Raw genomic sequence first — 48917 nt, forward strand, 5'->3', positions numbered from 1 at the left:
ACCTGGCGGGACGCGCGGCGGCCGAAGGCGAGCAGTTGAACGGCTAGCTCGACTTCGTGCAGGAGAGTGGCACCTTCCCATTTGGCACCCACATCGCCGTGGTCGAGGTGGACTCGGGAACCGGCAAGGTGACGCTGCTGCGCCACATCGCAGTCGACGACTGCGGCACCGTGCTCAACCCGTTGATTGTTGAAGGCCAGCAACATGGCGGTATCGCTGCGGGCGTCGGACAAGCGCTGTTCGAAGAGGTACTCTTCGACGGAGATGGCAACCCGGTCACCTCGAATCTTGCTGAGTACGCCATCGTTTCCGCTGCCGAGTTGCCGTCGTTTGAGGTCGTCTCGACCGAGACGCCCACGCCGCTGAATCCGCTTGGAGCGAAAGGTATTGGCGAAGCTGCGACCATTGGTGCGACCCCGGCGGTGCAGAACGCTGTCATCGATGCGGTCGCCCATCTCGGCGTGCGCCACATCGACCTTCCCTGCACCCCGGAGCGGGTGTGGACGACCATCGAACACGCCCGTTCCGGCACGCTGCCTGACCCGTGGATCGAGCCGCCCGACATCTTTGCTCGCAACCGGGCCGAGGTCGACGCCGAGCAACCGGAGACCGCCCCGGACGACGTTGCAATCTGACTGACCTCCGGGATCAGACCGCCGCGTAGACGCTGTCGAGGCGCGGCTTGGCCGAGCTGTCGAGAGCGATAGTGCCCTCGTCGACGAGTTTGACGAGGTGCGACAGCACGCTGCGCGCAGCGGGCTTGTGCAGCTCGACGCGGACCGCTGCGTACAACTCGGTGACCATTTCGGGGATCGTGGTGAGTCCGCGGCGAACGGCGTCCACGATCTGCTGTTCACGTGCTGCGCGGTGGGCGATCAGCTGACGCACATAGGTCTGCGGGTCGGTCACCGGTGACCCGTGCGTCGGGATGATCACGTCATCGGTCCGCCCAGCTACGACGCGCAGGGATTCAAAGTAGGCAGCCATGTCGCCGTCGGGCGGTGAGACGACCGTCGTGCTCCAACCCATCACGTGGTCGCCGCTGAACAGCGAGGTGGTCGAACCATTATTGAAGGCAAAGCAGGTGTGGTTGGACGTGTGACCCGGCGTGTGGAGGGCTGTCACGGTCCATGGCGTCGAGCCGATGGAACCCGTTGCCGCAACGTCGCCGGTGTTCACGACCAAGTCGGGGATGAACGCATGATCGGTCGATTCCTCGATTTTGACCTCTGGCTCTGCGGTGTCGGGTTCAGGTTCTTCGGACGGCGGCGCGATGCCAAACCCCTCAGGATCGGTCCCGATATCCCACGGCTCGGCGTCAGGTCGGTCGTGTGGACCAAAAGCAACGGTCGGCGCGCCCGTCTCGGCATGGAGCCAGGCCGCGAGCGGAGAGTGATCGGCGTGGCAGTGCGTGACCAGAATGGTCCGCACTGTCTCGCCGTCGAGTGCTGCAGCGAGCGCGTCGCGGTGGGTATCGATCTGCGGACCGGGGTCGACGACGGCAACGTCGCCTTCGCCGATGATGTAGGTGCCGGTGCCGTGATACGTGAACTTCGACGGGTTCTTCGCAATCACACGGCGAATGCCAGGCGCCAGCTGCTCCACAGCTCCGTACGCAAAGGCGTCCTTGTCGAGGGAGACGAAGTCGATCGGATTGCTCACGCCATCATCTTCGTTCTGACCACTCGAGCGGAACGAGTCGACCGACCGGTTGCCCATGCCCGAGGACGGAAACGTTCGCGATCTGCTCGTTGGCGGCGATCGTGGCAGCGTCGACACCGAGCAGTCGAAGAGCTTCGAGCATCACGACCTTTCTCGCGTCTTCGGTTGCATCCGCGATCTTGTAGGCAAATGATCGTCCGTCGGGCAATGCGCCCGCCATCACTGCGGCGGCCCCCTCCTTGGCGATCAGGCCCGGCACGGCGCGCATCCAGTCCGTGACATCGCGCTCGGTACCCCCCACCAACTCAGGGTGGGCTGTCATCGCGGTTGCTACCTGCGAGCCACGAGCGAGGGTGCCGAAGGCGCTGGCCAACCCGCGCAGGCTGAACGCTTGAGTTGGGGCGCCGCATCCATCGATCCCGATGTAGGCGACCGGCTCACTCATGAGCAGCTCGATGTGCGCGCTGATCATCTGCTGCAACGGATGCTCGACAGCGAGGTACCCGTCGATCGGCCACCCGTTGACGCGGCAGGTGGCGAGCATTGCGGCGTGCTTGCCCGAGCAGTTCTGCTGGAGCGACGAGGGCGGGACGCCCTCCGCTCGGAGCGCCGAGCGGGCCGCGGCGCCATACGGCCGCGACACGGTGTTGGCCAGGTCCCCTTCGGTCAGGTCCGCCGTAGCGAGCAACGCGCACACCGTGGCGAGGTGGCGCGGTTCGCCGCTGTGGCTCGCGCAGGCCACCGCCAACTGCTCAGTCGTGACCTGCAGACCAGCCGCGACCATCGCATCGGCCTGCATCGGCTTCAGGCACGACCGGGGATAGACAACGAGGTTGGCATCACCGATCTCGGATTCGACGGCACCGTCGGCGTCGAGCACGACACCCGCTCCAAAGTGGAGCGATTCTTCGAGGGAACTCCGCGTCGCAACAGCAATTGGAGCGAACGACTCGCGAGCGAACCGCGTCTCTTCGAATCGGGTCACGGCGTATTGGGCGAGTCGGCCTGAGCACTCGGATGCGATGCTGCCCCGCGTGACCGCTTGGGAGGCTGAATATTGGTGAGATGACTATCGACCACGTCGTAGCGATGGCCGGCCTCACCCACCAACGCCTGGAACATTGCTGCCGCAGGCAGAGCCAGAATCGCGCCGACGGGGCCGAGCAGTGCCGCGCCGCCGAGCGCTGCGCCGAAGGCAACGGCTGGGTGTAGCTCCATTGTGCGGGCGGTGATGCGCGGCGCAAAGAAGTAGTTCTCGATCTGTTGGTAGATCACGATGAAACCGATGACGATGGCCGCTTTGAGCGGGGAGTCCAGGAAGGTCACGAGCACGGGCAGGATGCCGGCGAGGTAGGTACCGACGACCGGCAGGAACTGGCTGACGAAACCAACCCACAACGCGAGCGCGATGGGAGCCTGCGTCCCCAGCGACTGGAACACCAGCCAGTGGAAGAACGCCGACAACAACGCAAGAAGCGCCCGTGAATAGAGGTAGCCGCCGGTCTTGTTGATTGCCAGTTCCCACGCGCTCAAGACACGGTCCTGACGCTGTGGCGTGAGGCGCGAGCAGATGATGCGGCGAAGGCGCGGCCCATCCGCAACGAGGTAGTAGGTGAAGAGAATCACGGACAAGCCCTGGAAGATCACTCCCAGCGCAGTGAGTGAGAGGCGGACTGCCTCGTCGCCCTGGCTCTGGATGAACTGTTGCACGCGACCGTCAGGGTCGTTGACTTCGTCGATCACCGACTGCGGATCGATCTGCGTGTCGAATGTGTCGTTCAAGAACTTGACGGTGTCTTCGATGTAGACGTTCGACTCCGACAGCAGGTCCGCGATCTGCGTGCCAACCAGCGTGCCGATCGCGACCACGAAGACCAGGAACGTGAGGAGCACGCCGAGCAGGATCGACATGGTGGCGCGCCCTCGGCGCCAGCCGCGAGCGGCAAGTCGGTTGACTCCCGGCTCGATGGCCAGCGCCAGGAACAGCGAAACGAGCAGCAGAATGAGGAGCGAAGCGAGGCGGTGAAACACGTGACGCGCGACGAAGGTGAACAGGAACCCGGTCCAGAACAGTGCGATACCGGGGACCACCCACCGTGGGAGCACGCGATCAGTGGAACGCCGATCGAAGCGATTGCCATCGGCATCCAGCCGACCGGCGTCGTTGCCCACGCCTGTCTCATCGGACGACTGGTTCTCGTCTGGACTTTCTTCGGGCACGTCCGGATGGTACTCAGCATCCCGTGACACGATGAGCCAATGGCGCCCACTCCAGCGGAACTCCGCTCCTGGCTCGGCAGCCAGATCCGCGATCGCGTGGTCGGACCGAACGCGGATGTTCGCCGCACCGAACTGTTCGACACCGGTGAACCCGGCTGGTTTGACGACGATGCACCGATTCGTCGGGTGCACGCCGATGCGTCAATGTTCATCGGCGGGATGCGGGCACTGCTCTTTCAGTCCTTGCACCCGCTCGCGATGGCCGGCGTCGCACAGCACTCCGACTATCGGGCCGATCCGTGGGGACGGTTGCAGCGCACCGCCGACTTTCTTGCCGCGACGACGTTCGGCCCAGCCTCCGAAGCACAGCGAGCAGTCGACGTCGTTCATCGTGTTCACCAGCATGTTGTCGGCACCTCATCTGACGGGCGGCCCTACGCCGCGAACGACCCCCATCTCCTGCACTGGGTCCACATCGCCGAGCTCGACAGCTTTCTCGCAGCCCACGACCGCTTCGGACTGCAACCACTCCTCGGGAGCGAACGCGATCAGTACGTGGCTGAGTCGGCGGTCGTCGCTCGCGCCCTTGGTGTTGAACACCCACCCGAAACCGAGGACGAGCTCCGTCAGCACCTCCGCACGTTCCGACCCGAGCTCCGCGGTACTCGCGAGGCGCGTGACGCTGCGCGCTACCTGATCATCCAGCCACCGCTCCCCCTCGCTGCTCGCGCTCCGTACGGATTGATCTGCGCCGCGGCCGTCGCCCTCATGCCGGCATGGACACGCTTCCCACTGCGTCTGCCATGGCTCCCTGTTTCGGAGGCGGCCGTGCTGCGACCTGCCGGAAAGCTGGTGACGCGAACGCTGCGCTGGGCCCTGCCGGCCAACTGACGCTCGCAGCCGCGACGACGGTCAGATCGCGACGCGAAGGGCTGCGGACAGGTCGCCCCGAGGCTTGACCACGACCTCGTCAAGTCCGAGCCAGTCAGCCATGAGTTTGAGTTCGTCCGCGAGTTCCTCGGCGACGTGGGCCTCGGCGATTCCTGGCTCGGCGTACGCGCCTTGGACCAGTAGTTGTCGTGCCTTGCGGTCAGCCTTCAGATCGACGCGACCCACGAGTTCGTCACCAAGGAGGAACGGCAGCACGTAGTAGCCGAACTGTCGCTTGGGCTCTGGAGTGTAGATCTCGATCCGGTAGTGGAATCCGAACAGCCGCTCGGCGCGATCACGGAACCAGACCACCGGATCAAACGGGCTGAGCACAGCACGAGCAGTGATCCGGCGCGGACGCTTCGCATCGGGGTGGAGGTATGCCTGCTGCTTCCAGCCCTCGACTCTGGTGGCGATCAATCGGCCCTCCTCGACCAGCTCTGCGAGGTGCGGACGCGTGTGCGCGAGCCGGTGGTAGTCGGCGAGGTCCGCCGCGGTCCCCACCCCAAAATACGACGCTGCCAGGACGAGGAGCTCTTTTTTTGCCTCGTGCTCGGTCGGCGTCGGCGCATTGAGGACGTCGGCGGGGATGACTCTCTCGGCAAGGTCATACATGCGCGCGAAGTCGTTCGGTCGCCGAGTCGCTGCAACCTCACCAAGACGGAACAAGTGCTCGAGCGCGAACTTGCCGTCGTCCCAATCCCACCATTGACCTTTCGGCCGATCACGCATCTGCAGATCACTCGCCACCAGTGGCCCCTCGGCGCGTAACCGATCGAGCACTGACTGGATCAGCTCAGGTCGCTCGGCTGCGAATGTGCGCATCGCCTTCCAGCGCGGATGGCCCGTCATCATCCAGCCGTACAGCGGCCGTTGCTCGACAGGCACGTGACACGCCTCATGCACCCAGTACTCGAAGAGTTCGCCCGCCTGCGTCGCGTCGGTGATCAGCGTGCGCGGGTGAGGACCCAGCCGAGCGAAGAGTGGCAGCTCTTGGCTGCGCACGAGCACGTTGACCGAGTCGATCTGAATGAGCCCGATGTGATCGAGCACCTTGCGAAGGTGTCGACGGTCAATCCGACCGGTCGGACGGGCGTTGTTGAATCCCTGCGCGCCCAGCGCGATCCGCCGCGCCTGTGCAAGTGAGATCTCGGTCACTGGGCGAGTGTGACAGATGGTGCCTGGCACCATCTGTCGCGCTCTGCGTCAGTCCGCCGATTCGGTGATGACGACGCTCTGGATGACGACGTCAGTTTTCGGCTTGTCGCCACCACCGGTGGGAACGTTCTGCATCGTGTCGACAATGTCGAGACCCTTCACGACTTGACCGAACAGGCTGTATTGCGGCGGGAGCCCGACGCCGGACCCGCCCGACACGATGAAGAACTGCGAGCCGTTGGTGTTCGGCCCGGCATTGGCCATCGCAAGCGAGCCGACCTGGTACTCACGCGGCTTGGGCAGCTCATCTTCGAACCGGTAGCCGGGGCCGCCACGACCTGTGCCGGTCGGGTCGCCGCCCTGGCACATGAATCCGTTGATGATGCGGTGGAAGATCACGCCGTCGTAGTAATGGTTGAGCGCCAGGAACACAAAGTTGTTCACGGTCTTGGGAGCCTTGAGTGCATCGAGTGCAATCACGATCTCGCCGAGCGAGGTGGTCATCGTGGCCGTGTAGCGCTTGGCCGGGTCGATGCCCATCTCGGGCGGAGCGGAGAACTCCTGCTGCTGGGGTGCGGAACCGTCAAAAGGAGGGAAAGCCATGGCACCCGACTCTATCGGCAGGCGCAGCGACGCTCGATGCTCGATGCTCATGAAGACCAGACATCAAGCGCGGCTAACTTGGTGCAGGTGAACGATCCCTCTGTGCCAGAACCATCGAAGCCTGCGGCGGACTCTGAGGCTTCGGTCGACCACGCCACCCACGAGGTGCCGGCACCGACGGCAGTCGAAACGATCCCGCATGACCTTGCTTCGGCTGAGCCCGACATCGACAAGGCGGACTCGCTCGATCTCGACGCGATCGAGCGTGACTTGAACGATGTCCAGACCGCACTCGAACGACTGAACGACGGGAACTATTGGACCGACGAGATCACCGGCGAACCCATTGCTGACGACGTGCTCGCCGCGCATCCCACCGCCCGCACCGCGACTCCGACGCTCGGCTGAGGACTGGCCTGATGCAGAAAAGGGGCGTCGCCACACTCGCTGGCCTGCTGGCGTTGGCCACCGGCCTCGCCACCGCCGCACAAAAGACCGCCAAGAGAGCCAGCGACTCGCCGCTGACCAGTCGGTTCGCCCGGTCAGCGAAGATCTGGAAGATGTCAGCTCGCAACTCCACCCGGTTCGCTGTGTCGAAGGTTCGCGGCATCGCCAGCGACCAGGAGCGACGAGCGGCGCTCGATGAGCAGTTCGCCATTCGAACCGCCGAGGACGTCGCCAAGGAACTCGGCGAGATGAAGGGCGTGCTGATGAAGGCCGGCCAGCTGATCTCGTTCATCTTCGAGGCGCTGCCCGACGAAGCCCAAGATGCGCTCGCCACGTTGCAGGCCGATGCCGCTCCGATGGCCCCGAGCCTTGCTGCCGGTGTCGTCGAAGGCGATCTCGGTCGTCAGCCCGAACGCATCTTTCGCGAGTGGACCGACCTCCCCGTTGCGGCGGCATCGATCGGTCAGGTACACCGCGCCGTCACTCCGGACGGACGAGTCGTCGCAGTCAAAGTGCAGTACCCCGGCGTGCACGAAGCCATCGAGAGCGACCTCGACGCTGCCGAGGTCATGTACGCGATGTTCTCCGCGATGATGCTGAAGGGTCTCGACGTCAACGCGCTCGTCGACGAACTGCGCGGACGAATGCGCGAAGAACTCGACTACAAGCTCGAAGCAGCCAACGTCAGCGAGTTCGAGGAACGCTTCGCCGGCCATCCCTGGGTGCGCATCCCCAAGCTCGTTCCCGAGTACTCGACGGCCCGCCTCCTCACCACCGAGTGGGTCGAAGGCCTCACGTTCGATGAGTTCCGCAAGAACGAGACCTTTGAAACCAAGCAACGTGCAGCCGAAGTCCTGTGGAGGTTCGCACAACGCGCCATTCACCACTACGGGATCTTCAACGGCGACCCGCACCCGGGCAACTACAAGTTCCACCATGACGGCAGCATCACGTTCCTCGACTACGGCTTGGTGAAGCGATGGTCACCTGGCGAATGGGAAGGGTTGAAGCCCACGATGGACGCGATCATCGTCGACCGCGACCCCGAACTCCTTGTACGCGAAATGGAGAAGTCCGGCTTTTTGAAGACTGGTCACGGACTCGATGCCGGGCTGGTCTACGACTACGTGTCCAGCCCGTACACCCCGTATCTCACTGATGAGTTCACCTTCACCCGAGAATGGATGCGCGACACGCTCGGCACGATCCTCGACGTGCAGGGCCCGCACGCTCCGGTGATCGAACAGCTCAACCTTCCACCGAGTTTCGTGATTCTCGACCGCGTCGTCTGGGGCGTGAGCGCGATCCTCGGCAAGCTCGAGGCGCATGGTCCGTGGCGAGCCATGCTGCTCGAGTACACCGCGAACGGCGAACCGGCCACCGACATTGGTGCTGCCGAGGCGGCGTGGTCCGCCGGGCGCCCGGTGAGCTGACCGGATCACGTGAGCACTACTGTCGCCGGCATGGGGGACACCACATCTACATCGGACGCTGCATCACCTTCGGGCGCCACCGCTGAGTCGACCGCGCGGGCGCCGTTTGCTCCGTGGGACCGGCGCGACCTGCCTGGCATGTTCAGTGTTGCGGAGACCGCTCGTCGCGTCGGCAATTACAAGTGGACCGAGATGAAGCTGTTTGAGGCATTGGGCGGGTGGATCGCGACCATTCCCGAGCTCGACATCAAGATGCGCCTTGGGGCCCACTGCTATCACCACGCCTGGCACGCCGACCTGTGGAATCAGCGGCTTCCCGAACTTCGCGAGATGAAGCCCGAGCGCCTGACCGTGCCGGCCAATGACGCGATCGTGCGTTTCATTGAAGCGATGACCGAGCCGGAAGCACCCGAGCTCACCATCGAGAAACTCGTCGGCGTCTACCGCGTGCTGATCCCGCACTTCATCTCGGCGTACACGTACCACCGCAACAACACGAGCGAGATCACCGACGCTCCCACCATCCGGTCGATCAACTTCATCCTGCAGGACGAGTTCGATGACTGGCGCGATGGCGAGATGATGCTGCAGTCTCTGATCACCACTCCCGAGCATGTGCAACGTGCGGCCAGTCACCAGGCCAAACTCGAAGCAATCATGGTCGAGGCCGGCGGCATCACCGGGCCCGGCAGCATCGGTGGCGCATCGCCAGACGGTTCCTGAACACGTCCGACCAGCACGGCGTGTCAATCCGCGACTACGATCGATTTCAATCATTCTGACCAGACCATCTGGGGGTTCATCATGCGTCAGTTCTTTCCCGTCGAAGACCTCGCTCGCGACGAGCGGTTCGTGCAGACGAACATGGCCGAACGACTCGCCGACACGCGCGACCCGATGGAGCCCGAGTCGAAGCGGAAGTCCGCGAAGTCTCGTTCGGCGAGCAATCGTCTGACCCCGGATCGCCCCGATGCATCCGATCGCGCTCGCAGCCTCATGCACGGCATCATGGTCGGCGAGATCCAAGCACTCGAAGGCGCCGGTCGCACCGCACACGATTTCGAGGCCGGCGACGGCAGCGGCGACACGATTCCCTTCGAACTCAAGCTCGACATGGCCCGTCAGGCGTGGGACGAAGCCCGTCACGTCGAGATCAGCGCCAAGCTCGGCGACTGGATGGGCACTGAACTCGGTGAGTTCCAAGAAAACACGGTGCTGTTCGAAGCTGCCTGCTCGAACGATCCGGTACTTCGCCTCGCCGGGGTCAACCGGGCGCTCGAAGGGCTCGCAATCGACGTCTTCACCCAGATGAAGGAATTCGGCGACATGGCGGGCGATCCGTATCTTGAGTTCTGCGAAGACTGGATGCTCGCCGACGAGGTCACCCACGTCAAGATGGGCTCCGACTGGCTGCGCAAGGTCACTGAGAAAGACCCCGACCGCCGCACGAAGGCACTCGAGTTCCAGCAGGTCGTCGACAAGCTCTTCAGCTTCGGTGGCGCCCGCGGCGACCATGAAGAGAGCAGCTTCAAGTTGGCTCGTCGGTTCCGCGAGCTCGCCGGCTTCACCGACGACGAGAACGACACGATCAACAAGCTCGGCGTCGACGCCTTCAACGAACGCAATCAGGCGATCAAGCAGGCCCAAGAAGCTGCTGCTGCGTTCGCCGACGCCTGATCGTGAGCGCTCTCGTCGCCGGGCAGGTCTCGGTCGATCCCGCTGAGTTCACTCAGGTCAAATACGACGCCAACGAGATCGCGGCCATCGTTACCTCGCTCGCCGAGACGCTCGGGGTCAGTAATTCGATTTCGCTCATCGTCGACGAGACGACCCCCTTGGCTAAAATCTCCTGCTCGATTGACGCCCCGTCGTCGGATGCCACGATCGTGATCGATGCGATGAGCGGAGCGATCGAGAACACCAAGCAGCTCACGACCCTGGGCGTCAACCAGACCCGGACATCGGTTGGTCGGATGTTGCTGCGTGCGCGCGATCGGATGCGTGCTGACTTCGCTGACGTCGGCACAGACGACGAGCTCACACTGGCCGAGTCTGCGGCGTGGGATACCTACTGCGCTGGGCGGCTTGCTCGCGCTGGCATCGAGATCAATACGCAGCGCTGGCGCTATAACCATCGCAATCGTTTCGGCTTCAGCGACGCGGGCGATGCAGACTTCGATCGGCTCTGGGCTGCCGACGGACTCAGCTGGTCCGAGGTCGTCGCCGGCATCGCTGCCGACTGAGTCGCGCTGGCTCTCAGCTTCGACCAATCATCTACGTTTTCCACCATGCCTGGCCAGACCGTTCGTCGCGTCCACACCTCTGACGAGTTCGGCGGCATCGACCTCGACGTCATCGATGCCGGCACACCGGGCGATCCTGTCATCGTGCTCGCGCACGGCTGGCCCGAGAGTTCACACTCATGGCGGCATCAGATCGACCCACTCGTCGCTGCGGGATACCGCGTCCTCGTGCCAGACCAGCGCGGCTACGGAAGGTCCTCAGCGCCCAAGGACGTTGACGCCTACCGCAGCGACCGCCTCTCGGCTGACCTGATCGCGCTCCTCGACGACATCGAGACCGACACTGCGACGTTCGTCGGCCACGATTGGGGCGCCCTCGTGGTGTGGGACCTGGCAAGGTTCCATCCCGAGCGGGTTGCCGGCGTCGTCAACGTCAGCGTGCCCTACACCCCATGGCCGCTGCAGCCGACCGAACTCTTCAGCGCCACGTACGGCGACCGGTTCTTCTACATGCTGTACTTCCAACTTCCCGACCTGGCGGAGAACGAACTCGAGACCGATGTCTCTCGTTCGTTGCGTACCGTGATCTGGGGTGGTTCGGGTGAAACCGCCGCACCGCCGCCACCCACCGACGAACTGCCACCATTGGCCGGAACCGGCCTGCTCGACACCTGGGGTGCACCCGCCAGCGTGCCCGACGGTCTCCCCGAGTGGCTGCCCGCGGCCGACTTCGATCGATTTGTCGAGCAGTTCACCGCAAGTGGGTTTTTCGGCCCGATCAGCTGGTACCGCAACCTCGACGCCGACTGGGAGCTGACGAAGGGTCTTGCGGCCCCACCGATGCCGGTCGCGTTCATCGGCGGCGACAAGGACATGGTGATCGCGTACCGGATGGAATACGTCGAATCGATGACAACGTCGCTACCGGACTACCGCGGCCACGTGCTGATCGCCGACGCGGGCCACTGGACGCAGCAGGAAAAGCCGACCGAGTTCAACGCTGCGCTGCTTCGTCAACTCGCAGCGGTGACCGACTGACGGTCAGCAGCGCGTCACAATGACGTTCAGCGACTGATCTGCGCGAGGCCAGAGGGACGTTCGGGGCGAGCGATGGTCAGCGGCGCACAACACGGGCGGCGCCACCCGAAGTCAGCGACCTTTCCGCTCGGCGGCCAATAGTCATCACGGCTGTAGGCCCACCATTCGAACGGGTTGAGGTAGTACGCCGCCGACTCGATCGTGGCGAACAGCCGGTCGCCTTGCTTGCGGCGATCGCTCCCCCAGCGGAGCGCGCCAACAGTGCCACCGAGCACCATCCAACCGACGTAGAGCACCGGATAGCCCGGGCCGAACCAGCGCGCCTGCCACACGTGAACGTCTTCGTGGTCGGTGACGAGCCGGGCGCGTCGGGGTCGCTCAATGTCACCGGCCTGGGAAACCACGTTGCCAAGGGTGACGGCGAACCCTTTGCGGACTCGAAACCCGCGCCGGTACACATGCCGGTTGTGCCGCTCGCTCAGCTCAGGCACGTAGCCGGACGACGGTCGGAGCAGACCGACGCTCTGGGCAACAAGGCCGGCACCGGTCATCGGCAGTCCCCAGGTGGAGTCGAGAGTGAACGCCACGACGCCGTCGGAGCATTTCCAGTCGTACGTCCGCCGCCAACCCGAGATTGCGCCATTCAGCCCGCCGATCACCGCAGCGGGAACAGCAACACCGACCGCGGACCCGACCGCGCCCGCAAACACGACCCCGAGCGAGGCAACACCCGCCGCCTCAACGAGACGACGGGTGCTGTCGGAAACCATTCAGATCGGTGCGTTGCTCAGCGCGACTGGATCTTCGACAACAGGCGCAGCATTTCGAGGTACAGCCACACGAGGGTGACGAGCAGACCGATAGCGGACACCCATTCGTAGGTCTTTGGCATGCCTGCTGCCACGCCCTTCTCGACGCGGTCGAAGTCAAGGGCGAGGTTCATGGCCGCCACGACACACACGACCACCGAGAAGCCGATGCCGAACAGACTCGGGCTGTTGATGAAGCTGATCTCGGCGCCGAACAGGCTCATCAGGAACGACACGCCGTACAGCACCATGATGCCGAGCGTCGCAAAGATGACGCTGCGCCGGAACTTGTCCGTGACCTTGATGATCCGGGTGCGGTAGAGGACGAGCATGACGAAGAAGACCGAGATCGTGGCACCGACGGCCTGCAGCACGATGCCGTTCTGGAAGGTCTCGTATCCCTTCGAGATCGCACCGACAGCGAAGCCGTAGCCAAGTGCGTAGACCGGGCCGAGGAACTTCGCCAACATTGGCTTGAACGACGACACGATCACGGCGATGAAGCCGACGATGATGCCGATCATTGCGACGGGTGGGAACGAGTACGTCGCTTCACCGGTGGGGGCCGTGCCACCTGCTGCACTCCACCCGAACGATGCCGAGATGAGCAGCAGGATGAGCAGCGAGGCCGTGGCGGTGATCGTGCCGTTCACGGTCATGACATCTTTCGACCACGGTGTGGTCGGGCCGTCGTTGACCGGGGCGTTGAGTGGCGATCCGGTGGGAACGGGCGCGGTGTGCCCGCCACGGACCGGTGCCGCCCATCCTGCGGCATCTCGCCGCATGGTCTCGTCGTTAAAGACTGGATTAGACATATGGGCAATCCTATCGGTGGCACGATCTGGACCGCCTTCAGGCGGCCACGTCGTGCACCCTCTCGGCCGGCGTCACTCGACCCGGTCGAGCCATGAGCAGTTCAGCGCAGATCGTGGGCGCTGGTTGCTTCCCAGAGGTCAATGTCGGGAGCGGAGGCCAGGAGCCCTTGGCAGGAATGTGCCATCTCGACCATCAGTTCGGAGTCGAAATGCGTTCGCTGCGTCTCGTCGGAGTCCCACTTCTGCACGATGAGATGACGGCCCGGCGCGGTGACGCTCGAGCAAAGGTCGACATTGCGGCAACCATCCTGCATGCGCGTCAGCACGATGTACTTGGACAGCACACCAAGCAACGTGGCGTTGTCCGCATCGCTGGGCTTCGCGTCAAAGGTCAACGTGACCACGACGAGCTCAATCTCCTGGTCACCGTCTGGGCCACTGTCGGCGTCGCCGGCGTTCGAGTTGTCCGTCATCGCTCCACTGTGCCTCATTCACCGCGCCGAATCGGAAGTGTGCGATTTTGGTGATTCCATCCGCGGCAGGTTGGTGGAGGGCCCGCGGTCGGTATCGTGACGCTTGTCTCGGGGGTCGAGGCACTTAGCACATCGGCCGCTGGACAACAACGACTATCAACAAGTGGGAGCCGCCGGTGGCCAAAGATCGCGTTGAACGGGATGACGAAGACCTCGTCCGTCTGTACCTCACCGATATCGGGCAGTACACGCTTCTGACCAAGGACGACGAGGTCCGGCTCGCCAAGGCGATCGAAGCTGGCAACGAAGCGATCGAGCAACTCGATGCCGGCGGTAAGGAACTCACTGCTGCCAAGAAGCGCGAGTATCGCCGCACGGCTCGCAAGGGCGAACAAGCCGAACGCCAGTTCGTACAGTCAAACCTCCGCCTGGTTGTTTCAATCGCCAAGAAGTACCAGGCCTCCGGTCTGCCACTGCTTGACCTCATCCAAGAGGGCAACCTCGGTCTGATGCACGCCGTCGAGAAGTTCGACTGGCGCAAGGGCTTCAAGTTCTCGACCTACGCCACCTGGTGGATTCGTCAAGCCATCACTCGCGGCATTGCAAACACCGGCCGCACTATTCGTCTCCCGGTCCACGCTGGCGACACTTTGGCTCGCCTCCAGAAGGCGCGTTCGCGCCTCGAACTCAAGTACGGCCGTCCCGCCACGCTCTCCGAGCTGGCCAAGGAAGTCGAGATGCCCGAAGACAAGGTCACCGAGGCCCTGCGCTTCGCGGCAGAGCCACTGTCGCTTTCGGAGCCACTCCGAGAAGATGGTGACGCAGAACTCGGCGACGTGGTCGAAGACCGCTCAGCTGAGTCGCCGTTCGAAGTGGCAGCCACCGCGCTGCTACCCGAAGAAATCAGCCGTTTGCTCGCCCCGCTCGACGAACGCGAGCGCGAGATCCTCAAGTTGCGCTTCGGCCTCGATCGCGGCGAACCACGCACCCTCGAAGAGGTGGGTGAACACTTCAACCTCACTCGCGAGCGCATCCGGCAGATCGAAGCCCGCGCCATGAGCAAGCTGCGTCACCCCTCGAGCGACACTGGCGCTCGAGACCTCCTCGCCGTTTGATCTCACCCAGCTGACTCAAGCCGCAGCGGCTTTGCGCCGATCAAGTGTGCATGATCTTCGTTCGACGTGCCACGCTCGACGACATCGAAGCCATCGTTGCCGCCTACACGGCTGCGTGGCGTGCCGGATTCCAGTACATGTTCTCCGCTGCCGTCTTCGAAGTCGACGGCTTTGACGCCGCACGGCGAACCGAGTGCACCGACGGCGTCTTCCGCGACGGCACCGACACGTTCGTTGGCGAACTCGACGGCCGAGTCGTCGGCTACGTCGTCGCTCGAGCGGATGGCCACGATTCGGTCATCGACGACATCTGGGTGCACCCCTCATCGTGGGGCCGTGGCATCGCCGCAGCATTGATTGCACGCGCCGAAGACGACATGCGTAACCGCGGCGGGCGGCTGCTGTCCGCCTGGGTGCCCGAAGACAGTCCGACCGGACGACGCTTCTTCGACAAGTTGGGCTGGCGACCGTCAGGCGAACTCGACCAGCTCGACCTCTACGGCGCAAACGACAACCGTCTCGTTGAGTATCTCCGCGAGCTCGAATCTGTCGATCTGACTCGTGGTATCCCCCGACCGACACGTTCGCTCGAACGCACGCAGGCCCGGCCACCGTCGCTCTGACTCGCGAGACGACCGCGTCTCGTTGTCGCCGAGCGCGCAACGGCCGACGCATCACCCACGAGTTGTGGGCAACGGGCCGGCCGTTCGTGCAATCAGTTGATGATCAGGCGGGTCCCGAGAACACGCCTTCCTTCACGTCGCTTGTGTTGGCGAGGAACGTCTCTTTCGGGTTGTACGAGGCGGCCTTTTCTTCGCCATCGTTGACTTCCTTGCGGCCGACGACCATCCAGTGCACTTCATCCGGTCCGTCAGCGAGACGCAGGGTGCGCTGCGAGGTGTACATATCCGCCAGCGGCGTCCACTGCGAAACGCCGGTCGCGCCATGCATCTGAATCGCGTTGTCGATGATCTCGCACACTCGGATCGGGACCATCGCCTTGACAGCCGACACCCAGACGCGTGCCTCGGAGTTGCCGAGCTTGTCCATGGCATTAGCGGCGGTGAGTACCATGCGACGCATCGATTCGATCTCGATGCGCGACTTGGCGATCATCTCGGTGTTGCCGCCGAGCTTGGCGAGGGGCTTGCCGAAACCATCACGGCTGAGGCCACGCGACACCATCATCTCGAGGGCCTTTTCGGCTTGACCGATGGCACGCATGCAGTGGTGGATGCGCCCCGGGCCGAGGCGAACCTGGCTGATCTCGAAGCCGCGGCCTTCGCCGAGGAGAATGTTCTCGTACGGCACGCGGACGTTGTCGAACTTGATGTGCATGTGGCCGTGCGGGGCATCGTCCTTGCCAAACACGTGCATCGGGCCCAGGATCTGCACGCCGGGCGTGTCAACCGGGACGAGGATCTGCGACTGGCGCTGATGCGGCGGACCGTCAGGGCTGGTCTGCACCATGGTGATCATGATCTTGCAGCGCGGATCGCCGGCACCGGAGATGTAGTACTTCTCGCCGTTGATCAGCCATTCGTCACCATCGCGCTCGGCCTGACACGCGACGTTCTTGGCGTCAGATGAGGCCACATCGGGCTCGGTCATGGCGTACGCCGAGCGGATCTCGCCGGCGAGCAATGGCTTTAGCCACTGCTCCTTCTGTGCTTCGGTGCCGACGCGTTCGAGCACTTCCATGTTGCCGGTGTCGGGCGCAGCGCAGTTCATCGATTCTGAGGCGAGCGGGTTCTTGCCCAGTTCGATCGCGATGTAGGCGTAGTCCAGGTTCGAGAGGCCTTCGCCGGTCTCGGCGTCAGGGAGGAAGAAGTTCCACAACCCGTTTGCTTTGGCCTTGTCCTTGACCTCCTGAAGGAGCTCAAGCTGTCCGGGGGCGTACCCCCAACGGTCTTCGCGTGTCGCGCCGAGCTCGAAGAACTTCTCCGACATCGGCTGCACCTCTTCGGCAATGAAGGCCTTGACCTTTTCATAGAGCGGTCGGACCTCCTCTGACATTCGAAGGTCGTACATGTCCACGGTGGATTCAAGAGCTGCCATGGGACGAACTTACCGATCTCGCGACGCCTGCGTCTCATCGTGGCCCGGCATCCGCAGTCGGCGGTGACACGGCGCTGGCGTCACGTTGGCATCACGCTGATATCGCAGGGAGTGTTGCGCCCGGAGCCGATTCCGGGCGCAACACCACTCGCGAGTGGCGGAGATGGACGGGAATCGAACCCGCCGGACGGGGATCGCCCGTCCCAACCGCTTTGAAGGCGGCGGAGCCCACCAGGTACCCAGACATCTCCGCCGATGACGCTAGTGCCGATCGGCGCGCGACCGGCCGTCGTGGTGATTGTCCGCTGCAGTCTGTGTGAACTGCGCCCGCTCAGCGGCTGAATGCTGGGCAGAGCAGACCGAGTTTGTCACCGCAGTGGGCCATCGGGACCCCGCCCGTATCGTGCGTGATCCGACTCCTCCCCGTGGACTCATTCAACACTCCAGGGGAACTCACATGGTCACACTCTGTTGGGCCGCCAAGGGCGGCTCGGGGACCACCGTGGTCACCACGACACTCGCGCTCGAATCGACGCGACCAGCGTTGCTTGTCGACCTGGCCGGTGACATTCCGGCCGTGTTGGGCATGGCCGAGCCCGACCGTCCAGGCATTGCCGATTGGCTCGACTCCGACGGCGCCCCGACGCAACTCGACGACCTCCTCGTCGACATCGACGACCTGACCGTGCTCCTCCCGTACCGCGAGCAACATCACTCAGCGATGAGCCAACCCAACGTCGCCGCACCTGCTCGGTGGAGCGCTCTCGGTGCGTGGTTCGATGCCTGGGCACAGAATGTCGGAGGCGAAGTCTGGATCGATGCGGGTACGGGCCCGCCTCCGCCGGGCCTTGCCGCATGTGTTGAACATCGTTGGCTGATCACGCGCCCGTGCTACCTCTCACTCCGCCAGGCCGCGCGTGACGCTGTGCGACCCACAGGCGTGGTACTCGTCGACGAGCCGGGCCGCGCGTTACGCGCTCGCGACGTCGAACGAGCGACGGGTGCGCCCATCGTGACCCGGCTACTGATCGACCCGCGAGTCGCTCGTTCCGTCGACGCTGGCCTGCTGTCGAGCCGGCCACCATTCACCATTCGCCGCAGTCTCCGCCGAGCCGCCGCGTGACCGCGACCGAGGCTCGCGACGCCCGCGGCCAGCACCACGATTCTCACGCCGACGCCGCGGTTGAGCTGGTCTTCCGCCAGGCCGCAGAGGTGCTCGACCGGGACTCTGCTCAGCCGAGCAAGTCGACCGACCTCCGACTCCTCGTCGACGAGCAAGTGCGGCGCGTCATCCCCCTCGACCATGTCGACGAACAGCGGCGCGTGGCTGACGCCGCGCTGGCGCGCCTTGCAGGCATCGGAGAACTCGACCAGTGGGTCCGAGATCCCACCGTCGACGAGGTGTTGGTCAACGCGAGCAACGACATCTGGATCGATCGGGCAGGAGCTCTAAGCAAGGTCGGTCAGCTCCGCAGCCAACCGCTTGAGCACATCATCGAACGAATCTTGGCCACGATCGGACGACGCCTCGACCCCACCTCACCGATCGTCGATGCACGACTTGCTGACGGGTCGCGAGTCTGTGCCGTTGCTGCGCCCGTCAGCGTCGACGGCACCTGCCTGTCGATTCGTCGATTCTCAGCGAACAGTCGTCCGCTCGGCGCGTACACCGACTCCGGCGGCGCCTCACTTATCCAGGAGGTCATTGACGCTCGGTGCAATGTCGTGGTCACGGGTGCCACGTCATCTGGCAAAACGTCACTGCTGGCCTCAATCGTTTCGACGCTGCCGCCGACCGAGCGTGTGGTGATCATCGAAGACACCGCCGAACTCCCGCTCCGAGACCAACATATTGTCCGACTCGAGGCCCGCGCTGCATCGCCCGACGGTCCACCACCGATCGGTCTCCCTGCGCTCGTCCGTACTGCGCTGCGCCTTCGGCCCGACCGGCTGGTGGTCGGCGAGATTCGCGGTGACGAAGTACTCGGGATGATCCATGCAATGAATACCGGGCACGACGGTTCGTTCTCGACATGTCATGCCAACGGTCCACTTGACGCGCTGTATCGGCTCGAGTCGCTCGTCCTTCGTGCAGCGCCGACCTGGCCGATGCGTGCGATCCGCCAGCAATTGGCGCGGTCCGTTGACATCGTGATTCACGTTGCCCGTTCTCGTGACGGCCGGCGCCAGATCGAATCGATCTCCGAGGTTGTGGTCGACACGTCCTCCGACGGCTCGCCCGCGACGAGATTGCTCGCCCACCTCGACCATGGTGAACTCGTTCCGATCGCTCCGTTGCATCGGCGGCGCTGACATGGGACCGGCCACAGCCAGCTCATTCACTGCCGGGATCCTTGCGCTCGCGGTCACCTGTGCGCTGCTCCGGATGGCCCAGCCCCGCGCACGAACGACCCACACCCAACCCGCTTCGGCGCACCGCACCACCGCGTTGCCACCGTTCCGGCAAGCTTTTCAACGGGCCGTCGCGTCGACGCGGCAGCGTCGACGCGCACGCGGCCCCGTCCCACCCGAAGCAGTGGCCACGTGGTGCGATGCCATCGCACGGCGTCTGCGATCTGGCGAGACCCTCAGGCGCGTGTTGGCAAACGAGCGACCCGTCCACGTCGCACTATCGGCTCGGACGGACTCGCTACGCCGCTCACTCGACCGCGGTGCGTCTGTCACCGACGCCATCGCCGCGTCGGGTGCAGTCTCGGGCAACACCTCACTCGATCTGGTCTGGTCAGTGCTGGCGGTCGCGTCCGACTACGGAGGAAGTGCGGCCGAACCTATCGATCGCGCAGCATCTGCTCTCCGGCTGCGCAGCGCAGACGCTCACGAACGCGCAGCGCAGAGCGCTCAGGCACGGCTGAGTGCCCATGTCCTCACTGCGGTTCCGCTGCTCGTGCTCGCGCTGCTCCTCGCGACCGACCCGGACGTGCGACTCATCGTGCTTCGCACTGCGGGCGGCATGCTCGTCGGCGCCGGGCTGCTCTTGAATCTCTGTGGATGGGCCTGGATGCGGCACATCGTTGCGGGCCAGGCCGGATGAGCCCCACCTCACCGTTGGTCAATGCAACCGGGCTTGCTATTGCGTGCGCCATCGCCAGCCAAGCACTCGCCTTCCGCGTCGCCAGCCGAGGACGCTGCCCGCGCTCGATCCGTCGCGGCAGCGATATGCAGCGTCCTCATCGGGTCGCTCTGGATCACCGCGCTCTGCGGCACGGGTTCGGACTGTCCGCGTTGCTCGCTGCCATCTGGCTCGTGGGCCCACTCCTGGGCCTCACACTCGCCACCGCAACGGCGGTCGGGGTCCGCATTGCGCCAATCATCACGCAGCGTCGGATGCAGCAGCAAGTCGCCCGAACCCTACCCGACGCACTCGATCTCGTCGTCGTACTCCTCCACGCCGGTGCAACGCCACGGCAGACGATCATCGAACTCAGTCGGCGGGGGCCACGATCAACACGACCAGGCTTCGCGGCGGCCACCGTGCAACTCGAACGAGGCCATTCATTTGGCGACTCGATCGGTGCGCTGCGTCGCCAACTCGGCGCCGCGATCACACCATTCGCCGAGCTCATCTCCGCATCTGAGCGGTACGGATTGCCGACTGCGCAGACCGTTCAGCAACTGTCGAACGAAACTCGGGCACTCCGCAGGCGGCGCGACGAAGCAGCCGCACGGTCGCTGCCCGTCAAGCTGTCGTTCCCGCTCGTGATGTGCACATTGCCGTCATTCGTCTTGCTCGCCATCGCCCCAGCGGTCTTGGCAGCCCTTTCGTCGCTCGGCTCGCACGCCTGGTGACTCATCGTCGACATCGACTGGACACCACACGCGGTCTCGCATCCTCGAGCACGCTGATCAGTTCGGAGACATCCATGCCACCACTCATGCTCGCCCTCTACGTCCACATTCGCACCGCTCAGATCGGAGCGATCAATCATCTCAGCACCCGCCACGGCCACGCCGCCCAACGCCGACTGGCTGGCGATCGCGGTCAGGCGACGACTGAGTACGCGCTCGTGCTGCTCGCGGCCGCGATGGTCGCACTTCTCGTCATTGCATGGGCGAGTGCTGGCGGCGGCGCTGCAAAGATCAGTCGACTGTTCAATCGCGTGATCGACGCCGTGATCGACCGCGTCTGATGCCTGGCAGTCCGACCTGCGACATGTCAGGCGAGGCCCCGTCGATCATCGAGGCTTCGCGAACAGGGTCCAGCCAAGCTGGGCAAGCCACAGTCGAGTTTGCGTTGGCGTTGCCCATCGTGCTCATCGTGCTCCTGGGCATGACGCAGGTCGGCGTTGCAATCCGCAACGAACTCGCGGTCGAACTCGCAGCCCGCGAAGGAGCTCGGGCAGCATCGGTGTCGGCCAGTCCGCAGTCGGCCGCATCGGCTGCTGCCGCTGCCGCAGTCGACCTGCCCATTGCGGTGCGCACCGACGTCACCGCAACCACCGTGACGGTCACCGTGACCTACGTTGATCCCACCGACGTGCCGATCATCGGGCAATTCATCGGGCCGAGCACGCACCAGGCCACCGCCACGATGGCACTGGAACCCTGACGGTCGATCCCCGTGCGACCTGGGTGGCTTCGCTTCCTCAACCCGATCACAGCTGTCAGCGTCAGCACACAACAGCCGTAGCCTGATCCGCCATGGATCTGCGAACCACTTCGAGCACCGTCGGCGGCATCCCGACCGTCGCCGTTGATGGTGTTGTCGACCTCGCGTCGATTGCGATCTTTCGCGATGCACTTCTGCGGACGATTCATTCCAACAGCGGCGAGCTCATCGTGGCTGACCTCGACGGCGTTGCGGCGCTCGACGACGCGGGCCTCGGCGTGTTGCTCGGTGCTGCCGCCGCCGCGCGCCAAGCCGACGGCGACCTTGAAATCGTCTGCAATGACGAGCGGCTGCGGACGCGGCTTGAACGAACACGTCTCGATCAAGCCATCGCCGTCAGGACGTCAATTACATGACCGGGCAGAGCGGTACCGACGATCCGATCTTCCACATTGCGCTTCCCGACGACTGGGTCAACGCTTTTGCGTCGGGTGAATACTCCGTGTCGACACGTGGCATGTCGCTCGACGATGTGGGCTTCATCCACTGCTCGACGGCCGAGCAACTCGAGGCAACAGCGAACCGCTTCTATGGCGATCTGACCGAGCTGGTGCTGCTGACGATCGACCCGTTGATCGTCCCCGCGGACATCTTGTGGGAGCCACCTGCACCCGGTGTCGATGAGCTCTTCCCCCACATCTACGGGCCATTGCCCATCGGAGCGGTAAACATGCACCGCTTCTGGTCCCGCGCAGGCACAGCCTGGGAAATCCCCCAAGGCTGACGGGTGACGCCCAGTCCAGAGCGACACCTGGTCCCGACCCCGACGGCGCTGGGCTACCAGTGCAAAGTGCCCGGCGCCCCTTTGAACGGGCCCGTCACGTTCGCGGTGATCCATCCGCCGTAGAACTGGCCCTCGTTGCTGGTCACCTCTTCATTGTCAACCCAGCACTCGTCGAATCGCTGCGCGTAGAACGCCCAGCAACCTGCGAGGGGCGCGAAGCGGTCGGTGGGGTTGCGGTAGGTCCACGCGCTCTGCTGGACGACCGCCGAACCTGCGTGCACGTCGACATAGTCGGCCACGCCCTTCCACTCACACGACGTGTGTCGATCAGTCGCCGTGAACAGGGTCTGATCCACGAACTCCGAATCGACGTAGTACGCCGGTGGCTGACTGGTCTCAAGGACCCGGAGACACCGCGGCGCGTCGACGATCGTGACATCGGCATGCCGCACACGAATTCGCCACTCGACCGGTTCGATCGCTGGCGGACGTGGAAAGTCCCACACGGATTCGTACAGCTTGCCGTTCGGCGCACGACCAGCCTTCACGTCGCGGTCATCTCGACTTGGTCTGATCTGGCGCCTCATTGGTATTCCGACTTTTCCGGTGGCTTCTTGCCACCTCGTCGGCGATCCGCAACTTTCTCCCGCGCCCGTTGCTCTTCTTCGAGTGCGGCCTCTTCCTCGATCAGCTTCTCCATTGCTGATAGGCGAATCGGGTCGAGGTTGCCCGCCGCAATCGCTGTCTGCACCGCACATCCCGGTTCCTGGTCATGCTTGCAATCTCTGAATCGACAGCCGTCCATCAGATCGAACACATCGGCAAATGCTCGTTCGATGCCGTTGCCCGACAACCAGAGACTGACGGCGCGCACACCGGGCGTGTCGATCAACCAGCCGGTCTCAGCGAGCGGAACCAGCTCAGCAGCAACCGTGGTGTGCCGGCCGCGCTGATCGCCTTCGCGCACCTCCGAGGTTGCCTGTCGTTCATTGCCGAGCAGCGCATTGACGATCGTGGACTTGCCGACTCCGCTCGCACCGAGAAACGTCAGCGTGCGATTACCAGCGGCGTAGCCGCGCAGGACATCGATGCCCTCACCGGTGAGTCCGCTCGCCAGCAGAACCGGCACGCCGAGCGCAACCTCGGCCAGCCCCGCCCGACCCGGCTCAGGATCATCGACCAGGTCGGTCTTGGTCAGGATGACCACCGGCTCGGCGCCCGAGTCGTACGCGAGAACCAGTTCGCGTTCGAGACGGCGCGGACTTGGTGGTGATCCGAGCGCGTGCACGAGGAAGACGACGTCGATATTCGCAGCCAGCGTGTGCGACACCGCCCGCATGCCATCGAAGGACGCTCGACGAGTGAACGCCGAGGTGCGTTCGAGGACATGGTCAACCTTCTCGCCGTCGTCCGAGACGACGATCCAGTCGCCGACCGCGACCTCGGCACCGATATTGCGCATCCGGACCGGCTCGTCGGTGCCGCGGGCTTGCGCCATCGTGCGAATCGCCGTGCTCCAGCCGCGGTCGATGCGCGAAACACGCGCCGGCTGACCGGGGGCGCCCAGGTCCTGCCAGCTCCGATCAAACGCTTCGGTCCAGCCCAACGCACCGAGCTCAGGGTCGACGGGCATACGGCGAAGGTACCTCGTTGAACCGTCGTGAGCACACGGGAAAGTTGGGATGAGGACCTTTCCACAATGGGCTGCCATGCGAAATCGATGTCGATCCGGCACACTGCCACTTGACAACCCGCACCACCGTCCCCTAGCGAGAGAGCCCCATGGCCAAACCCCTCGTCGTCGTCGAATCACCTGCGAAGGCCAAGACGCTGTCCAAGTTCCTTGGCAGCGACTACGACGTGCGCGCCTCTGTGGGCCACGTCGCTGACCTCCCATCCAAGGGTCTCAACATCGATGTCGAGAACGGTTTCAAGCCGACCTATGAGCTGACCGACCGGGGCAAGACGGTGGTCAAAGAACTCAAAGCGGCACTCAAAGACGCCTCGGAGCTCTATCTCGCAACTGATGAAGACCGCGAGGGGGAAGCCATTTCGTGGCACCTGCTCGAGTACCTGAAGCCGAAGGTTCCTGTGAAGCGGATGGTGTTCCACGAGATCACCAAGGCCGCGGTCGATCACGCAGTCAACAACCCGCGTGGCATCGATTACGGCATGGTCGACGCCGCTGAAACTCGTCGTCTCCTCGACCGGCTGTATGGCTATGAGGTCTCGCCGGTGCTCTGGCGTCGTGTCAACCGCGGCCTCTCGGCCGGACGCGTGCAGAGCCCCACCGTTCGCCTGATCGTCGAACGCGAACGTGAACGCATCGCCTTCGTCAGCACCGATTACTGGGACATCGACGCGATCACGGCCACCGACCCGTCGTTCGACTCGAAACTGGTCGGTGTCGCAGGTGCCAAGGTTGCGACCGGCAAGGACTTCAACGACAGCGGCCAGATCATCACGCCCAAGAGCGGCAAGACGCCGGTGCAGTTGAACGAGGCCCGCGCACGCGGACTTGCAGAGGGGCTCGACGGCAAGCAGTTCACTGTTCGCTCGGTCGAGGAGAAGCCGTACCGGTCGTCTCCGAAACCTCCGTTCATGACCTCGACGCTGCAGCAAGAAGGCGGGCGCAAATTGCGGCTCTCCTCCAGCCAGGTGATGCGTGTCGCCCAGGGCCTCTACGAGCGTGGCTTCATCACCTACATGCGTACTGACGATGTGATCCTCTCTGACGAGGCCATGACCGCGACACGTGACGCCGTCACCAGCGAGTACGGGTCGAAGTACCTCAACGCTGCACCCAAGCAATACAAGAAGAAGACGCAAGGCCAGGACGCCCACGAAGCCATCCGGCCGACCACGCCGTACCGGTCTCCGGATGCCGTGTCGACCGAGCTGAACAGCCAGGAACTTGCGCTGTATCGACTCATCTGGCAACGCACGCTCGCCTCGCAGATGGCCGATGCCGCCGGTGTAACCGTCTCGATTCGCCTGGCTGCCGACTCCGTCGACCGCTCCACCGGCGAGCTGGTCGACTGCGAATTCGCCGCCTCCGGCACGACGATCACCTTCCCGGGCTATCGGGCTGTCTACGTCGCCTCGAAAGAAGAGACCGGAGAGGACGCAGCAGACAAAGAAGCACTGCTGCCGCCCCTCAGGCAGGGCGACCTCGTGCCGATCTCGTCGATCACGCCGAACGGCCACACCACCACGCCACCGTCACGCTTCACCGAAGCGTCGCTGGTCAAGCGTCTGGAAGAACTACGCATCGGGCGTCCTTCGACCTGGGCCTCGATCATCCAGACCGTCCAAGACCGTGGCTATGTGTGGAAGAAGGGACAGGCGTTGGTCCCCACATGGACCGCGTTTGCAGTGATCCGGTTGCTCGAAGAGCACTTCGAGGCACTGGTCGATTACGAGTTCACCGCGTCGACCGAACACGACCTCGACGCCATCGCCAAGGGCGAGCGCCAAAAGGACAAGTGGCTCCAACGGTTCTACTGGGGCGATCAGGGTGACGACTCCGTTCCTGCGATCACTGCTGAGGCCGGCGACGGCGATGACGCACTGCTCGGCCTGAAGCGACTCGTCGAAGAGAACCTCGATCACATCGATGCCGCCGAGATCAACACGTTCCCGCTCGGCCATGACCCCGATGGCAACGAGGTCGTCGCCAAGCCGGGCAAGTACGGCCCGTATGTGAAGCGCGGCGAAGACACTGCGTCGGTCCCTGATGATCTGCCTCCGGACGAACTCACCGTGGAGAAAGCCATCGAGTTACTCAACGCTCCGAAGATGGACGATCCGATCGGCGAACTCGACGGGCTCCCGGTGTTCGCAAAGAACGGCCGCTACGGCCCATACGTGCAGTGGGGCGACCACGACAATCCTCCTCCGGGCATGGAGAAGCCGAAGATGTCGTCGCTGTTCCAGACCATGGTGTTTGAGAACGTCACGATGGATGACGCTGAGAAACTCTTGCAGCTGCCACGCCACCTCGGCGACGATCCGGCCGACGGCATTCCGATCTTTGCCAACAATGGCCGGTACGGGCCGTACGTGATGAAGGAGAAGGACTACCGGAACATCGATTCCGAGGACCGTCTGCTCGAGATCACGCTCGACGAGGCGCTGAAGATCTACTCCGAGCCGAAGGTCTACAAGCGCGGCGGCAGCAACCTCGCCGCCAAGGGCCCGCTGAAGGAGTTCGGCGTCGACCCGGTGAGCGAAAAGAACGTGACCGCCAAGGATGGCCGTTTCGGTGTGTACGTCACCGACGGCGAGACCAACGCATCGTTGGGCAAGGGCGACCGGCTCGAGGAGATCTCGCCCGAGCGCGCCTACGAACTGCTTGCCATTCGTCGCGAAGCAATCATCGCCAAAGGCGGGACGCCGGGCAAGAAGGCCAAGGCCACGAAGAAGAAGGCCGCAGCAAAGAAGAAGGCTGCGACCAAAAAGAGCACCGCCAAAAAGAGCACGGCCAGAAAGAGCACGGCGAAGAAGAAGGCCGCGGCGAAGAAGGCACCTGCCAAGAAGGCAGCGGCGAAGAAGCCACTCATCACCGACGTTGCCGACGACGCAACCTGATGACCAGACGACTTGGTGCCAGGCACCATGTCGTCCTCTAACCTCGTCCCCCGTGACCGCGCCGCACTACATCGCGTTTGAAGGCGCCGAAGCCTGTGGTAAATCCACGCAGGCCGCGCTCCTCGCCAATCGACTCGATGCGGTGCTCACCCGCGAAACGGGCGGCACCGCGGTCGGTGCCCGACTCCGCGCGATCCTCCACGACAATGCCGTCACCAACCTCACCGCTCGGGCCGAGGCATTGATGACCGCCGCTGATCGTGCCCAGCACATCGCCGAAGTCGTCGCTCCTGCGCTCGGCGCCGGGCGGAGCGTTGTCAGCGATCGGTCGCTCTACTCAACTCTTGCGTACCAAGGGTTCGGCCGCGAGCTTCCTGTCGAGGAACTGAAACAGATCAACGACTGGGCCATCGCCGGACGCTGGCCGCAACTGGTTGTCTTCCTCGACACCCCCGATGAGCTGATCGCTGAGCGCCTCCGCGAGCGCGATCTCGATCGGTTCGAGGCCGCAGGCGACGCGTTTCACCAGCGGGTCATCAAGGGATTCAGGACCATGGCTGGGCTCGAGCCCGAGCGCTGGATCACCATCGACGGACACGGCACCATCGGAGAGACCGAGGACGCGATCGTTACTGCCCTGGCGGAACGGGGCGTGCAGTGAGCGACATGAATGACGATGAGTTGACCGAGGAACAGCTTGAAGCGGCCATCGCTGCTGACGAAGCTGCGGCGACTGTGGGCGTCGACGCGACGGCGTCCAGTGACCAACGAACGCCACTCGACCTCGGTGATCCGGGTGACGTGTGGGACGACGTCGTCGGGCAGAAGCAGGCCATCGGGCATCTTCGGGCGGCCGCGGCTCGTGGACCGGTGCATGCATACCTGTTCGTCGGGCCATCAGGGTCGACCAAACTCGAAGCGGCGCGGGCATTCGCCGCATCGCTCATGTCGGGCGGCGAAACTCGTGACCATCGAGACGCTCGACTCATCATCGCCGGCGAACACCCGGACGTCCGCGAAGTACAACGCGTGGGCGCATCGATCTCAGCCGAGCAGGCCAAGGAAGTCGTTCGCGTGTCATCACTGGCGCCGACCGAAGGCGCCCGCAAAGTACTCATCCTCGACGAATTCCATCTGCTGTCGCCACATGGTGCAGCACTGATGCTGAAGACGATCGAAGAGCCGCCAGAGTCGACGACCTTCATCATTCTCGCCGACTTCGTGCCGCACGATCTGATCACTATCTCGTCGCGATGTGCACGCATCGATTTTCGAGCAATCGGCGCCGACGTGATCGCGGCGCGCCTCCTGACCGAGGGCATCAATCCGGCAGGTGCAATGGTCGCGTCGAAGGCTGCTCTGGGCAACCTCGACCGCGCCCGCGTCCTCGCGACCGACCCCGCCCTGGCGGACCGGCGCAAGGCTTTCATCGAAGCGCCCGAACAACTCGATGGCACCGGTGCCGTCGCGATGCGGCTCGCTGCACGCCTCCTCGAGTTGATCGACGCCGCGGCCAAGCCACTTGCGGAGCGACACGCGATCGAAGTCGAGGTGCTCGATGCGCGCATCAAGGAGCACGGTGAGCGAGGCAGCGGCAAGAAGCAGCTCGAAGAACGTCACAAGCGCGAGTTGCGACGGCACCGCACCGACGAGCTCCGCAGCGGCCTCGCCACCCTGGCGGCGACGTATCGCGACCAGGCCGTCTCGGCAGCCACGACCGGAAACACTCGCGTCGACACCGCCGGCTGCGCCGCGGCTGTCGAGCGGATTCACACCGCGCTCGAATCGTTTGAACGCAACCCGAACGAACGGCTGCTCCTCGAATCCCTGCTCTGGTCCCTGCCCAACGCCTCGAGTACACGATGAGTCACAACACGCTGCGCCTTCCGCGTGTCTTGACCGTCCTGATCGCAATGATTGGTCTTGGAGTTTCCGCGACCACTGCGTTCGCTCACTCGGGCCTCGGCGCTGCCAGCCCCGCGCCGGGCTCACGCGTCGGCGGCACAATCACCGAGATACAGCTGCGGTACTCGAGCACGGTTGCTGACGTCGACGGTTCCATCACCGATCCCAACGGAAGAATCGTCGAGTCCGAGTGGGTGCAGGACAGCAACCTCCGAGTCGCCGTGATGCTCGCCGAGCCGCTGTCGACTCCTGGCCAGTACGCCGTACGCCACATCAGCACCGACGTGGAGGACAACGACCGAGTCGAGGCTGCCTACCTCTTCACGTATGACCCCGCAGCGCCGACGCCGCAGCTGGAGATCATCCCCGAAGACGATGGATTCCCTTGGATCTGGGTGCTCATCGGTACCGGTGGCGTCGTCATCGTGCTGCTTGCGTGGCAGCTCTACCGGTCGATGCGACGCGCCCGACAATCCCAAGCCGCAACCTGAGACGCTCCATGCCGTGAGTACGGTGAGCCGATGGTCAGGTGGAACGTGCACAGTGAACGATCGGTGTACACCTCGCCTTGGGTGTCGCTGGCGCTGACCACGGTCGAGCCACCCGGAATTGAACCCTTTGAGCACCACGTCATCCGTGCGCCAGGGCCTGCTGCTGGTTGCGTGATCGTTCGCGACGGCGACGCCAGCCAAACAGGCGGCCAAGAAGTCCTGCTGCTGTACCGCCACCGCTTCATCACCGACACGTGGGGGTGGGAGATTCCGGCAGGTGGAGTCGATGCTGGCGAGACTCCTGCAGAAGCCGCTGTGCGCGAGGCGGTGGAAGAGACAGGTTGGCGCCCCACCGGAAGCCTCCAGCCCGTCGCGGTGTACCACCCCACGAATGGACTGAGCGATCAGACATTCCACCTGTTCTGGTGTCAGGGAGCCGAGCACGTGGGCGAGCCGACCGACCCGACCGAGGCCAGCCGCATCGAGTGGACATCGACCGCCCGCGTCCTCGAACTCGTCCGTACCGGTGGCATCACTGACGGGCTCAGCCTCACCGGACTCGCGATGGCCCACACCATCGGCGTGTTGACGAACGACTGACAACCAGCTGACCGACGCCGATCGGCCATACTTCTCGCCATGGCTGCGGAGTACACCTCAACCAACCGAGGAATCACGTTGTGGCCGCCAGTCCGTTTCGAGAAGCTGGTCTGGCTGATTTCAGAGGGTGGAGATTCGCGTCGCTCAACACGTGACCGCACGTACCAGTCGGCGCTCCTCGACCAGATCGCCGACGCCAGCATGCTGATCCCTTCGGATTGCGCCTTGGTCTCCGAAGACGTTCGTGCCGCCATCGCCGCATTCGACATTCGAGTCGGCGACACGCTCGCTCCCCTCGAAACTTTGCTGGTGCGCATCGAAGCGTCGGCGTCATCACGCATTGAGAACGTCGCAGCATCACTGCCTGACCTCTTCATGGCCGAGACCGGCGACGAGATGGGTCGGTCAGTCGCCGATGTGATTGGCAATGTCGATGCCACGGTGGCAGCGATCGACCTGTCGAGTGACATCTCGTCAGACACGATTCTCGACATTCACCGCGCGCTCTTGATCGACACGCATCCGGTACTGGCCGGGAAGTGGCGGACAGAACCGGTGTGGATCGGCAGCTATTCCGCTGGGCCGCCCGCGGCCACCTTTGTGCCGCCAGCTGCTCGACTCATCCCTGATGCCATCGACGATCTGTGCGAGTTCATGAATCGCACCGACATCCCGGTGTTCATTCAAGCGATGGTGATGCACGCTCACTTCGAGACCATCCATCCGTTCCCTGACGGCAACGGGCGCGTCGGCCGGGCACTCATCCACGCGCTGTTACGCCGCGACGGCCTCACCAAGGCGGCAACCTTGCCCATTTCGGCGGGCATTGTGAGCCAGAAGCATCGCTACATCGAGGCCCTCACCGAGTATCGGGCGGGCGACTATGTGCCGATCGTCGAGCTCGGCGCCGATGCGACGTTTGCAGCGCTTCGCAGCGCCAGCATGCTGTTTGACGACATCGAGATGATCGTGCGCCGGTGGCGCGACCTCACCGGGCCAATCAGATCCGACTCGGTGGTGCATCCGATCGTGGACCAACTCCTCGAGCATCCGATCGTCGACACGAAGTCGCTGAGCGACCTCATTGATGCAAGCAGCTCGGCAGTCAGTGGTGCCGTTCGTCAACTCGTCGATCTCGGGATCCTGCAGCCGCTCGATCCTTCCGCCCAGCGCGGGCAGCGATGGGGCGCACATGAGGTGATCCGCGTCCTGAACGCGTTCACGAGTCGCTCGATCAATCCGTTTGGTCGCCACTGAGTGACGGCTGCTCCCGCAGCCCCAAAGTAACGCTGGCGGGGCACGACGGGCGCACAGTCGCCCCGACCCCGTATCCTGCGTCCCATGACATCGACGCTCGGAACCGCTCCGACCACGCTGCCACAGGCCAACGAGCCGTGCTGGTGCGGAAGTGGGCGCAAGTACAAGCGCTGTCACAAGAAGTCTGAGGGCCGTGTCCTGCAGGGCACCGTCACGCCGATGCGTGCGGTGCCGGACCACATCGCTCGGCCGCCCTACGCCGACACCGGCGAATATGAGGCCTGGGACGAAGGTCGCATCAAGTCGCCGGACATCATCGAACGAATGCGTGCCTCCGGCAAGCTCGCCGGCGAGGTCCTCGCCATGGCCGGCGAAATGGTCGCTCCTGGCGTCACCACCGAAGAGATCGACATCGCTGTGCACGAAGCATTCGTTGCCGCTGGCGCCTACCCGAGCACGATCAATTACCACGGCTATCCCAAAGCGTGCTGCACCTCCGTCAACGAAGTGATCTGTCACGGAATCCCCGACTCACGCGTGCTGCGGGAGGGCGATATCTGCAACATCGATGTCACCGGCTGGTTGAACGGCGTACACGGTGACACCAACGCCACGTTTTTCGTCGGTGACGTTGATCCCGAGAGTCAGCAGCTGGTCCGAGTCACCGAAGAGGCAATGTGGCGCGGCATCGAGGCGGTCAAGCCGGGGAGCCCACTCAGCGACATCGGTCGGGCCATCGAGCTCACATGTAAGCCGTACAAGTACGGCGTTGTGCGGGCGTTCGTCGGCCACGGCATCGGCGAGCAATTCCACACCGACATCCAGGTGCTGCACTACTACGACTCGCGGTCATCGACCATCATGCGCGAAGGCATGACGTTCACGATCGAACCGATGATTACTCTCGGGACGATCAACTACAAGATCTGGGACGACGACTGGACTGCTGTGACCTCGGACGGCAAGCGCACCGCCCAGTACGAGCACACCATCCTCGTGACGGCCGACGGCGCCGATGTCCTCACCGGTGGTCCGGGTACTGCCAGCCCCACTGCTCCCTGGTTGCGCTGACGGCGTCGCCCGCTGTCACCCGCCAGGGGTGACGGCTGCTAGGTCGTTGATGTACGCGACGATGTCGGCGACTTGCTCATCATCGAGATTGTTGCGCGGCATCTGCACGGGGTAGTCGGCGCGCAGGTCGGCGCTCGGCTCCTTGATCGCCCGAATCAGGTACTCCTCATCAGCGACCACCATGGTGCCGTCAGCGAGTTCCACCTCGGCTCCTGCGAGGCCCTGCCAGGTCGGCCCGACGCCACCTTGACCGTCAGTGCCATGACACCCCGCACACCCACTCGACGACGACAGGCTCTTGCCTCGCTCGCCGGCCGCGGACAGTTCGGGCCCAGACGCGTCGCCACCACCGCACGCTGCTGCCCCCAGGATGAGGGACGACGTGATCAGCGCACCGCACATCCAACGTCGTGCCGGCCGGTTCGATTCCGTGTTCATCGAGACCATTGTCGCAGTTCAGCCCATCATTCGGGGAGCGACCGCGCTGTGACGTTCGTTGGTTGACGCGCCTCGATTCGGATGAGCGCCGCCTCCCACCAACTCCTCAGCGCGTCGTCATCGCCAACGCCGAATGCTGCGTGAACTTCGGCCGCACAGCGACGAACGTCGTGGTTCTGCAACGCCGTCACTGCCCCGTCGAGGTCACCGGCCGGCCAGGGCAAGTCAGCCAGCACGACCGGGCCGACTCGGATCGCATCCGCCGACAGACCGGTTCCTGCGCTGCGATGCCAGGCCCACGCTGATGCGAGCGGAGACGTGAGCACGGCGGCAATCTTCCACGCCAACTCCGAGCCCGTCTGCTCATCTGGTGCGTCGGGGTAGGCAGCCACCACCGGGACGCCAGGCAGCATCGACCCATCGGCGTCGGCGACCGCTTCGAGAATCTTGGTTTGGTTGGCGATCAACACCTTCGGCACGAGCCGGTCACTCGCCCAGCGGAACATTTTGGCGTCGAGTTGCGCGAGGTCAAGCCGCGGCCGACGAAACGGTCGCTTCGCGAACGTGATCGGCCGATCACCCCACCAACAGCGGCCAGGATCGATCAACCCGCTGGTGATCAGTTTTGGGCCGCTGGGGTGATCTCCGACCGCGGGCACCATGCCGTAGTACTCGTCGCGAAAGTTGGCGTTCAGGCGGCATCGATCCCCGAGCGCGCCATCGGTGCGCAGCGCGTCGGGAAGGTCTGGTACGCCGCGACGGTCCGTGATCACCCGGGCCCATTCGCCCGGCGATGTCGACGGTACGCCGAACTCGAACAACAGCGCGCACGTCAGCACCTGGGCGTCGAAGACACGCTCACCGGTCCACCACGACCAGCGCAGCGATGCCCGTGCGTCGTAGTCGGCCCGCACCGCCGCGGCGTCTCGAGCCGACAGCAGCGACTGCGGCAGAACGTACGCGACCAGTCCGTGGTCGGGCTCGACGATCTCTGCAGCGAGGGCGACAAACTCGACCGCGGCATCGGCGTAGGGACCGCCGCCACGGCGACTGGCTCCTCCCCGAGTGGTTGCGGCGGCCATCTGGGACAGAAATGGCGGATTGCCGACGACGACGTCGAATCGGCCGAGCGTCGACCAGTCGAACGCCAGCGCGTCGGCGCAGACGACGCGATGCGCCGCGCCTGTCGCTGCCAGCGCCTGTCGAGTCGCCTCAACAGCGTCTGGGTCGATGTCGAGCCCGACGACTTCGAGCTCGACGCCCGCCGCGCTGAGCCGCTCGACGGCCGCGACCAGAAATCGACCGTCGCCGCATGCCGGGTCGACGAGCCGCAGCCGCCGACGCGGCGCAGAGGCTCTGAACGAACCGGCAATCGCGTCGACGACCAGCGCAACCAAGTGGTCCGGCGTGTACCAGGCGCCGTGCAGCTTTCGCTCGGGTCGACCGCGATCCGAACCACGCTCGTCGACCAGATCCTGTCGGGATTGATTGCGATCATCCCCGCCCGACACCAACGCAGACTACGGGAGGTGCGGGGTCGTTGCCTAGAGTCAGCACCGTGACCGCCCCCGCAACGGAGCCCACCGTGGTGTCCGACTTCCTTGAGTCATCCGCCGATCGTTACCTGACGTTCGAACGCGATGACTGGGCGGCGCTTCGTGCGTCAACACCACTCACGCTTGGCGCCGCCGAGTTGGCCGAATTGCAGGGCATCAACGACGAGATCGACTTGGATGAAGTCGCGGCCATCTACTTGCCGCTCAGTCGCCTGCTCAACCTGTATGTGAGCGCAAGGATGGACCTCCACACGGTGTCCGCGACCTTCCTCGGCACGGTCGCGCCGAAGGTGCCGTACATCATCGGTGTCGCGGGCAGTGTCGCTGCCGGCAAGAGCACGTTCGCCCGCATTCTCCAAGCGCTCCTGGCCAGGTGGCCCGATCATCCCAAGGTCGACCTCATCACCACCGACGGGTTTCTGTATCCCAACGTCGTGCTGGAAGAACGTGGGATCATGAACCGCAAGGGGTTTCCCGAGAGCTACGACACGCGCGAGCTGCTGCGCGTGCTGCGCGAGATCAAGAGCGGACAACGTGACGTACGCGCTCCGCTGTACAGCCACGTCGTGTACGACATTCTCGACGGCGAGCACGTCACCGTCGACCAACCGGACATCGTGATTCTCGAAGGCCTCAACGTGCTCCAAACAGCCGAAGGCTTCACCGAGTTCGTGAGCGACTACTTCGATTTCTCGATCTACGTCGATGCTGACGAACCCGATATCGAACAGTGGTACATCGACCGATTTCTGACGTTGCGTGGCTCGGTGTTCCAGGACCCCGACAGCTTCTTCAAGTTCTACGCCGAGCTGAGCGACAAGGAGGCCGTCGACGTTGCCCGGACCATCTGGCGCGAGATCAACGGTCGAAACCTCGCTGAGAACATCGCACCCACCCGAGATCGGGCGTCGCTTGTGCTGCACAAGACCGCCGACCATCGCGTCGACCGAGTCCAACTTCGCCGCATCTGACCGACCCCGACGCGGTCAAGATTTCGGCGTCGTGAACAGGCCGAGCCAGTCGGGGAGGTCAGCGATCGAATCAAGCTCAGCGAACTCTTCGTCGTGCTGGTCGACTTGCTCAAGCGCCCAGGTGAGGTGATACGGAACGTGCACTGCGTGCGCACCGAGTGCGAGAACCGGCAGGATGTCGCTCTTGACGGAGTTGCCGACCATCAGAAAGCGCTCGGGACGGACGCCGAGGCGAGTCAGAATCTTGGCGTAGGTCTGCGGATCCTTCTCGAGCAGGATCTCGATGTCGGTGAAGTGATGTTCGAGACCAGATGTCGTGACCTTGCGCGTCTGATGCACCAGGTCACCCTTGGTGATCATCACCGTGCGGACGGCACCGCTGACGGCCGTCAGCACTTCCGGCACGTGCGGCAACACATGGACCGGCTCGGTGAGCATGTGCTGGCCGATTTCGACAATCTCCTCGATCACCTCGATCGGCACCGTGCGATTACTCGCAGTGATCGCGGCGCGAACCATCGAAATCGTGAATGCCTTGACGCCATAGCCCGACACTGACAGATCGGCTCGTTCAACTGCTCGCAGTGCGTCGTCGACATCGACGCCAACAGGACAGTGCGGCCCAACGAGCTCGGCGAAACGGCGCTCCGCTCGGTTGAACGATTCTTCGCTCTGCCAGAGCGTGTCGTCGGCGTCGAAGGCCACCACGTCAAAGCCGTCGATTCGATTCATAGTGATGAGTCTGGCCGATCGCGCTGCCCAAACCATGGCCCACTGCCGGGCCACCCGGGTTAACGGTGGATGGCGTTGAGATAGTTGTAGACCGTGATGCGGCTGACACCCATCGCGTCGGCCACATCTTCGACAGCGCGCCGCAGGATGAACGCACCGCGCTCGTCGAGCAAACGAATGGCACGCTGCTTGCCCTCGCGCGACAACATTGGCAACGAGTCACCCAGCTCGGTCTCGACGGCGTCGATCAACCTCTCCAGCGCACCGTGCAACGGAGGCAACCGGACGGCGGCGACTGTGACGCCCTCCCAGATCAGAGGGACATCGCTGGGTTCGGCATCGTCAGCGTTGATGAATGAAGCGCCGACCGCGTCGACCACCGGCTTCGCCGCTCGGACCAGCGGGTGGACACCCGCCAGTGGGTCGCGTTCGATCGTCACCGGGCACAGGGTATTCGACTGAACGACGTCAGCCGACGCCCATCACCCTGCGCAACTCATCCGCGCGGGCCGAGCAGTCCCGGCCAGCCATTCCGAATGCCTCGTTGAGCTTGCCTAATGCGCCCTTGAATGAGGTGTTCCAATCGTCAACGAACCGGTCGCGGGCCGGGCCCTGCCACGTCGTCCCGTTGATGACGCCGTCGACCGTGGACATGACCTGATTGATCGATTCGATCTGGCGGCTGAGGCTCGCGCCAAGATTGGCAAGCTGTTCCGGATTCGCTCCGTACATCGTCATCGCTGGTTCTCCTTCTTGTCGATGGCGAGCCGACATGCCCGCTCAACTGGGCAGTGGGCGCCCGCCGCACCCCACGGGAACTGGCGCGTCGGACGTCGGGTTGCATGGCATTTTCGCGCGGCACGACCGTGGCCGCACGCGCCACCGGACGAACTGACCGGCAAATGCTCCCCAAATTCGTGAGCGATGGTGGTCAAGATTCCGTGAATCAGCCGCGCTGAAAGCCAGCAGCGATCGGATGTTGCTGGTGCGAGCGTCGCCACTCAACCACTCTCTGTGTTTTTCGGTGAAGAAAAAGTGCATATGGTGGCAATTTGAGACCTACATTGCACACATGGCAGGCGGACGAAACCCATGGATCACGGCACGGCGAACGCGGGCACTGCTCGTTGCCGTCACGGCAGTCGGCACGATGACCGCGGTACTCGGCGTGACGACAGCGGGCGCAGCCGACGCCACAGCCAATTCGAGCAATCTGAGCGATGGGCCTGAAGACGTCACGTTGACAACTCCCGTCGCCGGTCTGACCACCGCCGCGCCGGCCACCACCACTGCACTCACGACCACCACACCCACCACCGCCACACCCACCACCGACGGCTGCGGCGCCATCTGCGGACCGGCCCGGGTCGCGACCACCGTGCCTCAGCTGACCACCACGGCCGCTGCGACCACAACGGAATGCGGAGCCATCTGCGGACCAGCCAGCATCGCCACCACACCACCAGCACCCACGGCGGCAGCAACCACAGCACCGACCGCAATGATCTCAGCAGCAAGCGGAACCACACCAGACACCGCCACAACCGAGCCGACCACCACCGACGCTGCGACCACCACGGAATGCGGAGCCATCTGCGGACCAGCCACTATCACCACCACACCACCAGCGCCCACGCCGGCAGCAAGCACACCACCACCAGCTACACCGGCAACAGCAATGATCTCGGCGGCAAGCGGAACTACATCAGACCCCGCCACCATCCCTGACGATTCGCCGACAGCGTCGTCGGACATGCTCGCCGAGACCGTGGACTCGTGACCTTTGACTGCCGACGTCTTCTCGGTGGCTTCCTGATGCGACGCCCTGCAGTAGGCCATCGACGGACCCGCTGATCACGCCGCGGCGGTGCATCCCCTCGGTCGCAACAGCGCGGCGGATCTCCTGCCCGCGTCATCCTCGGTCGAGCACCCCGTCGCCCAGTCGTCGTTCAGACCATTGCAAGGGGGCGGAGACGCCCGCAGCGCTCTGACGGGGTCAGGGCAGCGTCGATGAGGTCGACGGCACCGACGACGTGGTCGTCGTGGTCGTCGTGGTCGGCACCGGCTTCGTCGTGGTCGGCGTCGGGGCAGCAGTTGTCGGTGGGGCGATGGTGGTCGTGGTCGTCGACGTCGTCGACGTCGTCGACGTCGTCGACGTGGTGGTCGTCGTGGCGTTGGGGTCGGCGTAGTCGAACGACGGCAACGACTCACGGTCGGTCACCTGCTCGGGTTCCTTCTCACCGTTCCACACCAGAATCCGCTCACCGATGTCGACCACGTCTTGGAAGTAGACCGAGATGTGCATCGGGAGACGCACGCAGCCATGTGATGCCGGGCGATTCGGAACGTTCTCGGCCCCGTGCACCGCAATGCCGTAGTTGAAGTACACCGGATCCCACATGCCGCCCAGCGGGCTCACACGCTTGCCCTTGACCTGGCGGTCATACGTGAACACGCCGCCGGGCGTCTTGGACAGCGCACACACCTGCTTGGTGACGGGTTCTTCAAGCTCTCGACCTTGTGCGTCGGTGTCGTAGGTCGCCGTCTCGCAGTACTCCTTGGGAGATCCATCCGGATTGATTTCACCAGAAGAGATGTGGGAGATGAGTGCAGGTTTGTCCTCCTGGAACGCAATCAACACTTGCTCGGGCAGGTAGACCTCGGTGTGGTCGGCCTGACCATTGGTCGGCCGTCGCGGTGTGATCGCCAACTCCGGGTCGCGCAACAGATCCCACGAATCAGTGGTGATCGCGCCAGTCGCTTCAGTACGCGGCGTCTTCAACACCAACTTCTCGAATGCCCAGACGGATTGTGTCGTGAGCGTGCCGAAGATCCCATCGGCCGGGCCCGGATCAAAACCGAGGTCGACCAGACGCTCCTGCAGCATTTTGACGTCGTCGCCCACCAGGCCCTGCTTGAGCGTCCGGGTCACCGGCGGAAGCGTCGGCTCGGCGTCACTCACGGTTGGCGGCACCCCGACAGTGGTCGTCGATTCGGCGCCCACGGTCAGTGGTCCGATCGAGCCCGAAGCGACCTCGGTGTTCGACGAGTCGGCCGACGATCCGCCGCGACCGCCGACAAACCCGATGCCGAGAATCAAAGCGATCAAGCCGACCGCGATGAAGATCGGGGCGCGGTTCGTCACCTCAGAAGATTCTGCCGACTGATGGGCAGAGCGGGGAGAGCGGGGTGGTGAAGACATAGTGCAACGTTGGGGTCGGACTCAGAGGTCAATGAAATATTACTGGTGCGAGGATCGCCAGATTCGTCGGGTTGCCCAGATTATTGAGGCATTTCCGGCGATCTCGCCCAGTTGGATAACGCGGTCCTCAGACCGCCCGGACGTCGAACGCCTCGGGGCCGTTACGGCCGTCGCGAACCTCAAACGAGACGCGGTGGTTGTTGTCAAGCGTGCGGTACGGCTGATCGTCGTTCTCGCTCTGATTGCCGTCGTTCTTCCGGCTCGCTCCGACAAGAATGTTGGTGTAGTGGACGAAGAGGTCCTTGCCACCGTTGTCGGGAACGACAAAGCCATAGCCCCGGCCGGCGTTGAAGAACTTCACGGTGCCGTCGCCTTTGCTCATGTCCGGAGCAGGTGCGGCGGTCGGTGCTTCGGTGTCGAAGCGATCATCGCGCTTGCGTTCGCGCTTTGCCTTGGGCTGTTGACGCGGTTCGCGCGCTTCGCGCTCCGGTGTCTCTTCGCGACGCATCGAGATTGGGGGGTCGATCAGCGCTGCGATGTCAGGATCGGTGAGCGGCTCGTCCAACCCGATTGCACGCTGCAACTTGCGAGCGTCCTTCTTCTGACTGCCTTCAAGCAGCGACACGACCGTGCCGCTGTCGCCAGCACGAGCAGTACGGCCCGAACGGTGCACGTATGTGGAGTTCTCCGCCGGCGGGTCGTAGTGAATGACGCAGTTGACACCGTTGACGTGGATGCCACGGGCGGCGACGTCGGTGGCGATCAGTGCCGCTGCCTTGCCTTGCTTGAAGGCTGCGAGCGCGCGGTCACGCTGCCCCTGGCTCCGGCCACCATGAATTGGCTCGGCCTGCACACCCTGCTTGCCGAGTTGCTTGGCCAAACGATCAGCGCCGTGACGGGTACGTGTGAACACGATGGTCGAACCCATTTTGTTAATGACCTGAGCCGACACTTCTTGACGCTTCTCACGGGCGGTCACCCAGAACTTGTGATCGGCGAGGCTCATGTCCGGGCCCTTGGGGCCAACTTCGTGGCGCACTGGGTTGTGTTGGAAGTCTGCAACGAGCTTGGCGACCGGGCCATCGAGGGTTGCAGAGAACAGCAGCACCTGACGGCGAGTTGCGGTCTCGCCGACGATGCGACGAACTGAAGGCAAGAAGCCCATGTCGGCCATCTGGTCGGCTTCGTCGATGACGACGGTGGTGACATCGCGCAGGTCAATAGCGCCCATCTGCATCAGATCTTCGAGACGTCCGGGGCAGGCGACGATCAGCTCGGTGCCCTTGTCGAGCGCCTTGCGTTGGTTGCCGTAGCCCACTCCGCCATAAACGGACGCGGCCCAGTGGCCGGCGGCCTTACAGAACGGGTTCAGCTCGGCCATGATCTGCTCGGCGAGCTCACGGGTCGGTGCGAGCACCAGGGCCGTCGGGCGGCGGGGCTTGGCGTCGGTCAGACCGGCCACGAGGGGAAGCCCGAAACCGAGCGTCTTGCCCGATCCGGTCGGAGCGCGACCAGCAACGTCGCGGCCAGCGAGAGCGTCGGGGATCACGGCAGCTTGGATCGGGAACGCGTCGTACTTACCCTGCGCGTGGAGGCGCTCCAGCATCGATGCTGGCAGGCCCAAGTCGGCGAACGGGACGGCTGGTCCGTCGGTGGTGGAGAGGTCGGTCGCGCGCGGCGCGTCGTCGGTCATGGTCATGTATTTGCCTCGGATTCGAGTTGTCGATTCTGTTCAAAACAGCGCTGGGCCGGAACAGAAGACACAATCCGAAAGCGCTCACCGGCCGGAAATTCGACCGGAGCGATGTCCAAGCTATCGGGATCCGCCTCGCTCCCCCTGTGCGATCCGACACGTCCGGACAACGATCGCCATCCATGCCTGCGAGAATGGCGCCATGCGCCTCGGGATGAGTATCACGAGCGGGTACCCGGGACTCGACGGGACCGCTGCGGTTGGCTCACTCCTCGAGCGAGGTCGTGTCGCATCGCAGGCCGGGCTCGACCATCTGACCCTCGGTGATCAGCATGCAACTGGATCGTTCTCCTACGTCCAGAACGTGCCAGCGATTGGTCGAATCATGGCCGATTGGCCGCGTGACAAACCCATCGGCCTCCTCCTGCTCCTCCCCCTCTGGAACCCGGTGATCGCTGCGGAACAGATCGGCACGCTGGCAGCCATGAGCGACGCACCGTTCATCGTGCAGACCGGCATTGGGTCCGGCGCCGGGCAGTTCGACGCGCTCGGTGCCGACCTGTCGAGCCGCGGTCGAATCACTGACGCTTCGATCACCGCCATGAAGGAGTTGTTTGCTGGCAAGCAGGTCACTGCGCCCGATTTCGACATCATCGACGCGTCGATCAGCCCTCGACCGCCTCAGCCCGTCGAGTGGTGGATCGGCTCGGGCGTCGCGCCTGCTGCGATCGATCGAGCGGCACGCGAGGGAGATGCTTGGTACACGTCTCCCGGCCTCGACGGAGATGCACTTGCAGTGGCGGCCGACAGCTATCGATCAGCCTGTGAGCGTCATGGGCGCACACCACGAATCGCGCTGCGACGCGACATTCTGGTCGGCGACGATCACGATGCGACGGTCCGTCTCGCGCGCTCGGTCATCGAACGCGGCTACCGCGGCATGGACACCCAGATCATCGCTGGCGGCGTCGAGCACGTCGCCGAGCGAATGGCATCATTCGAGTCAATCAACGTCGACGACATCGTTGCCCGCACCATCACTGTCGATCAATCGACGGCGCTCCGAAGTATCGAACTACTGGCCGACGTCCGAGCCGCGATCGCTTGACGACGGGTCGACGGGACTCGCCTCATCGGCTCGACATCGGCAACCATGGAGTATGGCGTCCCCGCTGCACGGCATCCGTGTCCTCGATTTCACTCGCGTTCTCTCGGGACCGCATTGCACGCGCATGTTGCACGACATGGGCGCAGACGTCATCAAGATCGAACCGCCCGCTGGCGATCTCACCCGCTTCTCCTCGCCGCGTCGCAACGGATTGTCGAGCTACTTCGTGCAACAGAACGCCGGCAAGCGAAACGTCAGCATCGACTTGGCCACGCCCGAGGGTGTTGCCATCGTGCTCGAACTTGTCGATCATGCAGACGTCCTGGTCGAGAACTACCGCCCCGGCGTGATGGAACGACTCGGCCTCAGCGCCGAGGTGGTCCGGGCGCGCAACCCGCGGCTGATCTACGCGTCGCTGTCGGGGTACGGCCAGACCGGACCGTGGGTTCACCGGCGTGCTTTCGCTCCGGTCGTCGAAGCCGAGGCGGGGATCGTCGCGTCGCAGGGCAACGCCCGCGGTGGCGACTACGCCAAGGATCCCCACAGCCATGCCGACGTGTACACGGGCATGGAGACAGCGGCCGCAATTTTGGCCGCGCTCTACCAACGCGAACACACCGGTGTCGGCCAACTCCTCGACGTGTCGATGGCCGAGACGATGCTCTATGTCAACGAGCATCTGCACGACGCGATGTGGCCCGATGACGTGGACCCCAACGCCATCCGCAGTTTCCGTCCAGGCGACTACATCGTGATGGAGATCGGAAGCGGCGAGCGCTACATCGTCAGCGGCCACCCGGCCGAACGAGGAACCTTCGACCTCTTCCTGGCGGCAATGGGCCGCGCCGATCTCGCCAACGATGATCGTTTCGGCTCCGTCGCGAGTCGCATCGAGCACTACGCCGAACTCAGCCAGATCATCCTCGAGTTCTCACGGTCGGTCCCCGACGCCGAGACATTCGAGCGGGTCTTCGCTGAGGCAGGGTTGGCAACGGGACAGGTCCGCCAGCCTGGCGAGCTCGCCGACACCGACTGGGCGATCGAACGCGGCGCGACTGTCGAGATCGACGATCGCGCCGGCGGAACAGTGCGCGTGCCGAACGTGCCCTGGCGCTTCTCCGACTCCCCTGACGTCGGTGTGTCGGGCATCCCCAAGTACCGCGGCGAAGACAACCGGACTCTGCTCGTGGAGTTACTCGACTACGACGCCGAACGGCTCGACCAGCTCGAATCGGACGGCGTCCTCTCGAGCCGCTTGCCCTCGTGACGCTGACATTCCCGGTGCTGCCGATGAAGGCAGCGATGGGAACACTGCCTGCCGCCGCCGACGGGTGGGCGTACGAGATCAAATGGGACGGCTACCGCACCCTCATCTTCGTCGACGGGCCGAACGTGCGATTGCAGAGTGCCTCCGGAAAGGACGTCACGCACCGCTGGCCGGAATTCTCCGACTTGGCCGGCTCCATCAATGCGTCGACCGCGATTCTCGACGCCGAGCTTGTCGTCTTCGATGACCACGGTCGACCCGACTTCGGACTGGTCCAGCAGAGTGGGTTCGGCACTGATCGCGAGGCGGTGCTGCACGTGTTCGACGTGTTATCAATCGACCGCACCGACACGATCGGACTTGCCTACCTCGATCGACGGCGGCTGCTCGAAGCGTTGGTCGAGCCCGGCGACAACTGGTTGATTCCGGCACACCGCGTCGGCGACGGCACCGCGCTTCTTGCAGCCACTGCGGCGCAACAGCTCGAGGGAGTCATCGCCAAACGGGTCGATTCGGTGTACCGCCCGGGCACCCGAGCCAAGGACTGGATCAAGATCAAGAATCGCACGGTTGTCGAGTTGGTCGTCGGCGGCTACACCGAGGGCACCGGTCACCGAGCGGGCACCTTCGGAGCGTTGTTGCTCGGCCGGCCCGACGGCAACGCCCTTGCCTTTGCTGGCGGCGTCGGCACCGGCTTCACCCACGACGCGTTGGACTCGATCGCAGCACAGCTCCGCGCCATCGAGACCGAGTCGTCTCCGTTCGCCACCCTGCCGCCGGCCAAACATCGTCAACGCGCGCACTGGATCGAACCAACGTTGACTGCCGTCGTCGAGATCGCCGAGTTCACCAACGACGGCTTAGTTCGGCACGCCAGCTTCATCAGCCTTTCCGACATGGCAGGCTGAGCACGATGCCGATCGATCGCCACGACGCTGAACGTCTCGACGCGCGCGACCCGCTCGCGCAGTGGCGCCACGAGTTCGTGATTCCCGATCCCGCCCTGATCTATCTCGATGGGAACTCGCTCGGCATGACACCGAAACGCACCGTGGCCGCCCTCCACACTGCGGTCGAACAGCAGTGGGCCGGCGACCTGATCACGTCATGGTGGGAACACGACTGGCTGGACCTGCCGCTCTCGGTCGGCGATCAGTTGGCTCCGCTCCTCGGGATGGGCTCCGGCGAAGTCGCTGTTCACGACTCGACGACCGTCGGCATCTTTCAGCTGATCAACGTGGCGCTCGATCTTGCTCCTGAACGAAGCGCTCCGCCGGTCATTGCCTTCGAACCGAGTGAATTCCCCACCGACCGCTACGCCGCCGAGGGCGTTGCTCGTCTGCGCGGGGGCTCTGTCCGCATCGGGCTCGACGACCTGACGGGCGTGGACGTCATCATTCGGTCCATGGTCGACTACCGGACCGCCGAGATCGCCGACGTCGCAGCTGAGACCGAGCGCGCAGGGTCCGCGGGTGCGGTGACGGTGTGGGACCTGTCGCACGCCGTCGGAATACTCGACCTCGACCTGCCTGCACTCGGCGTCGAACTCGCCGTCGGCTGCACCTACAAATTCCTCAACGGAGGTCCCGGAGCGCCGGCGTTCACGGCAATCGCAACCCACCTGCACGATCGAGTGACTCAACCAATCTGGGGTTGGTTCGGCCAGACCGACCAGTTCGCCATGGACGACCCGTTTGAACCGCGTCCGGGCATCGGGCGCATGCTGCACGGTACGCCCGGCGTCCTGGGCCTCGTCGGCGCACGCGAAGGCATCTCGCTCACTGCAGCCGCCGGAATCGTCGCGATCGCTGCCAAGGGTCGCCAGCTCACGCGGTTCGGCATCGAGTTGGCCGATGAGATCGGCCTCGCAACCAACACGCCCCGAGACGACCGTCGTCGAGGCGGTCACGTGTCGATCCTTCATCCCGACGCAACCCGTCTCCAAGCAGAGCTCGCCGCGCGCAAGGTCATTGTCGACAAGCGCGAGCCCAACGTACTGCGCCTCGGCATGTCGCCATTGACCACACGGTTCACCGACGTCTTCGACGCACTCACCCTCCTCGCCGACCTCGCTGCCAACAACGCCGTCTGACGCTGCCCACGTTCCGTGAGGAATGGGATGGGATCCGCGACACCCCAGATCCCCTCGGAAACGCGGTTGCTCGACACCGCAGTGACGGCAGAATGGGGTCATGAGCGTCGTCAAGATCAATGCCATCACGATTCCCGAGGGCATGGGCCCACAGCTCGAGGGCCGGTTCGCCGGCCGAGCCAAAATGGTCGAGGCATTCGATGGCTTTGAAGATTTCCAGCTGTTGCGCCCGACCGAAGGCGAAGAGCGATACTTCGTCTACACCCGCTGGGCCTCCGAAGCGCACTTCCAAGCGTGGATGGACAGCCAAGACTTCAGCAAGGGACACGGGAGCGGCCAGGCCGACGGCAACACGGCACCCGACGGCGAGCAAGCGCGCAAGCCCGTCGCCCAAGGCGCTGACCTCATGTCGTTCGACGTCGTCGAGCACGTCATCAAAGGAAGCTGAGTCCGGGCGCACCGGCCAGTAACCTCTCTTTCTCGTGGCACTGATCGTTCAGAAATACGGCGGCACATCCGTCGCCGATCCCGATCGCATTCGGGCGGTTGCCGACAACGTCGCCATCACCAAGAAGCGCGGCAACGATGTCGTGGTCGTCGTGTCCGCCATGGGCAAGGCCACCGACAATTTGATCGCTCTCGCTGACTCGGTTTCCACGACGCAGTCCGGACGCGAAATGGACATGCTGCTCACCACCGGTGAACGACAGACCGCAGCGTTGCTCACCATGGCCCTCGCCGATCGCGGTATTGACGCCATCAGCTACACGGGAAGCCAGGTCGGCATCATCACCGACACGGCTCATCGCAAGGCGAAGATTGTCGAGGTGAAGGGCGATCGCGTCCGAGCCGCCATCGCCGACGGCAAAGTCGCGGTCATCGCCGGTTTCCAGGGTGTCAGCACCGACCGTGAGATCACGACAATGGGTCGCGGCGCCTCCGACCTGACCGCATCGGCGCTCGCCCAGGCAATGAACGCCGACGCGTGTGAGATCTATACCGACGTCACCGGGGTGTTCACCGCCGACCCCCGCATCGTGCCGCAGGCTCGCAAGCTCACGAAGGTGCACTTCGACGAAATGCTCGAGATGGCCGGCGCTGGTTCAAAGGTCCTCGCGATGCGTTCCGTCGAGTTCGCCCGCAATCACGACGTCCCCCTTCACGTTCGTTCCGCTTTCACTTGGGAGCAAGGAACGATCGTCAGCAACGAGGAGCCCTCAGTGGAAGATCCGATCATCTCCGGTGTCGTCACCGACATGACCGAAGCCAAGGTCACCGTGCTCGGCGTACCCGACCAGCCCGGCGTGTCGGCAGCGCTTTTCGAACCGCTTGCCGACGCCAACGTCAACGTCGACATGATCGTGCAGAACACGTCGACCGACGGCACGACCGACATCAGTTTCACGATGCCGATGGCCGACATGGCGCAGTCCGAGTCGATCGTGCAGAAGATCGCCGACGAGATCGGGGCCACCAAGGTCACTCACGACGACGACATCGCGAAGATCTCGCTCGTCGGCGCCGGTATGAAATCGTCTCCCGGCATTGCGGCGAAGATGTTCCGGGTGCTTGCCGACGAAGACGTCAACATTCAGATGATCTCGACGTCGACGATCCGCGTGTCGATCATCATTCCGTCTGCCGACATGGAACGCGCTGCAATTGCGCTCCACACCGCTTTCGGTCTCGACTCCGGCGCCGACTACAGCGCACCACTTCCCGAACGCAAATAGTCACGTGCGGGGTCAGGCCCCTGCTCTGACTAATCGACCGGGGCGAGGCTCCCGCCGAAGATCTGCCACGCGAGGACCGACTTCGCGATGAGGCTGAGCACGAGGTAGCTCTTCTCGCCGAACACGTAGCTCGTCCACTTGCCGACCTTGCGGTACTGCAGCCACTGGTTGACGCCGAAGCTCGAGAAGAACACGAACTGGGCGATCACGATGCCGTAGACGAAGCCCGGCACCTCGTCAGCGGTGAACGTGTTGAACCAGATGGCGACCCAGGGGGCGAGGCCGGCGATCGTGCCGAACCAGAACGGCATCATCGTGGTCTCGGTCCGACCGGGCGGGTTGAATTTTTCCTGCAGCCAACCGAACAGGATCATCGACACATTGGCGCCGATGATCGCGAACACCGCGGTGATCTCGGTGATGCCCGAGTAGGACGCGATGAGGATGACCATCAGCGTGGCGCTGATCGAGTATTCGACCCAGCGGAATCGGTTGATCCCGCGGCGTAGGTCTGTCTCATACGGGTTTCGTGCGACCGTCGCCGTGAGCAGGTGATCGATGGCCGCCAAGCTGAGGAACACTGCAACAGCGAGTCCGATCGGCAGGTCAAAGAGGCCCTCGCCCTGCGGCACGCGAGTACCGGGTGGGCCTTCGGGCGCAGCGGTCGTGAACGTGATGGCGAAGTCGCTCGCCAGCACGAGGATCAGGACAGCCTGCGCTGCGTGCAGCACGGTGAGACCCAGGTTCCACTTGCGCAGATTGGAAAACTGTTCGTCGGAGATCTCGATCACGGCACGATCATCCCCCACGACGGCGGCTTCCAAGCAATTGAGCGACGTATCGACGGCACCAGGCCCACCGCCACAGCGGACGCTCAACGAACGGTGGCGATGATCCAGTAGTGGGCGCTATTGATGCCTTCGAAGGTGTGGGTCACTGCCTCGCGCCCGCCGATGGAGGACTTTGGATTTCGCCACAGTTCAACGGCACTGAACTGCGCTGACAATGGCCCGATGATTTCATCGGGTGTGAGCCGGTTGGCTTGCCACCCGATTCGTGCAGCCAGACGCTGGCGCGACAGCCAGTTGCCGAACTTGGGGACACGAAAGAGTCCGCGTACGACCTTGCTCATCGGAATGAGCACTGCATCGCCCCGGGTGCGCGTGCGGAAGTTCAATACGACGCGGCCTCCCGGCTTCGTGATGCGGACCGCCTCTGCGGAAAGCTCGAGTGCGTCGTCGGGGTCACAGTGCTGGAAGGTGATGTAGCTGAAGGTGATGTCGGTCGAGCTCGGGGGGAGATCGAGCGTCTTGCCATCGGCAACGTGGCTCGTTCTGAGCCGGTCGACCTTGCCGAAACGGCCGACTGTCTCGAAGCATCGCTCAAGGAATCCGGCATCGAGGTCACAGGCCGTGACCGCTCCGAACTCGCGAGTGAATGCACAGGTCATTCGACCGATACCGCAACCGATCTCGACGAGCGATTGTGTCTCCGTGTCCGGGGTTCGAAGCCCGAAGACCGTCAGATACGCGCCCACTTCGGCATCACCGGTGGCGACGAACTCTTCCAGCGTCAGGTCGTCACCCTTTTCGTTGTTGAACACCCAGCCGGTCCGACGCACCACCTCGTCGCCACTTGACTGCTGCTCAGAGACAAGTCCCGCAGCCTTCCAGGGAACGAGTTGGGGTCGCCGCGACATGAGGTGATTGTGCCAGACCCGCAGCACTTCGCCCACTTCACTCCCCGACACGCGAGACCGATGACGGAGACAGATGACCGAGACGGGTGACGGAAACGCCGCGGTAAGAGGCAAGAGAGTTAGTGCCACCCCCCTGGAGTCGTTGCTCTGAGGACGG

Annotated in this window: 52 protein-coding genes, 1 tRNA gene and 1 pseudogene; 33 read left to right on the forward strand and 21 right to left on the reverse strand. The window is 64.0% G+C overall.

Annotated elements, in window-relative coordinates; translation table 11 throughout:
• Positions 1 to 635 (forward strand): annotated as a pseudogene (locus ACH2DW_RS09640) (xanthine dehydrogenase family protein molybdopterin-binding subunit); the annotation flags it as partial.
• A gap of 13 nt (positions 636 to 648) precedes the next feature.
• On the opposite strand, the gene ACH2DW_RS09645 reads toward ACH2DW_RS09640, so the two are convergent.
• From ACH2DW_RS09645 to ACH2DW_RS09655, 3 genes are read right to left on the reverse strand one after another with little or no spacing between them, the layout of a single operon-like run.
• Positions 649 to 1662, reverse strand: coding sequence for an MBL fold metallo-hydrolase (locus ACH2DW_RS09645; RefSeq protein WP_394929531.1), 1014 nt, complete (start codon positions 1660 to 1662; stop codon positions 649 to 651).
• A gap of 4 nt (positions 1663 to 1666) precedes the next feature.
• Positions 1667 to 2647 carry an asparaginase gene (locus tag ACH2DW_RS09650; protein ID WP_394929532.1) on the reverse strand — a complete coding sequence of 327 codons (981 nt, stop codon included), beginning with the start codon at positions 2645 to 2647 and terminating at the stop codon, positions 1667 to 1669.
• Positions 2644 to 3882 carry an AI-2E family transporter gene (locus ACH2DW_RS09655; protein ID WP_394929533.1) on the reverse strand — a complete coding sequence of 413 codons (1239 nt, stop codon included), beginning with the start codon at positions 3880 to 3882 and terminating at the stop codon, positions 2644 to 2646. Before ACH2DW_RS09655 ends, ACH2DW_RS09650 begins: the two co-directional genes overlap by 4 nt.
• 39 nt (positions 3883 to 3921) lie before the next feature.
• On the opposite strand from ACH2DW_RS09655, the gene ACH2DW_RS09660 reads away from it, so the two are divergent.
• Positions 3922 to 4773, forward strand: a complete 852-nt coding sequence (locus tag ACH2DW_RS09660) for an oxygenase MpaB family protein (protein WP_394929534.1) — start codon at positions 3922 to 3924, stop codon at positions 4771 to 4773.
• Between the two features lie 21 nt (positions 4774 to 4794).
• Here the strand turns inward: ACH2DW_RS09660 and ACH2DW_RS09665 are convergent, their stop codons facing one another.
• Positions 4795 to 6003: a winged helix-turn-helix domain-containing protein gene (locus tag ACH2DW_RS09665; RefSeq protein WP_394929535.1), complete on the reverse strand. Its 1209-nt coding sequence runs from the start codon at positions 6001 to 6003 to the stop codon at positions 4795 to 4797.
• A 15-nt stretch (positions 6004 to 6018) separates the two neighbouring features.
• Positions 6019 to 6573 (reverse strand): peptidylprolyl isomerase, encoded by a 555-nt coding sequence (locus ACH2DW_RS09670; protein WP_394929536.1) that lies wholly within the window; start codon positions 6571 to 6573, stop codon positions 6019 to 6021.
• 87 nt (positions 6574 to 6660) lie between these two features.
• On the opposite strand from ACH2DW_RS09670, the gene ACH2DW_RS09675 reads away from it, so the two are divergent.
• From ACH2DW_RS09675 to ACH2DW_RS09700, 6 genes are all read left to right on the forward strand, one after another.
• Complete coding sequence (locus ACH2DW_RS09675; RefSeq protein ID WP_394929537.1) at positions 6661 to 6981, forward strand: TraR/DksA family transcriptional regulator; 321 nt, start codon at positions 6661 to 6663, stop codon at positions 6979 to 6981.
• Positions 6982 to 6992: 11 nt separating this feature from the next.
• Positions 6993 to 8453, forward strand: a complete 1461-nt coding sequence (locus ACH2DW_RS09680; protein WP_394929538.1) for an ABC1 kinase family protein — start codon at positions 6993 to 6995, stop codon at positions 8451 to 8453.
• A gap of 30 nt (positions 8454 to 8483) precedes the next feature.
• Positions 8484 to 9176, forward strand: a complete 693-nt coding sequence (locus ACH2DW_RS09685) for a hypothetical protein (protein WP_394929539.1) — start codon at positions 8484 to 8486, stop codon at positions 9174 to 9176.
• Positions 9177 to 9257: 81 nt separating this feature from the next.
• Positions 9258 to 10130 (forward strand): DUF455 family protein, encoded by an 873-nt coding sequence (locus ACH2DW_RS09690; RefSeq protein WP_394929540.1) that lies wholly within the window; start codon positions 9258 to 9260, stop codon positions 10128 to 10130.
• A 2-nt stretch (positions 10131 to 10132) separates the two neighbouring features.
• On the forward strand, positions 10133 to 10696 hold the full coding sequence (locus tag ACH2DW_RS09695; protein WP_394929541.1) for a hypothetical protein: 564 nt from the start codon (positions 10133 to 10135) through the stop codon (positions 10694 to 10696).
• Positions 10697 to 10741: 45 nt separating this feature from the next.
• On the forward strand, positions 10742 to 11734 hold the full coding sequence (locus ACH2DW_RS09700; protein ID WP_394929542.1) for an alpha/beta fold hydrolase: 993 nt from the start codon (positions 10742 to 10744) through the stop codon (positions 11732 to 11734).
• Positions 11735 to 11760: 26 nt separating this feature from the next.
• Here the strand turns inward: ACH2DW_RS09700 and ACH2DW_RS09705 are convergent, their stop codons facing one another.
• The 3 genes from ACH2DW_RS09705 to ACH2DW_RS09715 all read right to left on the reverse strand — a co-directional run bounded on the left by ACH2DW_RS09705 (position 11761) and on the right by ACH2DW_RS09715 (position 13831).
• Positions 11761 to 12504: a hypothetical protein gene (locus tag ACH2DW_RS09705; protein ID WP_394929543.1), complete on the reverse strand. Its 744-nt coding sequence runs from the start codon at positions 12502 to 12504 to the stop codon at positions 11761 to 11763.
• A 17-nt stretch (positions 12505 to 12521) separates the two neighbouring features.
• A complete protein-coding gene (locus ACH2DW_RS09710) occupies positions 12522 to 13358 on the reverse strand; it encodes a Bax inhibitor-1/YccA family protein (protein ID WP_394929544.1) in 837 nt (278 codons plus the stop codon).
• Between the two features lie 101 nt (positions 13359 to 13459).
• Complete coding sequence (locus tag ACH2DW_RS09715) at positions 13460 to 13831, reverse strand: putative quinol monooxygenase (RefSeq protein ID WP_394929545.1); 372 nt, start codon at positions 13829 to 13831, stop codon at positions 13460 to 13462.
• A gap of 176 nt (positions 13832 to 14007) precedes the next feature.
• Here ACH2DW_RS09715 and ACH2DW_RS09720 point away from each other — a divergent pair, with 176 nt between their 5' ends.
• Both ACH2DW_RS09720 and ACH2DW_RS09725 read left to right on the forward strand, forming a co-directional pair.
• Entirely contained in the window at positions 14008 to 14946 is a 939-nt protein-coding gene (locus ACH2DW_RS09720; RefSeq protein ID WP_394929546.1) for an RNA polymerase sigma factor RpoD/SigA, read from the forward strand.
• A 50-nt stretch (positions 14947 to 14996) separates the two neighbouring features.
• A complete protein-coding gene (locus ACH2DW_RS09725; RefSeq protein WP_394929547.1) occupies positions 14997 to 15569 on the forward strand; it encodes a GNAT family N-acetyltransferase in 573 nt (190 codons plus the stop codon).
• Between the two features lie 103 nt (positions 15570 to 15672).
• On the opposite strand, the gene ACH2DW_RS09730 is transcribed toward ACH2DW_RS09725, so the two are convergent.
• Together ACH2DW_RS09730 and ACH2DW_RS09735 are read right to left on the reverse strand one after the other, a co-directional pair.
• The gene (locus tag ACH2DW_RS09730; RefSeq protein WP_394929548.1) at positions 15673 to 17004 is read right to left on the reverse strand and encodes an acyl-CoA dehydrogenase family protein; all 1332 of its coding nucleotides are present in this window, start codon (positions 17002 to 17004) and stop codon (positions 15673 to 15675) included.
• 155 nt (positions 17005 to 17159) lie between these two features.
• Positions 17160 to 17255, reverse strand: a tRNA-Sec gene (locus ACH2DW_RS09735).
• Positions 17256 to 17461: 206 nt separating this feature from the next.
• On the opposite strand from ACH2DW_RS09735, the gene ACH2DW_RS09740 reads away from it, so the two are divergent.
• The 8 genes from ACH2DW_RS09740 (at position 17462) to ACH2DW_RS09775 (ending at position 22355) form a co-directional block, all read left to right on the forward strand.
• Positions 17462 to 18127, forward strand: coding sequence for a hypothetical protein (locus ACH2DW_RS09740; RefSeq protein ID WP_394929549.1), 666 nt, complete (start codon positions 17462 to 17464; stop codon positions 18125 to 18127).
• Positions 18124 to 19317 (forward strand): CpaF family protein, encoded by a 1194-nt coding sequence (locus ACH2DW_RS09745; protein ID WP_394929550.1) that lies wholly within the window; start codon positions 18124 to 18126, stop codon positions 19315 to 19317. The genes ACH2DW_RS09740 and ACH2DW_RS09745 overlap by 4 nt, the downstream gene beginning before the upstream one ends.
• A gap of 73 nt (positions 19318 to 19390) precedes the next feature.
• Positions 19391 to 20056 carry a type II secretion system F family protein gene (locus ACH2DW_RS09750; protein WP_394929580.1) on the forward strand — a complete coding sequence of 222 codons (666 nt, stop codon included), beginning with the start codon at positions 19391 to 19393 and terminating at the stop codon, positions 20054 to 20056.
• Positions 20053 to 20811 (forward strand): type II secretion system F family protein, encoded by a 759-nt coding sequence (locus tag ACH2DW_RS09755; RefSeq protein ID WP_394929551.1) that lies wholly within the window; start codon positions 20053 to 20055, stop codon positions 20809 to 20811. The genes ACH2DW_RS09750 and ACH2DW_RS09755 overlap by 4 nt, the downstream gene beginning before the upstream one ends.
• A gap of 74 nt (positions 20812 to 20885) precedes the next feature.
• Positions 20886 to 21152 carry a DUF4244 domain-containing protein gene (locus tag ACH2DW_RS09760; protein ID WP_394929552.1) on the forward strand — a complete coding sequence of 89 codons (267 nt, stop codon included), beginning with the start codon at positions 20886 to 20888 and terminating at the stop codon, positions 21150 to 21152.
• Positions 21152 to 21571 carry a TadE family protein gene (locus ACH2DW_RS09765; protein ID WP_394929553.1) on the forward strand — a complete coding sequence of 140 codons (420 nt, stop codon included), beginning with the start codon at positions 21152 to 21154 and terminating at the stop codon, positions 21569 to 21571. The genes ACH2DW_RS09760 and ACH2DW_RS09765 overlap by 1 nt, the downstream gene beginning before the upstream one ends.
• A gap of 92 nt (positions 21572 to 21663) precedes the next feature.
• A complete protein-coding gene (locus tag ACH2DW_RS09770) occupies positions 21664 to 21987 on the forward strand; it encodes an STAS domain-containing protein (protein ID WP_394929554.1) in 324 nt (107 codons plus the stop codon).
• Positions 21984 to 22355, forward strand: a complete 372-nt coding sequence (locus ACH2DW_RS09775; RefSeq protein WP_394929555.1) for a DUF952 domain-containing protein — start codon at positions 21984 to 21986, stop codon at positions 22353 to 22355. The genes ACH2DW_RS09770 and ACH2DW_RS09775 overlap by 4 nt, the downstream gene beginning before the upstream one ends.
• Before the next feature lie 53 nt (positions 22356 to 22408).
• Here ACH2DW_RS09775 and ACH2DW_RS09780 read toward each other — a convergent pair whose 3' ends face one another.
• Together ACH2DW_RS09780 and rsgA are read right to left on the reverse strand one after the other, a co-directional pair.
• Complete coding sequence (locus ACH2DW_RS09780) at positions 22409 to 22903, reverse strand: DUF427 domain-containing protein (protein ID WP_394929556.1); 495 nt, start codon at positions 22901 to 22903, stop codon at positions 22409 to 22411.
• A 35-nt stretch (positions 22904 to 22938) separates the two neighbouring features.
• A complete protein-coding gene (rsgA, locus tag ACH2DW_RS09785) occupies positions 22939 to 23988 on the reverse strand; it encodes a ribosome small subunit-dependent GTPase A (RefSeq protein ID WP_394929557.1) in 1050 nt (349 codons plus the stop codon).
• 149 nt (positions 23989 to 24137) lie between these two features.
• Between rsgA and topA the strand changes: the two genes are divergently transcribed.
• The 7 genes from topA (at position 24138) to map (ending at position 32269) form a co-directional block, all read left to right on the forward strand.
• Positions 24138 to 26945 carry a type I DNA topoisomerase gene (topA, locus tag ACH2DW_RS09790; RefSeq protein WP_394929558.1) on the forward strand — a complete coding sequence of 936 codons (2808 nt, stop codon included), beginning with the start codon at positions 24138 to 24140 and terminating at the stop codon, positions 26943 to 26945.
• Between the two features lie 52 nt (positions 26946 to 26997).
• Positions 26998 to 27606 (forward strand): dTMP kinase, encoded by a 609-nt coding sequence (gene tmk, locus ACH2DW_RS09795; protein WP_394929559.1) that lies wholly within the window; start codon positions 26998 to 27000, stop codon positions 27604 to 27606.
• A 5-nt stretch (positions 27607 to 27611) separates the two neighbouring features.
• Positions 27612 to 28811 (forward strand): ATP-binding protein, encoded by a 1200-nt coding sequence (locus ACH2DW_RS09800; RefSeq protein ID WP_394929581.1) that lies wholly within the window; start codon positions 27612 to 27614, stop codon positions 28809 to 28811.
• Entirely contained in the window at positions 28808 to 29341 is a 534-nt protein-coding gene (locus ACH2DW_RS09805; protein ID WP_394929560.1) for a copper resistance protein CopC, read from the forward strand. Before ACH2DW_RS09800 ends, ACH2DW_RS09805 begins: the two co-directional genes overlap by 4 nt.
• Before the next feature lie 30 nt (positions 29342 to 29371).
• The gene (locus ACH2DW_RS09810) at positions 29372 to 29941 is read left to right on the forward strand and encodes an NUDIX hydrolase (RefSeq protein ID WP_394929561.1); all 570 of its coding nucleotides are present in this window, start codon (positions 29372 to 29374) and stop codon (positions 29939 to 29941) included.
• 39 nt (positions 29942 to 29980) lie between these two features.
• Positions 29981 to 31198 carry a Fic family protein gene (locus tag ACH2DW_RS09815; RefSeq protein WP_394929562.1) on the forward strand — a complete coding sequence of 406 codons (1218 nt, stop codon included), beginning with the start codon at positions 29981 to 29983 and terminating at the stop codon, positions 31196 to 31198.
• A gap of 84 nt (positions 31199 to 31282) precedes the next feature.
• Positions 31283 to 32269 (forward strand): type I methionyl aminopeptidase, encoded by a 987-nt coding sequence (gene map / locus ACH2DW_RS09820; RefSeq protein WP_394929563.1) that lies wholly within the window; start codon positions 31283 to 31285, stop codon positions 32267 to 32269.
• Between the two features lie 15 nt (positions 32270 to 32284).
• On the opposite strand, the gene ACH2DW_RS09825 is transcribed toward map, so the two are convergent.
• The gene (locus tag ACH2DW_RS09825; RefSeq protein ID WP_394929564.1) at positions 32285 to 32707 is read right to left on the reverse strand and encodes a c-type cytochrome; all 423 of its coding nucleotides are present in this window, start codon (positions 32705 to 32707) and stop codon (positions 32285 to 32287) included.
• A gap of 26 nt (positions 32708 to 32733) precedes the next feature.
• The gene (locus ACH2DW_RS09830) at positions 32734 to 34218 is read right to left on the reverse strand and encodes an N-6 DNA methylase (protein ID WP_394929565.1); all 1485 of its coding nucleotides are present in this window, start codon (positions 34216 to 34218) and stop codon (positions 32734 to 32736) included.
• 77 nt (positions 34219 to 34295) lie between these two features.
• Here ACH2DW_RS09830 and coaA point away from each other — a divergent pair, with 77 nt between their 5' ends.
• Positions 34296 to 35234: a type I pantothenate kinase gene (gene coaA, locus ACH2DW_RS09835; protein ID WP_394929582.1), complete on the forward strand. Its 939-nt coding sequence runs from the start codon at positions 34296 to 34298 to the stop codon at positions 35232 to 35234.
• Positions 35235 to 35249: 15 nt separating this feature from the next.
• On the opposite strand, the gene ACH2DW_RS09840 is transcribed toward coaA, so the two are convergent.
• Genes ACH2DW_RS09840 through ACH2DW_RS09850 form a run of 3 tightly spaced genes read right to left on the reverse strand, consistent with a single transcriptional unit; the run spans position 35250 to position 36704 of the window.
• Positions 35250 to 35966 carry an HAD family hydrolase gene (locus ACH2DW_RS09840; RefSeq protein WP_394929566.1) on the reverse strand — a complete coding sequence of 239 codons (717 nt, stop codon included), beginning with the start codon at positions 35964 to 35966 and terminating at the stop codon, positions 35250 to 35252.
• A gap of 59 nt (positions 35967 to 36025) precedes the next feature.
• Positions 36026 to 36406 (reverse strand): helix-turn-helix domain-containing protein, encoded by a 381-nt coding sequence (locus ACH2DW_RS09845; RefSeq protein WP_394929567.1) that lies wholly within the window; start codon positions 36404 to 36406, stop codon positions 36026 to 36028.
• A gap of 28 nt (positions 36407 to 36434) precedes the next feature.
• The gene (locus tag ACH2DW_RS09850; RefSeq protein ID WP_394929568.1) at positions 36435 to 36704 is read right to left on the reverse strand and encodes a WXG100 family type VII secretion target; all 270 of its coding nucleotides are present in this window, start codon (positions 36702 to 36704) and stop codon (positions 36435 to 36437) included.
• 334 nt (positions 36705 to 37038) lie between these two features.
• Here ACH2DW_RS09850 and ACH2DW_RS09855 point away from each other — a divergent pair, with 334 nt between their 5' ends.
• Entirely contained in the window at positions 37039 to 37746 is a 708-nt protein-coding gene (locus ACH2DW_RS09855; protein WP_394929569.1) for a hypothetical protein, read from the forward strand.
• 216 nt (positions 37747 to 37962) lie between these two features.
• Here ACH2DW_RS09855 and ACH2DW_RS09860 read toward each other — a convergent pair whose 3' ends face one another.
• On the reverse strand, positions 37963 to 39111 hold the full coding sequence (locus tag ACH2DW_RS09860; protein ID WP_394929570.1) for a L,D-transpeptidase family protein: 1149 nt from the start codon (positions 39109 to 39111) through the stop codon (positions 37963 to 37965).
• Positions 39112 to 39295: 184 nt separating this feature from the next.
• Complete coding sequence (locus ACH2DW_RS09865) at positions 39296 to 40867, reverse strand: DEAD/DEAH box helicase (RefSeq protein WP_394929571.1); 1572 nt, start codon at positions 40865 to 40867, stop codon at positions 39296 to 39298.
• A 208-nt stretch (positions 40868 to 41075) separates the two neighbouring features.
• Here ACH2DW_RS09865 and ACH2DW_RS09870 point away from each other — a divergent pair, with 208 nt between their 5' ends.
• From ACH2DW_RS09870 to ACH2DW_RS09895, 6 genes are all read left to right on the forward strand, one after another.
• Positions 41076 to 41969 (forward strand): LLM class flavin-dependent oxidoreductase, encoded by an 894-nt coding sequence (locus ACH2DW_RS09870; RefSeq protein WP_394929572.1) that lies wholly within the window; start codon positions 41076 to 41078, stop codon positions 41967 to 41969.
• Positions 41970 to 42021: 52 nt separating this feature from the next.
• The gene (locus tag ACH2DW_RS09875; protein WP_394929573.1) at positions 42022 to 43236 is read left to right on the forward strand and encodes a CaiB/BaiF CoA transferase family protein; all 1215 of its coding nucleotides are present in this window, start codon (positions 42022 to 42024) and stop codon (positions 43234 to 43236) included.
• Complete coding sequence (ligD, locus tag ACH2DW_RS09880; protein ID WP_394929574.1) at positions 43233 to 44144, forward strand: non-homologous end-joining DNA ligase; 912 nt, start codon at positions 43233 to 43235, stop codon at positions 44142 to 44144. The genes ACH2DW_RS09875 and ligD overlap by 4 nt, the downstream gene beginning before the upstream one ends.
• Before the next feature lie 5 nt (positions 44145 to 44149).
• On the forward strand, positions 44150 to 45328 hold the full coding sequence (locus tag ACH2DW_RS09885) for a kynureninase (protein WP_394929575.1): 1179 nt from the start codon (positions 44150 to 44152) through the stop codon (positions 45326 to 45328).
• A 100-nt stretch (positions 45329 to 45428) separates the two neighbouring features.
• Positions 45429 to 45776: an antibiotic biosynthesis monooxygenase family protein gene (locus tag ACH2DW_RS09890; protein WP_394929576.1), complete on the forward strand. Its 348-nt coding sequence runs from the start codon at positions 45429 to 45431 to the stop codon at positions 45774 to 45776.
• A 34-nt stretch (positions 45777 to 45810) separates the two neighbouring features.
• Entirely contained in the window at positions 45811 to 47061 is a 1251-nt protein-coding gene (locus ACH2DW_RS09895) for an aspartate kinase (protein WP_394929577.1), read from the forward strand.
• 29 nt (positions 47062 to 47090) lie between these two features.
• On the opposite strand, the gene heR is transcribed toward ACH2DW_RS09895, so the two are convergent.
• Positions 47091 to 47852 carry a heliorhodopsin HeR gene (heR, locus tag ACH2DW_RS09900; protein ID WP_394929578.1) on the reverse strand — a complete coding sequence of 254 codons (762 nt, stop codon included), beginning with the start codon at positions 47850 to 47852 and terminating at the stop codon, positions 47091 to 47093.
• 83 nt (positions 47853 to 47935) lie between these two features.
• Entirely contained in the window at positions 47936 to 48760 is an 825-nt protein-coding gene (locus ACH2DW_RS09905; RefSeq protein WP_394929579.1) for a class I SAM-dependent methyltransferase, read from the reverse strand.
• Positions 48761 to 48917: the final 157 nt, after the last annotated feature.

Source organism: uncultured Ilumatobacter sp., from assembly GCF_963980585.1.
Classification (GTDB): Bacteria; Actinomycetota; Acidimicrobiia; order Acidimicrobiales; family Ilumatobacteraceae; genus Ilumatobacter_A.

Bases quoted from the DNA above. Each gene is read 5' to 3' on its own strand.
- ACH2DW_RS09660 (WP_394929534.1), top strand. From the start codon at position 3,922: ATGGCGCCCACTCCAGCGGAACTCCGCTCCTGGCTCGGCAGCCAGATC.
- ACH2DW_RS09665 (WP_394929535.1), bottom strand. From the start codon at position 6,003: ATGGTGCCAGGCACCATCTGTCACACTCGCCCAGTGACCGAGATCTCA.
- ACH2DW_RS09670 (WP_394929536.1), bottom strand. From the start codon at position 6,573: ATGGCTTTCCCTCCTTTTGACGGTTCCGCACCCCAGCAGCAGGAGTTC.
- ACH2DW_RS09680 (WP_394929538.1), top strand. From the start codon at position 6,993: ATGCAGAAAAGGGGCGTCGCCACACTCGCTGGCCTGCTGGCGTTGGCC.
- ACH2DW_RS09685 (WP_394929539.1), top strand. From the start codon at position 8,484: ATGGGGGACACCACATCTACATCGGACGCTGCATCACCTTCGGGCGCC.
- ACH2DW_RS09690 (WP_394929540.1), top strand. From the start codon at position 9,258: ATGCGTCAGTTCTTTCCCGTCGAAGACCTCGCTCGCGACGAGCGGTTC.
- ACH2DW_RS09700 (WP_394929542.1), top strand. From the start codon at position 10,742: ATGCCTGGCCAGACCGTTCGTCGCGTCCACACCTCTGACGAGTTCGGC.
- ACH2DW_RS09705 (WP_394929543.1), bottom strand. From the start codon at position 12,504: ATGGTTTCCGACAGCACCCGTCGTCTCGTTGAGGCGGCGGGTGTTGCC.
- ACH2DW_RS09710 (WP_394929544.1), bottom strand. From the start codon at position 13,358: ATGTCTAATCCAGTCTTTAACGACGAGACCATGCGGCGAGATGCCGCA.
- ACH2DW_RS09715 (WP_394929545.1), bottom strand. From the start codon at position 13,831: ATGACGGACAACTCGAACGCCGGCGACGCCGACAGTGGCCCAGACGGT.
- ACH2DW_RS09725 (WP_394929547.1), top strand. From the start codon at position 14,997: ATGATCTTCGTTCGACGTGCCACGCTCGACGACATCGAAGCCATCGTT.
- ACH2DW_RS09730 (WP_394929548.1), bottom strand. From the start codon at position 17,004: ATGGCAGCTCTTGAATCCACCGTGGACATGTACGACCTTCGAATGTCA.
- ACH2DW_RS09740 (WP_394929549.1), top strand. From the start codon at position 17,462: ATGGTCACACTCTGTTGGGCCGCCAAGGGCGGCTCGGGGACCACCGTG.
- ACH2DW_RS09750 (WP_394929580.1), top strand. From the start codon at position 19,391: ATGGCCCAGCCCCGCGCACGAACGACCCACACCCAACCCGCTTCGGCG.
- ACH2DW_RS09755 (WP_394929551.1), top strand. From the start codon at position 20,053: ATGAGCCCCACCTCACCGTTGGTCAATGCAACCGGGCTTGCTATTGCG.
- ACH2DW_RS09760 (WP_394929552.1), top strand. From the start codon at position 20,886: ATGCCACCACTCATGCTCGCCCTCTACGTCCACATTCGCACCGCTCAG.
- ACH2DW_RS09765 (WP_394929553.1), top strand. From the start codon at position 21,152: ATGCCTGGCAGTCCGACCTGCGACATGTCAGGCGAGGCCCCGTCGATC.
- ACH2DW_RS09770 (WP_394929554.1), top strand. From the start codon at position 21,664: ATGGATCTGCGAACCACTTCGAGCACCGTCGGCGGCATCCCGACCGTC.
- ACH2DW_RS09775 (WP_394929555.1), top strand. From the start codon at position 21,984: ATGACCGGGCAGAGCGGTACCGACGATCCGATCTTCCACATTGCGCTT.
- rsgA (WP_394929557.1), bottom strand. From the start codon at position 23,988: ATGCCCGTCGACCCTGAGCTCGGTGCGTTGGGCTGGACCGAAGCGTTT.
- topA (WP_394929558.1), top strand. From the start codon at position 24,138: ATGGCCAAACCCCTCGTCGTCGTCGAATCACCTGCGAAGGCCAAGACG.
- ACH2DW_RS09800 (WP_394929581.1), top strand. From the start codon at position 27,612: ATGAATGACGATGAGTTGACCGAGGAACAGCTTGAAGCGGCCATCGCT.
- ACH2DW_RS09805 (WP_394929560.1), top strand. From the start codon at position 28,808: ATGAGTCACAACACGCTGCGCCTTCCGCGTGTCTTGACCGTCCTGATC.
- ACH2DW_RS09810 (WP_394929561.1), top strand. From the start codon at position 29,372: ATGGTCAGGTGGAACGTGCACAGTGAACGATCGGTGTACACCTCGCCT.
- ACH2DW_RS09815 (WP_394929562.1), top strand. From the start codon at position 29,981: ATGGCTGCGGAGTACACCTCAACCAACCGAGGAATCACGTTGTGGCCG.
- map (WP_394929563.1), top strand. From the start codon at position 31,283: ATGACATCGACGCTCGGAACCGCTCCGACCACGCTGCCACAGGCCAAC.
- ACH2DW_RS09825 (WP_394929564.1), bottom strand. From the start codon at position 32,707: ATGAACACGGAATCGAACCGGCCGGCACGACGTTGGATGTGCGGTGCG.
- ACH2DW_RS09840 (WP_394929566.1), bottom strand. From the start codon at position 35,966: ATGAATCGAATCGACGGCTTTGACGTGGTGGCCTTCGACGCCGACGAC.
- ACH2DW_RS09850 (WP_394929568.1), bottom strand. From the start codon at position 36,704: ATGACGATGTACGGAGCGAATCCGGAACAGCTTGCCAATCTTGGCGCG.
- ACH2DW_RS09855 (WP_394929569.1), top strand. From the start codon at position 37,039: ATGGCAGGCGGACGAAACCCATGGATCACGGCACGGCGAACGCGGGCA.
- ACH2DW_RS09865 (WP_394929571.1), bottom strand. From the start codon at position 40,867: ATGACCATGACCGACGACGCGCCGCGCGCGACCGACCTCTCCACCACC.
- ACH2DW_RS09870 (WP_394929572.1), top strand. From the start codon at position 41,076: ATGAGTATCACGAGCGGGTACCCGGGACTCGACGGGACCGCTGCGGTT.
- ACH2DW_RS09875 (WP_394929573.1), top strand. From the start codon at position 42,022: ATGGCGTCCCCGCTGCACGGCATCCGTGTCCTCGATTTCACTCGCGTT.
- ACH2DW_RS09885 (WP_394929575.1), top strand. From the start codon at position 44,150: ATGCCGATCGATCGCCACGACGCTGAACGTCTCGACGCGCGCGACCCG.
- ACH2DW_RS09890 (WP_394929576.1), top strand. From the start codon at position 45,429: ATGAGCGTCGTCAAGATCAATGCCATCACGATTCCCGAGGGCATGGGC.
- ACH2DW_RS09905 (WP_394929579.1), bottom strand. From the start codon at position 48,760: ATGTCGCGGCGACCCCAACTCGTTCCCTGGAAGGCTGCGGGACTTGTC.